The following is a 57,671-nucleotide window of genomic DNA, read 5'->3' on the forward strand; positions in this document are numbered from 1 at the left end:
AGGATTGAATCTTTTCAGAGGTTTGGGTTTTCTCTCAATAACGGAGGGACAGAGGTGGTTAGCTGAACGTTGGGAAAAACTGATAGTTTTATCGACGTAAGAAGCAGAAAAATTAGCTAAATTAACAGGATGTACTCTCAGGGAATTTCACGAGAGATAGGCTTTTAGTGGCTTGATAAAAAGCTTTATCCATCTATTCATAATAAATATTGGCAGGGTATTAAAGATTAATTATTGTGACTAACTCTTTTGATTAGAGAAAGATAAACTTGAGAATTTTGAGTTAAATTTATTGACTCAAAATCAGCTGTACTTAATTTAAATGAAACAGCCCTAGGGAAGACAGGGAGAGGTGCGATCGAGTTTTGCCTGATATAAAAAACGACGAATTCGGGGAACTCCGGCAATGGTTTCGTCTGGGACTATGTTACTAAAACCACTCTGATTTTTTGGCAGTTCCGGGGGTGGGGGAAATCCGTCCGGTTGCGGGTAATTATTAAACTTACAAATCGAGATAAAATTAGGAGTATTTTGTAATTGTTTGGCTAGGGGTGGATAATCTTGACTGGCAGCGATGGGACGGAGGATATCTAAGGCGATAATTTGCGGTTCGTAGGGCAGTAATTTATTTAAAAGCTGCGATAATGCTTCTCCTGCGAGGGAACGTTTTCGATCGCTTCCGGGTATTGTTGGTCTTTTCATACCCATGCGATCTTGATAGGCCCAATCTTGGCGATCAATGGTAATAATTAATAATCTTTCATCGGGTTTATCTTTGGGTTTTAGTTGCATCAGGCGATCATAAATATTTAATTCTAAGGGTTCTAAAATTCCTGTTTCTCTTATTGCCAAGACTGTCATCGTTACGGCTAAACCTAAACCGAAAGTTAGAGCAAATCGTCGCCAATTTTGTTGTTTTTGAGGGGAGTTACTGAAACTATGCCAAGTGGGGGGTTCTTCGGTGGGATTGGGGCAAACTACGGGCAGCCAACTGGCACAGGGATAGTCTTTTTCCCAATCATCGTGGAGATTTTTTTGGGCTTCATGTACGGCACTATAGAGAGATTTATTATTGGTAAAAGCGGTTAAAAAGTATTGCAGAAATTTGGGAGAAACAGGATCGGGTAATTTCTCGCGCATAAAGATTAGATGGGGTAATGCCATCCCTTTTTCCCGTGATAGTTGTTGTGCTAAACCGATACCATCACAGGAGTTAAATATCGCTAACTTTAACCCGTTTTTAGTGGCTTCTCCCAGGGAAAAGCTAAAATCAGCTATCTTTAATTTATGAGTTTCTGTTAGTTGAATTTCGCAATCTTGACCATTTTCTGTACTGGCACTATGACCGCTAAAAAAGAGGATATTCCAAGTTTCTTGACGCAATAACTGATTTAATTTTTGCGGGTGGGGGGCTTTTTCCCAGATAATTTCGGCTCCTGCTTTTCCCGCAATATCGTCTAAAGTTTTGCGATCTTCTTCGAGAAATTTTAAGTCGGTGGCATAGCCTAAAATGGCTAAAATCCGAATTTTTTCATGATTTTTTAATTGTCTGGCTAAGGTATCGTATTCTGAGACAATAATGGCTATATCTGCGCCAGTATTTTGGAGAATTTCCCATTTTTCCCAGGGGAATCTTTGCAGCCAAATATTATCGGTTTGTACCCAGATACGAAAGTTATTGCCAGAGCGCAGAATTGCGGTTTTGATCGGTTCAAATTCTGGGCTATTATTCAACCATTTGTTTAAGTTATCCTCAAATAATTTGGCTTTTTCTTGGCAGTTTTTAAAAACTAAACTCTGCTGAGAACTATTGGTAATTTGTTGGGGATTGCTATCTTTTAAGACTTTAAAAAATCCCTCTAATTCACTATAGTGACGTTGCCATTGACGGTAAAAAGTTAATAACTCTAAATTAGCTGGTAGCCTTGCTTTGATCACAGTTTGGGGACGAGAATTAAGATCGGGACGAATTTCTAATTTTACTTTAAATCCCCGATCGAATGTGCCATCTAGTTCGAGAGTTAAGAGTTTAATCATTAAGTTTTTCCTCGCTTATACTTGTAAATATTCGGTTACTCTTGCCGATTCTAAGGCCACTTCAATGAAGAATTTATCCCCCAATTCAGCATCAAATCGATAACGAATAAATTCATCGTTATCTGTGGCAATTACTTCTCGAAAAACCTGACCAGTTTCGGTGAGAATAGTTAATTTTAAATGGGTGGGTAAAGTGCTTGTTTCTCCGGTGGGGTAAACAGTCGCTTGCAGGCTAAATACTTCTTCAGTTTTAGCGATAGTAATCATCAAAGCGAGGGGATTTCCCAGTAATTCTACTCCTAAATCTTTGATGCGTTTAATTTCTGTATTTTTGAAAGCTGGAACCAGTGACAGTGAGCTAAAATTGAGGATACTTTGCCAATCAATGGGGAAATTATCAGTAAACCAATTGGTTAACTTGACGGGGGATTTTTGCCGACGGGTAATTAAAATTTTTCTCCAGTTACTATTGACGATTACTGCTGCCCATTCCTGAAAAGTAACGGCTTTTCTGGGAAAGATTAACTGAGGATTAGCTAAGATGTCTAGTAAGGTTGTCAATCTATCTAAAGATAGTTTTTCTTCCATCTTTTCCCGTTCAATCTTAACTGGTTGCCATTGACACTCTTCCCATAAATCCAAAGAATATGATCCTGATTGCAGTTGATTTCTCGGTAGAGAGTAGTTAAGATTGCGCTTAATATATTGTCCTTTTTCTTTAATATCTTTATGGGTAGTAGAACCCCAAATTCTCAGATAACTTTCGGCAGTGTTTACCTGTACCGCTAGATAATAATCACCAATTAATTGAGGAATATCTACCCATTCTTGAGGAATTTCGATCGCTTCTAGATCCAGAGTTTCGCTGGCAATAACTATTACTGACTTTTCGCCTAATTTAACGGTAAAACCATTAACTCCTAGTTGCCAGAAATCCTCTTGATTTTCTACTAAGCTAACCCCAGGCATCCCTGACTGTAGATAGTTAAAAATAACTTGTTGACAGAGATAATTAATATAAAATCTCTGACGAATACTGGCATCAGTAAAACTGGCACTTTTTGCCCAACTTATCTCTTGAATATCTGCGGGTATTTCTAGCCAAATGCTATCAGGAGTTAGTTCTAACCAATCATTAACCATAATTAATCCTCCTGAGTTGTTGCGCTGGTTTGATAGTAGTATGTTAGCCATGGTTCTATTGCCTTACTAATAACTTCTCTATCGTGGGACTGGAAAGGAATATGCAGGTTTTCGCTGGCCCAGGGTAAAAACTTTTTAGCGAGGTGACGATAAACTTTATCCAGTTCCCTAGAAACCTGATATTGTTTGATAACCACCGTGGTGATTTCTGTAATCTTAGCGGCAATTGCCACTTGTCCCAACCCTGAACCATAAGTCATCTCTAGAATTAACTGAATTTGCGGATGCAGTTTTGCCTGTTGCGGCTGCTGACAAATCTGTGAAATTTCTGCGCGTAACCAAGCTAGAATTTTTTGGTGATTTTGTTGCGACTCGCGAAAATTTTCCGCCGCTTCTAATTGCTGCCAAGGGGTATCATGGTCAGTATCTTCGATCATTTCCTCCCTCGTGCTACTTTCCTCACCCCCTAAAGGTTGCTGTAGAGAAATTGTTTTTCCTTGGGGAAATAAATAATCAAAAATAGCTTGTCCCGCATCCTTTAACCATCGGGTAATTGTCGCAGAATTGATTTTGATGGTAGAGTGGCTATCCGAGTTATAAGCAGCGGCGATTTTTTGCCAGATTTCTGGACTAGGTTCCTGAATTTTACCATCGGTTTTTATTTTTGCCTGGGCATAAATTTCTTTATAGTAATCCCAAGCTAAAAGGTAATTTTCGAGAGTTTCCCCCACTAATCCCCTCGTCTGGAGAGCTTGGCTGAGACGCGCTCAGGTAGAATTAAGTAGTAGGCTCCAAGTATTATGGCCGAATGCTTGACTAATCTGACGGATGCGATCGATTAAGCGATATTTAATCCTCTGAGTGGCAAAATTATCGAAGCGAGTAGAGAATAAAGGCTTAAAGTCAGCTAAGATAGCCTCAAAACCAAGAATTCCTTCGTTAAAGTAGTCTTCGATCTGATAATCTAGTTTAGCTTGATATTTTTGATAGATTTCGGCAGCAGCCCAGTAGCAAGGTTCCTGTAAATAAGCGTATAAATGCCCACGGAAAAGATGATTTTGGGAACCGGGATTCTGATACTGTTGCTGAAAGAATAGGGCCCAATACTCCTCTGAATCGACATTAGGATCGATTGGGCCATAGCTTTCCATGTTACGACGCAAACGCCGATCGCAATTCCATTCTGTCCTATTTTGCTGCAAAACTAAAAAGCAACAAAACTTCTCCAGCAAAGTCTCTCGTTTTTTCATCTAGCTAGTCCCCGTGGAGGTCAACTAAACTCTCTATCGTTCCACTTGCAGCTTTTATGCAGTATTTTGGCATTTTGTTACAAATTGATCATACTCGGTCGAGGAGAGTCACAGTAAATGGCTTTTTTACCCACTGCCAACCCCCAACAGCTAACCCCCAGGGAGGACTACGAGGGGCATCTTTTAAAAAAAACCTGTCCACTGTTCCTGAGAAACGTTAACATAAGTTAACAACCCCTTAACAACCGATAAGATCATCCTCAATTTATCAGGAGTTCGACAGCGTGAACAAAAACGGTAATAACAAAAAATGGCGCAATGCGGGACTATATGCCCTATTGTTAATCGTAGTCCTTGCCTTGGCCTCAGCTTTCTTTGATCGCCAGCCAGCAGTGCAACAAACTTGGAAGTATAGTGAATTTTTACAGGAAGTACGGGAAGGTAAAGTAGAAACCGTGCGCTTAAGTGCCGACCGGCAACGAGCGATCGTACCCACCCAAGATGGAGCAAATGTATTAGTTAACCTGCCCAACGATCCGCAATTAATCAACATCTTGGCAGAAAATAACGTTGATATTTCCGTACTGCCCCAAAGAGAAGAAGGAGTATGGGTAAGAGCCTTCAGTAGCCTCTTTTTCCCGATTTTACTTCTTGTTGGTCTATTTTTCTTGCTCCGTCGCGCCCAAAGTGGTCCCGGTTCCCAAGCGATGAACTTCGGCAAATCGAAAGCAAGGGTACAGATGGAACCCCAAACCCAGGTTACTTTCGGTGATGTGGCCGGGATTGAAGGGGCAAAATTAGAATTAAACGAAGTGGTGGACTTCCTGAAAAATGCCGATCGCTTCACGGCAATTGGGGCAAAAATCCCCAAAGGAGTCCTTTTAGTCGGTCCTCCGGGGACTGGTAAAACCCTACTCGCTCGCGCAGTAGCTGGAGAAGCAGGAGTCCCGTTTTTTAGCATTTCCGGTTCGGAATTCGTGGAAATGTTCGTCGGGGTGGGTGCGTCTCGCGTCCGCGACCTATTTGAACAAGCGAAAGCGAATGCACCTTGTATCGTCTTTATCGATGAGATTGATGCTGTCGGTCGTCAACGGGGTGCCGGTTTAGGGGGTGGTAACGATGAACGGGAACAAACCCTCAACCAATTATTAACGGAAATGGACGGTTTTGAAGGTAATACAGGTATTATCATTATCGCCGCCACTAACCGTCCTGATGTGCTGGATGCCGCTTTATTACGTCCGGGTCGTTTCGATCGCCAAGTGGTGGTGGATCGTCCCGATTACGCTGGCCGTAAGGAAATCCTTAATGTCCACTCCAGAGGCAAAACTTTGGCCCAAGACGTGGATCTCGATAAAATCGCCCGTCGTACCCCCGGTTTTACCGGTGCGGATCTGGCTAATTTGCTCAACGAAGCCGCAATTTTAGCGGCACGTCGCAATTTAACCGAGATTTCCATGGATGAGATCAACGATGCGATTGATCGTGTCTTGGCCGGCCCTGAGAAGAAAAATCGCGTCATGAGCGAAAAACGCAAAACTTTAGTTGCTTACCATGAAGCTGGTCACGCTTTGGTGGGTGCTTTAATGCCGGATTATGATCCTGTCCAGAAAATTAGTATTATTCCTCGCGGTCGCGCTGGGGGTTTAACTTGGTTCACTCCCAGCGAGGATCGCATGGAATCCGGGTTATATTCTCGCGCTTATCTGCAAAATCAGATGGCTGTAGCTTTGGGGGGTCGTTTAGCTGAAGAAATTATCTTCGGTGAGGAGGAAGTGACTACGGGTGCTTCTAATGACCTGCAACAGGTGGCACGAGTAGCGCGGCAAATGGTAACTCGTTTCGGAATGAGCGATCGCCTCGGACCGGTGGCTTTAGGTCGTCAAAATGGTAATGTTTTCCTAGGTCGTGATATCGCTTCCGATCGAGATTTCTCCGATGAAACTGCGGCAGCTATTGACGAGGAGGTGCGTAACCTAGTAGAACAGGCCTATCGTCGCGCTAAAGAGGTTTTAGTCAATAACCGCGCCATCTTGGATCAGTTAGCGCAAATGTTAGTGGAAAAAGAAACCGTGGACGCGGAGGAGTTACAAAATATCCTCGCTCATAACGAGGTGAAAATGGCGGCTTTAGCTTAAGTTTTGTAACATTTTCTTGACAAACAGCATCCTGATGGGTGCTGTTTTTTTGTTAAATGAAAATTAATGACAAACTTAATTTCTTGCTGATCAGCTGTTAATCAGCTTAACAGGCGTTGCTGATTTGAGATATGATACTAAATCCGTTGAGTATAGGCTACATATCAGGAAAGGCAAAAGGCAAGAGGCAAAAGGGGGGATAAATAATCAGTTTTTAATAACCAGATTTAGTATGAATCTTCTCTTATGGGATTTTTAAAACCTAGACCCAAACTAACTTTTGGACACGATGCACAGTTGGCATTCATACCTTGATTCAGTAACGCCTTCTCAGTTATCAGTTATCAGTTATCAGTTATCAGCGATCAGTCAACAGCCCTAAATAAAACTGGCATTAACCTGATAGGAGATCAAATCTCCCTCGACAAAGAAGCTGAGGCCGTAGCGACCCGGTGTTAAATTCAAGGATAATCGATAGCTGTACTGAACCGAACCGACGACGGTGGCGACACCCTTACTATCGAATCGCACTAACTCGGTGATCACGTTGGGGTCGGTGGCGAGTTCCAAACGAAGGTTACGCGAAGTCCTGAATCTTAGTCTGTCCACACTATCCCAAACGCCGCAGCGATTAGTTTCCCCTAAATGACCGTCAACCTCGAAGCTTTTACCGGTTCTCGCGGTTCCCAGATCGATCGCTCCGCCCCATTCCCGACTCAGATCGCGTCTGGCATAAATCTCGCCGTCCATTCCAGTAATGATGTCTCTGTTCATAATTTACCTCTGGGAATTTTTCTATCTCTACAGATCAAAAACTACCGATTCCGTTTTCGCCATTCCCAGGGTGACATCGGGTTTCCCTCGCAAATTCCCTTGCGGTTCGATCGAGCTTCGGTAAAAGCCCTTTCGATTTCATTCCAGCTTGGACAGTTGCCCTTGAATCGATCGTAAGCCCAAACCATACCATCTTTTACCTGCTGCAGTTGAACTAGCTGACCGTTGGCGTACACCTCGGCCACGGTGCGCCCAAATCGATCTGTATCGATAGCATTGATAGTGACTTGGTTATTTGCCCGGTTAAGAAGCGATCGCAAGTGATCACGACTGGCGATGCCGTTTTCCTGTTTGATTTCTGGGGCATCAACACAAGCGAATCTGATTCTCTGCTCTTTTCCGTCACAATCGACCCTAATCGTGTCGCCGTCGTGTACCGAACCCCTGACCACCGTGCAAGTGCGGGTATTGGCTAAGGTTGAGGAGGGAAGGTTCTGACAGAACACCAATAGTAAGGCGATCGCTAAAAGGAAAAGGCGCTTCATGGTTTTTGGGTGCGTGACGGTGGCAAGGAAAACCAAATCGTCGGGATTGGTAATCGCCGTCTATTTTACGGTGGTGAGGATGTCAACGGCAAAATTTCCGTAAAGAGGTTGATTCCCATTGATTAATATGTCAGGTTCCCTGCCGTAAAGAATCCATAGATACTTGAGGCAATGATGATTACAGAATTAAATATCCGGTTAGAAGCCACCGAAAAAACAACGGAAGAGATAAGGCTACGGAAGGAAGCTATCGACTGGCAATCGGCCGAGTTTAACCAGTGGATGACCAGAATCAAAACAAGGCTAAATGCGATCGCTGGTAAGATCGAAAAATAGCGAAGATTTAAAAGGGAATCCAATCAACTCGGTCAATCCATTCTTCTGCTTCGGATGCTTCCTAAATCAGATATAATTCTTCTGCCCAGATTTCTAAATTAGCACTGGGACGCAACCATAGTAAACCCCAAATATGTCCCCCCTTATCCCAATGGTTTTTCAGGTGTCCGGGCATACTGCGACGATTATTGGTAACTAACAACCGTTGAAATGACGCAACATAATCTAGGATTTCTGGGTCTAAAGTTCCCAGTGGTGGTGCATCGGGTTCACCTACTCGCAAAATATCGAGATTAGGATTCAATCGCAACAGAGATATTTTGAGGTCTGGGGATAAGTTTTCATCTAACAAAAACCGGATTCTCAGAAGAGTTAAAATAGTCTATAGTTACTTGCGCCATAAAAGCCCTTTTCTTAAAACCTGTCAGCTTTTTTGCCGCATCTTTCAAGCTTGATTTGATTTTTTCAGTCAGTTCAGTTACCATAGTTGAGAGTGGGAGTAACAAGTTGCTTCTCTAGTCTAGATGGTAATTCATTAATACGCAAGTCCCTTACTTGTTCGTAAGTCATCTTTCAATCTTAACTCTTGGACTATTTTATCCTATTTTGTCTAGACTTATGCAAGAGATCTAATCTTTAGGTTCTATCCCCAAGGCCCTTAACTGTTCCGCTAGGCGATCGGCTCGTTGTCGTTCCTGTTCGGCTCGTTGTCGTTCCTGTTGAGTGGATTCCTGGGAAGTTAACAACAAGTTACCTTCCCCATCCCACCAGCGAAGCCAGGGAAAGAACTGATTTTGGTATTCCCCTTGCCAAATTCCTAACTCTACCTTTAAAGGAGTAATGGGATAATGACCGCGCTGATTAGGAGTCATTTTTTGGTAACGACCATTAACTAACTGGTACATCTCGATCTGAGCCTTGTTAACTTCATAAATCCCATAAAAAGGAATTTGAATCGCTCGCTCATAGATCCAAAATTTACCCTTAACAGGCGTTTTATCCCGTTCTTCTTCACCATTACCAGAGACAAATTCTAAGGCAATAACCGGTTCAATGGTTTCTTTCCACATCACAAAGGAACGGCGAACTTGACCATCAATCGTTGTGGGGACATGGGGAACATAAAACCAATCGGGAGCAACAGCACCTTTTTCTAGGGATTCTGGATACTCTGGCAATCGCCAATAAATCCCACAATCTCGACCCAGACAGTAATTACCGTCAGGATGTAATTGTTCTAAAAGGGGTGTAATAGTATGCGTTAAAAGGTCTGCTTGGGGAGGCTCTTGATAGTTTTTCACAAAACTTCCATCTTTATCGGGGAGTTGGGTGTGGTCGGGTAAAGGGGAAGCGCAATACGCTGTGGTCGAAGGTTCCTGAATTGTGGTTGAGGGTTGTACAGTTTGGGTCATTGAACTCATCTTTAATTCCCCTATTTTTGTTATCTAGCTTTTATTCTATAACTGTTCTTCAAAACCTGCAAAAACTATGCCTGATCTCAATGCTATCCTCGGAATGACCGCTCTTCGCTCCCAGACAAAAGGCGATCCACTCATCAAAATCGCTGTTCTTGATGGACTAATTGATTTAGATATCGTCTGTTTCCAATCAGCAAATATTACCCGCCTTGATACCTATTAGTCGGAATAATTTACCATCGATCCGCAACACTTACAAGCCTTTTTAGATGTAGAAAAAAGTGGCAAAAGTGAGGAAGAAAAAGAGCATCTGTTCAAAGAAGAAATCCCCGAGGAAAACATCATCGCAAGTTTGCATTTGCGCTTCCATGCTAACCATATTATCAGCACCATTTGTGGACAGGCAGATTCACCGCTCCCCGCTCCCCGCTCCTTTATACCTTCTCAACGGAATTTAGTATAACCACTGAGGCCAGGGTTAGCTGTCGATCAAATTCAATTATAATTAACTTCTTATTCAAAATTTTAGTTAATTATGCGTTACAAACTTTTAGGTAATAGTGGTCTGCGAGTTTCCGAACTATGTCTAGGGACGATGACATTCGGGGAAGATTGGGGTTGGGGAGCGGATAAAGAGGAAAGTCGGGCGGTTTTTCAGGCTTTTGCGGAAGCGGGCGGCAATTTTCTCGATACTGCTAATATCTACACTAACGGAACCAGTGAAACATTAGTGGGGGAATTTGTCAAGGGCGATCGAGAAAAATGGGTAATCGCCACGAAATATTCTCTCAACACCCGTCCCGGGGATGTCAATGCCTGCGGAAATCATCGAAAAAACCTCTTTCAGGCGGTAGAAGCTAGTTTAAAGCGTTTAGGTACTAATTATATCGATTTACTCTGGCTTCATATTTGGGACTCTCTCACTCCTATGGAGGAAGTGATGCGTGCTTTCGATGATTTGGTCAGGATGGGAAAAGTGCTTTATATCGGCATTTCTGACAGTCCTGCTTGGATTGTCTCCCAAGCAAACACCCTGGCCACCCTACGGGGATGGACACCCTTTATCGGACTACAAATAGAATATTCTCTCAAGGAACGCACCCCCGAACGGGAATTATTGCCTATGGCCAAAGCATTAAACATCGGTGTGACAGCTTGGAGTCCCCTGGGAGGAGGAGTTTTAACGGGAAAATATAATCAACCCAACCCCGTCGATGGTCGTTTAAGCATGACCGACCAACCTTTTCAAATTCTCGATCGCGATCTGAAAATTGCCGAGACCGTCCTAGAGATTGCCAGAGAAATCGGGAAATCACCGGCACAAGTGGCGTTAAATTGGCTCAGAAATCGCCCTAACCCTATAATTCCTATCATTGGCGCTCGAAGATTGTCCCAATTGCAGGATAATCTCGCCTGTGTGGATTTTAACCTGACTGGGGAACAGCTGCAACGACTTGATAATATCAGTGCCATTTCCCTCGGGTTTCCCCAGGAACTTTTAGCCAGTCAATTTGTTCGCGATATCCTATTAGGAGGAGTAGCGGCACAATTGGACCGATGATGGAAGTCTTTGTTTATGGAACCCTGAAACCTAAAGAGAGTAACTATTCTGCCTACTGTGCAGGAAAAGTGATCAACTCTAAAACCGCCTACACAAGGGGGCATTTATACCATCTTACCGCCCTCGGTTATCCCGGACTGACCGAGGGGGATGGCTGGGTGAAGGGAATTTTATTGACTTTTAACGCAGATTATGATATAGGGCTTTTGGATAGTTTGGAAGATTATCAACCCGGCAGAGCTGCAGAAGAAAACGAGTATCAGCGTCGCAGAATCCCTATTTATAATCTAGAGCGAGAATTAATCTGCGAAGCCTGGGGATATGTGATGACACCAGCAAAAATAGCTATCTATGGCGGTATTTGGCTTCCTTCCGGTTGGTGGACCAGTAGCGATCGAGAATAGGGATGAGGGGGCCGATTCTGTTAAGATATACAAATTAAAAGCTTAATCGTGAAAAAATTATGTATCTACTCCTAGAAGTGGCCAGTGGCAAATTCCCCGTTTATTTCGTGGCAGTTTATGTGGTCGGTTTTCTGGCTGCTGTCACCATCGGTTCGATCGCTTGGTATAATTCTAAACGTCCTGTTGGTTGGGAAGATGCCCAAAGACCGGATATTATCCCCGAAGTGAAGACAGATATAGATTCTGATTCTCGATCCTAGAAAAAGGCAGTTATCAGTTATCAGCTTCTCAAGGCAAGAGGCAAGGGGCAAAACACAGAATCTGGCAATTCTCCTACCTAAAAAGAAGGTTAGAAACTAAGCACATCAAAGCTTTTAGCTTAACAAATTAGGTTTTAGATTCAGACCTTGTTATCAGATGTGGGTTTTCAGTTCACTGATTACTGATTACTATTTACTGACAGAACTACCCATTCCCTTCCATCTTCCCTATTCTCCATTTTGCTATGAAACTAACAGCGATGTCCTTTAATATTCGCTACGATAAACCCGATCCTGATGAGCGTAATTGGCGAGTAAGAAGGGAAGCAGTAGCGGCTTTAATTGCTCACTATTCTCCCGATATAATTGGTACTCAGGAAGCTCGCGCTAATCAACTATTGGATCTACACCGTTTATTGCCAAAATACCAAAGTTTAGGTAGTGATCGCAGAGGGACAGGATTAGATGAACATTGTGCGATTTTGTATCAACCAAGTCGGTTAAAATGTTTAGAAATTTACGAATTTTGGCTATCAGAAACTCCCGATATTGTTGGCAGTATTACCGAAGCTTGGGGTAATCCTTATCCCCGCATGGTAACGGGGGCTAAATTTGGCACTCTTGAGGGGCAAACTTTGCAGTTTTATAACACCCATCTCGATTACTATAGCGACAAAGCTAAGGACTTAGGTGCTAAGTGCATACAGGAGCGTTTTTGTCAACTAGATTTAACAAAAGATTACCTGTTTTTAACGGGGGATTTTAATGTTAATTCTCAGCAATTACCCCGTCAGATTTTAACTCAACCTCTCCAGTCAGAAATTAAATTAAAGGACGCTTTAGCCGATTTGGAATTAGCGGAACAAATGAGCTTTAATAATTACACCGATACCCCTTATTTAGCCATCGATACCATTTATTATGATAACCGTTTGCAGTTAGATTGGGCAAAAGTCGATCCTTCCCGTTGGTTGAATCTTATTCCCTCCGATCATTATCCTGTAATTGCTGCTTTTACCTTGCCCTAAAAATAGATTATTTTTGTATTTAGCAAATATATAGAGGGTGAAAGCTTCAGCAGACTTTAGTAATTCAATGGTTAAATTTTTTCGGTGTTTTCAACAGGAAAAGACTCAAGAAGTGCTATTTTCGTGGCTATTATCGAGGCAATTCTGTTTATTTTCCTCCGGGGATTAGTTACCAATCATCTGTTTATTTGATTAATTCCACCCCATCTTTGCCGTCAATCTCCTGTAGATAAACTCTGACCTGTTCCTCGGCTGCGGTGGGGAGTTTTTTGCCAGTAAAATCCGGGTGAATTGGTAATTCCCGATGACCACGATCAACGAGGACTAATAAGCGGATTTTTTGCGGTCTGCCATACTCAATAATAGCATTAAAAGCGGAGCGGATTGTGCGACCTTTGTAGATAACATCATCAACTAAAATCACGGTTTTTCCCGTGACATCTAGGGGCATTTTGGTTTTAGCCGGAGTGCGGGTTTTAATGCGATCAAGATCGTCGCGATAGAAGGTAATATCGATCGCTCCCACGGGAACTTTTACCCCTTCTAAGCTCTCAATTTGACTAGCAATTAAATTAGCTAAAGGCACTCCTCGCGTGTAGATACCGATCAAAATCAAATTATTCAAATCGCCACTTTTTTCGATAACTTCGGAAGCTAAACGGGTAATGGTGCGACGAATTTCGTCAGCCGAGAGAATTTCAATTAACTGTGGGGTCATAATTTTCTAAGAAAAGGGGGGATAGGGGATAGGGAAATTTTTACAGCAATGGTCTTTTTTTACTTTTTCCTTTTTTCTTTTAAAACCATCTCTATCATTAAAGAATATAATTATTTTCACTTACCTATTTTAACTCGATCGCTCATGAGTGATGAATTATTGCAAAAATCTGCCCTAGAATTAGCCCAACTGATTCGCACTAAACAAATCTCCCCCCTAGAATTAACCCATTTATACCTCGACAGAATTGAGAAATTTGACTGTCAAATCGGTAGTTTTGTCCATGTCGCCGGGGAAAGCGCCCTAGCAACCGCCAGCATCCAAACGGAACAATTAAGTCAAATCGCCGCTACTGCCGAATTACCGCCTTTTTTTGGAGTTCCCACCGCCATTAAAGACTTAAATGCCGTCGCTGGAATGCCGGTTAGTTACGGAGTCGCCGCTTTACAGGGAAATATTGCCCAATACGACGAAGGAATCGTCACCAGAATGAAAATGGCTGGTTTTATCCTTCTGGGCAAAACTGCCACTTCCCAGTTAGGGTCCTTTCCCTACACCGAAAATCCGGGTTTTTTGCCGACTCGTAACCCCTTCAACTGCGATTATACCGCAGGAGGTTCCAGTGGTGGCGCGGCGGCGGCGGTAGCGGCGGGTTTCTGCCCGATTGCCCAGGGTTCCGATGGTGGCGGTTCCATTCGTACTCCGGCGGGTTGTTGCGGTTTGGTGGGGATAAAACCCAGTCGCGGGCGCGTTTCCTATGCCCCGGTGGGGGAATTTCAAAGCGGTATCGCCACTAACGGCACTCTTTCTAAGACGGTGGCAGATGGGGCGGCGCTGCTTACCGTGATTTCGGGCTATACGACGGGCGATCCCTACTGGCTACCCGATCCGCCCTTTTCTTTCCTAGAAGCCACTCAAAGAGGCGTAAAACCCCTTAGAATCGCTTTTGCTACTTCCATATCCCCCTTCGGCGAGGCGGCTTCCGTTTATAAAAATGCTGTCCTCGAGACGGCTAAAATTTTAGAGGGTATGGGGCATCATTTAACCGAGTATTCTCCCGATTTACAGGCGTTAATCGCTCCTTTTCGGCGTATTTGGCAAGCGGGGACGGCGGCGACGGGAATTCCCAAGGAGTTACTAAGTCCCCTTAACCAATGGTTATTAGACAATTCTGGCAGCGCGGGGGAATACCTGCAAGCGGTGCGGCAGATGCACGTTATTTCGCGGCAAATTGTGGCGATGTTTGATAATTTTGATGTCTTACTTTTGCCCATTTTCCTACATCAACCCCCCGGAATTGGTGAGTGGGAAAATTTACCACCGGAAGCAGCGGTTGATAAGATGATTCGTTGGATTGCCCCTTCCCCGATTGCTAATGCGAGTGGTTTGCCCGCGATTGCTTTACCCACAGGAGTGGATAGTCAGGGTTTACCCGTGGGAATTCAGTTAGTGGGTAAACCTGCTGATGAAATCACTTTGTTAGGTTTATCGGCACAATTAGAGGCAGCTAATCCTTTCGGTTTGATGGCTAATTTTAACTAGCAAGACTTTCGGTAAATTGGGGAATGGAAGCGATAAGTTTACGCGTGTAATCGCTTTGGGGAGAGTTGATAATTTCGTTAGCTGTACCCATTTCCTCAATTTTACCTTTATTCATCACCATAATGCGATCGCTCATAAATCTGACGACACTTAAATCGTGGGAAATAAAGATATAAGTGAGATTAAATTCCTGCTGTAATTCTTTGAGTAAATTTAAGACTTCCGCTTGTACGGAAACATCTAAAGCAGAGACAGATTCATCACAGATAATAAACTGAGGATTTAAGGCTAAAGCGCGGGCAATACACACCCTTTGTCGTTGTCCTCCCGATAATTGATGGGGATAGCGATCAAACCAATTAGGATCAAGTTTAACTCGTTCTAATAAATATTCTACTCGTTGCCGTTGCTTTTGGGAATTGCCGCCAGTATGATGAATAACCATCGGTTCTAAAATTGCTTTACCGATGGATAAACGGGGATTCAGGGAGTTGTAGGGATTCTGAAAAACTATCTGTAATTCCCGTCGCAGTAGTCTTAATTTTGGATCGCTGGGGTTTAACTTAGCGAGATTTTCTCCTCGGAAATAAATATTTCCGGAAGTAGCAGGAATTAAGCGCAGAATTGTCCTTGCTAAGGTAGATTTTCCGCAGCCCGACTCACCGACTAAACCGAGGGTTTCTCCCTGTTTAACGGCAAAACTGACCTGATCTACGGCATTAAAAAAGGTCTTTACTTGCCCGAAAACTCCCTTAACTGGAAATCTAACCGATAAATTTTCTACTGATAAAATATTCTCGTGATGTTGTAAACCTTCAATTCTGCTTTCTTCCTCCTGGAGAGTAATAAATTTAACTGCTGGTGGAGTAATTTCCTGTAAGTCAATAATCTTACCTTGAGAGTCTTTTTCCACTTGTAAAAAATCGCTGACAGTGGGCAATTTTTCGGGACGAGAGTTTAAGCGAGGACGACAGGCAAGTAAACCTTTTGTGTAGGGATGTTGGGGATAATTTAATACTTCTTCTTTTGTTCCCTGTTCGACAATTTCTCCTTGATACATCACGACAATTTGATCGGCAATTTCGTTAATAACTCCTAAATCGTGGGAGATAAAAACCATTGACATTTCTCGATCGCTTTTACACAAATCGCGTAATAATCTTAATATTTCTGCTTGGACAGTCACATCTAAAGCGGTGGTTGGTTCGTCAGCAATTAATAGAGTAGGATTACAAGAAATCGCCATGGCAATCATTACCCTTTGTAATTGTCCCCCCGATAATTCGTGAGGATAACGCTTGAGAATTGCCTCTTTTTGTTCCTGAATATAAGTTCTAATTTTTTCTCTGACATGACCCTTATTTTCTAAGGGAAAAGTTTCTATATATTTCTCCTCTAACTGTTCATCACTGGGTAATAAGCGCACTTCTTGCAGTAGAGAGATTGCTTGATTTTTTGCCTGTTCGGGGGTGACTTTTTGATGCAGTAAAATTGCTTCGGTGAGTTGAAACTCGATGTTATAGACTGGATTAAGAGAACTCATTGGTTCTTGGAAAATCATTGCCATTTCTCCCCCGCGATAATAACGAAATTCTTCCGGGGGAATAGATAATAAATCTACTACTTGCATTGACTGACCTTTTGCTGGACGAAAGCAAATTTCTCCCCGGGTAATTTTTCCCGGAGAGGGAACCAATCCCATGAGTGCGAGGGAGGTGACAGATTTTCCTGAACCCGACTCCCCCACACAACCGAGAACTTGACCTTTCTGCAAGCTAAAACTAATGTTATTAACGGCGACTGTTGTTCTTTTCTGATTGGAAAATTCAACGGTGAGATGGTGAACGTCGAGAATTTTGTTATCCATAGGTCTTTAAACAGAAAAACAGATTCGATTTACTTATAAATATAGCTTTTTCTGTTCCCAGTAGCTGGGTGCAATTAATTGGTAGATAGCTGGGGGAATCTCCCTTGCAAGGGAGAATTTTGCCAGCATTAGTGAATATTTTCGTCTCTCAGCGATCGCCATTTACCGGAGACTGGTGACTTTTTTAAAGAAAAAATTTTCTTTTCTGTCTCCCCTTTGGGATTACACTGGTAATTGAGAATAATTAGCATTTATTTTTAGCGATCGCAAGTCTTAGACAGTTTCAAAACCGTTGACTGAGGCTGACAGTAGTGCAGTTCTCACCCTTTGGCTACTTCAGTAAACTCGATGAGCTATTAAGGAATTATTATCACTCTTGAATGAAAGACCTTCATTACCTTACCTTTGGAGATAAGAAAAGCATGGACGATAAAATTAGACCTAATGCCCCAGAAAAACCAGAAAAATCGCCAAATAAAGCCCAATTTTTCCGTTGGGGTGGTACAGAGGCAGCCTCAGAACGTACTAACCCTATGGGTACTGATCTAACAGTCACCTATTCCCTCGCACAAGTGGAAATGGGAAAAACCGTCTGGTTAGTGGGATTTCAGGGGACAGGAGGGATCAATCGACTCCTAGGTATGGGATTAAACCCCGGCATTCAATTACAGGTAATTAGCTCCCAACCGAGGGGATCAGTTTTAATTGGCATTCAAGACAATCGTATCGGTATCGGGGCAGAAATGGCCGAAAAAATCCTCGTTAGTGACATTCAACCGAAAAAACTGGAACCCAAAAAAGACCTACCTGAAGTAAGAACATTTCTGCGGGAGATACCCATAGGAAAAGCGGGTAAAGTTGTCGGTTATGACCGAGCATTGCGCGGATACAAAGGAAAATTGTTATCAATGGGATTAACTCCGGGGACAGAGTTTACCGTTATTCGCGTCGCACCTTTGGGGGATCCCGTCGAGATTCGAGTGCGGGGATTTCATCTCAGTCTGCGTAAACAGGAGGCAGACACTTTAATCGTCGAAGAAATAGACCCAGAAAGCAAAATTTAATCATCTAAGCCTATTCGTCACTCAATATCCTAAATTATGGTCAAACCCATTATCGCCTTAATCGGCAATCCTAACTGTGGCAAAACTACCCTTTTTAATGCTCTCACAGGATCCAATCAACGGACCGGCAACTGGCCGGGAGTAACAGTCGATCGCAAAGAGGGAAGATTTCAAGTTAACGGGGAAGATATCACCCTTGTGGATTTACCCGGAGTCTATTCCCTCGATGTGGAAGAAGGGGAGACAGGAATGGATGAATTAGTCGCTAGGGACTATCTACTGTCAGGAGAAGCGGATTTAGTGATTAATATCGTCGATGCTGCCAATTTAGAGCGTAATCTCTACCTGACTACCCAAATCATGGAGATGCGTTTACCGATGTTGATTGCCCTGAATATGATGGATGTGGCCAAAACTAGGGGTATTGTGGTTAATCCGCAACTCTTAAGCGTTCGCATGGATGCAATTGTCGTCCCGATTAGTGCGGTTAAAGGGGAGGGAATCGGAGAATTAAAGCAAAAAATTGGGGAATTAGTCAGTAATATTAGCCATACTGCCGCTTATGTCGCTTATCCTGCGGTAATTGAGGAAGCTCTTAACGAGATTGTTGCCTACATTAACGACCATAGCAGTAAAAGGATCGTTGAGCCAAGATGGACCGCTTTAAATCTACTGCAATACGAGGATCGCATCGTCCCAGAATTGCGCTCCCAGGAACTATTAAGCATTATCGTCAAGCATAGACGACAAATACACCAAGTTTTAGGGGAAGACCTTGATATTTTAATTGCTGATACTCGTTATGGCTTTATTCAACAAGTTACCCAGGGAGCCACTCAACGGACTGGACAGATAAATGATACCATGTCCGATCGCCTTGATCGGATTGTTCTCGATCGCTGGTTAGGAATTCCGATATTTTTGGGCGTAATGTACCTAATGTTCTTGTTTACCATCAATGTTAGTGCTGCCTTTATCGATTTCTTCGATTTAACTGCCCAGACTATCTTTGTCGATGGTTTTGCCCAAGTTTTACAAACAATCCATACCCCGGGTTGGCTAATTGCTCTGCTCGCTGATGGAGCGGGGGGAGGTGTGCAAACCGTCGCCACTTTTATCCCCGTAATTGGCTTTATGTTCCTCTTTTTGTCAATTTTAGAGGATTCCGGCTATATGGCCCGGGCAGCCTTCGTCATGGACCGATTGATGCGTTTGGTGGGATTGCCGGGTAAATCCTTTGTTCCCATGCTAGTGGGATTTGGTTGCACTGTGCCAGCAATTATGGCCACCAGGACCCTAGAAAATTCTCGCGATCGTTTAATGACGATTATGATGAACCCTTTTATGTCCTGTGGGGCCAGATTACCTGTTTATGCCCTATTTGCGGCGGCTTTTTTCCCCGTAGGTGGTCAAAATATCGTTTTTGGTCTTTATATCTTAGGAATTCTCGCCGCTATTTTGACGGGATTGGTGATGAAAAAAACCCTACTCAAGGGAGAAGTCAGTCACTTTATTATGGAATTGCCTCCCTATCATCTACCGCGTCTGAAAGGGGTTTTAATTCGCACTTGGGAACGTCTGCAAGCGTTTTTATGGAAAGCTGGACGAGTTATCGTTTTAATGGTGATGATTTTGGGACTACTCAACTCCCTTAGTTTTGATGGTTCTTTTGGTAATCAAGACAGCGAGCGATCGGTTTTAAGTGCTACCAGTAAAGCTGTAACTCCTATTTTCTCACCCATGGGACTAGAACCGGAAAATTGGCCGGCAACAGTGGGAATTTTTACGGGAGTTTTTGCCAAAGAAGCAATGGTAGGGACATTAAACTCGATTTACAGCCAACTAGCAGGGGAAGATCACCCTAATAAGGGGGCAGCGGTGGCAAAATTCGACTTTTGGGGGCAAATTCAGGAAGCTATCGCCACTATTCCCGCCAATTTAGCGGAATTACCCAATCAATTACTTGATCCCTTGGGTTTAAATATTGGTGATTTGCAAGATCAAAAAACGGCTGCCGAGAAGCAAGAAGTAGATTTAGGAATCTTTGGGGCAATGGTGAAAAGATTTGATGGTCAAGCGGGTGCTTTTGCCTATCTATTGTTTGTTCTGCTCTATTTTCCCTGTGTTTCGGCCACATCGGCAGTATATCGCGAAACTAATGCCGGTTGGACTGCTTTTATTGCCCTCTGGACCACAGGAATGGCCTATATTGTTGCCACTTCCTTCTATCAAATCGCCACTTTTTCTCGACATCCGGGATTCTCCCTCTTTTGGATAGTCTTGATGGGTTTAACCGTAGTCGGGGTTTTATTCACCTTAAAAAATCTCCGTCCCCGAAAAATCAACCGTCCGGCAATTTAAAAGTAGGGTGGGTTAGGCGACAAAAAGCTAGGCAACTAACAAATTATTTAGATTCGCCGTAACCCACCGCAATCAAGCAACTTTTCTCGATTTTTTTCGCTTATAAACCATGATTTTAATCGATATACAGGCTTATCTTGCCAAAAATCAGAAAGCATCTCTGGCTGACTTATCCACACACTTTCGGATGTCAGCGGATGCCTTAAGTCCCATGCTCGATCGCTTGCTAAAAAAAGGGCGAATTCGTCTGATTTCCCTAGAAAAATGCGGAGGATGCAGCCGTTGTTCCCCAGAATCTATGGCTTTTTACGAATGGATTGAAGGCAATTCCACAGGGACAAACAGATAAAAGTTCACCACTACAGAAGTGATCTCACCATTAAGATAACTGCTGTATTACCAGTCGCTTTCAACTGGGATAGTTAATTTCTGGCGAGGAACCAAAGTCACTCAACCGCAGAACCTCAAGGTTGTATAATCTTTAAGAGTTATTAAGCTTTGTATCAGTTTGCCCAGCAGCATTTAATGAATATACTTTTGCTGACATCATCTTTAGGTTTACTCCTAGCGATCGCTATCGTCGTCTATTTTGTTTCCTCTCGCAAGTACCAATCGTCGGACTCGGTGGCCAATTCCTACGACCAATGGACCCAGGACGGGATTTTAGAATATTATTGGGGCGAACACATCCATTTAGGTCACTACGGTTCCCCACCAGAAAAAAAAGACTTTCTACAGGCAAAAGCTGACTTTGTGGCGGAAATGGTCTCTTGGGGAGGTTTGGATAAACTACCCACTGGTGCAACTCTCCTCGATGTCGGTTGTGGTATTGGTGGGAGCAGTCGCATTCTGGCCCGCGACTACGGATTTGCCGTTACCGGTGTCACCATTAGTCCCAAACAAGTGGCACGGGCCAAAGAACTAACACCCCCAGATGTAAATGCTCGCTTTTTGGTCGATGATGCCATGGCCCTTTCTTTTCCCGACGAGAGTTTTGATGTGGTCTGGTCAATTGAAGCCGGTCCCCATATGCCGGACAAAGCCGTTTTTGCTCAGGAATTACTGCGAGTTCTCAAACCAGGGGGAGTCCTAGTGGTAGCGGACTGGAATCAGCGAGATGACCGTCAAAAACCGCTCAATTTCTGGGAAAGTCCTGTAATGCGCCAACTTTTGGATCAGTGGTCTCACCCCGCTTTTGCCAGTATCGAAGGTTTTGCCGAACAGTTAGCGGCCACGGGATTGGTGGATGGGGAAGTGGTGACTGCTGACTGGACAAAAGCCACTCTACCCTCTTGGATTGATACCATTTGGCAGGGGGTGATTCGTCCCCAAGGTTGGTGGCAATTTGGTCTAACTGGGTTGCTTAAATCCGTCCGAGAAGTGCCGACAATTCTGCTGATGCGTTTGGCCTTTGGTACGGGTTTATGTCGTTTTGGGATGTTCCGCGCTGTTCGCGCTCAATCCCATCTGCAAGCAAGTCAGCAAGAGTCTCTTACCTCAGTTATCTAGCTGGTTATAATTAAATTGAAGATAAATCCCCCCTTGATCCCCCTTGATAAGGGGGGTGTCTGATAATTTTTAACACCTACCTACTTAAATTAATCTTTAATATTTAATTAATCTCTGAAAGATTAATAAGGTACGGTTCTAAACTCCACGCAATTATTACTGGGATTATAGAGAGTGTAAACTGCTTTATTTAATTCTTTACCAACGCTACCAACCCCAATTAAACGCTTATCTTGAATCGTCAAAGTTTGGCTTGGTTGCCGTTTATCTAAAGTAGTAACAGTGCTGGTTAAATTAGCGGACTGTAAAGAATAATCAAAAACTTTTCCCGCACGACCACAAAATAGATTATTAACTCCCACCCGTTGCAGTCGATCTAAAATTTGCCATGGGGGAGTATCGGGGGTTAATTCTTCACTAACACTGACACTACTGCCATGAATTAATAAACAATCCAACTCGACAAAACCAAAATCGAGATTTCGTAACCATTGCACCGTTTCTAAAGAAACTGCATCCCAGAGTTGTTTAGTGCTATCAATTCCATGTTTATGGATTAATTCCGTCGGTTCTCCTGTGGCTCCTAAACTGTGTAAAATTAAACATTGTTCTTCCCACCATCCCCGACAAACCTGCGGATATAAGTTATTTTTAGTGGGATAACGTATTTGTTCTACTAGCATTTCACTATCGGGATTAACACCGATAAAATCTCCTAAAATATATAAATTTTCTACAGTAACTGACCGTTGCTGAATATCTTCCAAGACCGCTTGATAGGCTGGTAAATTGCCTTGAATACCGCTTAAAATCGCCCACATAATTTCTTGATTTATCACAAATTAACGTTCGCAAACATGAGTCGGATCATCGGCTTTTTCCGCATATTCTAGACCCTTAGCCAATCGCCAAGCGAAAATAGGAGGTAAACCCGATGCTAAAATAGCCTGACAGGTTTCCTGATAGTTATAGGCCACTTCTCGCAGTTGTACCGCTGCCGTTTCTCGATCGTAAATCACATAGGTGGCATTTGGACGACCGTGACGCGGTTCTCCCACCGATCCCACGTTGATGATACGTTTAACCGGTGTGGTAAATTGCCGCGACTGTTCCCCATCGGGTTGATACACTTTTATTTGCAAGCTTCCCGCGTCGAGAGTGCGAATATAGGGGATGTGGGTATGTCCACAGAATAAAACCTCTGTATCTACCGATAAAACCCGTTCTAAAGCCGTAAAAGCGTCCATTTCGGCTAAAAGATACTCATGGTTACTTTGGGGACTACCATGGACAAAACAGAGGTGATCTAGCTTAAAAATTTCGGGCAGTTTTGACAAATAATTACGGTTTTCTGGGGTGATTATTTGATTTGTCCACTCATGAGCTAATCTACCGCGTTTTTCTGCTAAAAGCGACGGATAACTGCATTCACAGGCATTTAATCCCTCAACGATATCCTCATCCCAACACCCTTGTACCGTGGTAATCCCCAGTTGACGGATTTTTTCCACCACTTGGTTAGGATGGGGTCCATACCCAACCAAATCCCCTAAACAGTAGATTTCTTGACAACCCTGTTGGTCTAAATCTTGCAAAACAGCATTAAAAGCGGGCATATTGCCATGAATACAGGATAAAACGGCTATTTTCATCAGATTAACTCCATTTCTGGCTCTAAAGATTCTTGAAATTGTTGTTGATAATAAAAAAGTGCCTCATCGGACAGACAACAATCACTCAGGGTATCGGCAATTGTCGGTTTATCGAGATTGCGACCGACGATTTCAATCCCACTAAAGCGATTCGGTCTCCCATCGAGATTTAAGGGGAAATTTAAGCTTTGAAAGTCTTTTTCTGGCCATTCATCCATAAATTCCCCATAAATACACTGACCATCAATGATATCGAAGATACTTTTAACCCGCAGCACTTCCCCATAGGCCCCTTGGGTTAATTCTGTCCAAAAGGTGGTTAAACTGGAAAAATCGAGGATTTCTCCCGTTAAAACGGCTCTATAAATCTGTATTTCCCGTTTTTTTAACCATTGATCACCTTTTATGGTTGTTTTGACGGGACTGATGACTATTTCATCGACGGGAACCTGTCCTTCGGGGATTTCTTCGTCTGGAGACGTAATCGCTACCCGATGACAATTGAGGGGTTTTAGAAAGCTTTCGAGGGATTGCGTGTCTAAATGCCACGGCACTTCCATATAGACCGTGTTTTCGACGGATAAACTGCTCAAAAGGTCTTCTTCTTCCCTAGAAACACAGGACAACTGGGGAAAGTCACTCTGTAAAGTGAGATGATCAATGGGAAAAGTTTCCGTCTGGGGACTAAAATATAGACTTGGCTGCTTGCTTTGGGCGATTTGTTGGCGAATCCAATGGGTTTTTCCCGCAGCTATACCCCCCGTCACCACGATAATCATTTTGCTCCTTCTTTATTGTGGTAATGATAATCATTCTAGCATAAGTCAGATTGGGGCAAGTAATCTTCCTTAAACCAATCCTCTAGACTTAGTAAGGTTATTTTGGGAAAAATTGGCGGTTTCTTGGGATATTAATCATGGTTATGGCTCTTTTCTCTAGGATACCATTGGCTTTGTCCATCGGGTAAATCAACTAAGATAATTCCCCTCGTTTTTAATTGTTCCCTTAATCGATCGCCGCTTCCGTAAAGTGCAAGGGTTTGCGATAATGAACTTAGAGAACAAAGAGATGTAAAACCATGGGATCGAGGGTTCGTTAAATTTTAAAGTTTTTATCCATAAATTATTCATAAGTAGCTGGTTATAATTAAATTAAAAATGGATTTTAGGTTCGATCCCCCCTGCCCCCCTTGATAAGGGGGGTGCCGATCCCCCCTGCCCCCCTTGATAAGGGGGGTGCCGATCCCCCCTGCCCCCCTTGATAAGGGGGGTGCCGATAGGCGGGGGGATCCCCCCTTTAATCCCCCCTTAATAAGGGGGGTGTCTGAAAACTTTTAACACCTACCTACTTAGTTTGTGCTTTTTAATTTTTTGAGAACTAGCCAAGCATTCGTTTAGTTGTGTCAAGATTTCCTCTTTATTTAAATTTCTGCCGATAAAAACTAACTGATTCTGAGGAGATGTATCCCATTCTACCGCTTGCAGATCGTAACGAAGACCGCTCAATTGAAAAATATGTTTTAAATCGCTTTGTTGAAACCAGAGAATACCTTTAGCTCGAAAAACATTTACTGGAATTTTTTCCGTGAGAAAAGGTTCAAATTTATCTAGATTAAATGGTTTATCGCTAACAAAGGAGACAAAATTAAAGTCTTCAGGAGATTGATTATCAATGGAGATTGGGCGATTTTTTTGAAAGTCTCTCAACTGGACTTTATACAATTCTTCTTTAGTTAAACCTAGATCTAACAATAAACCCAAAGGAACCTGACCATAACTACTTTTTAGGAGTCTTATACCCTCTTTTTCTCGACGAATAAACTTTTCTAAATCATCTAATTTCTTGGGACTGACTCGATCTATTTTATTGAGAATTACCACGTCACCATAACGAATTTGACTAAGGGCAATATTACTATCAAAATGATCGGCAGTAAAGGTTTCAGAATCCACGAGGGTAATAATAGAATCTAAGCGAGTCAGATATTTTAATTCCGTGGCCAGGAAAGTGAGGATAATTGGCAAAGGATCGGCTAATCCTGTGGTTTCAATGATTAGATAGTCCACGGGTATTTCTTTTTCTAAGACCTGATAGACTGTCTCAATTAAACTATCATTAATCGTACAACAAATACAGCCATTACTCAATTCTACCATATCTTCATCGATGGAAACAAGCAATTGAGAATCAATATTAATATCCCCAAACTCATTGACTAATACGGCAACTTTTAACCCTTCTTTATTGTCAAGAATATGATTTAGTAAGGTAGTTTTTCCACTCCCTAAAAAACCAGTAATGATCGTCACAGGCATTCCCGATTTAGGCAAGCAAGGGAGGGAATCGGAGAGAGGAATTATCAAAGAACTCACGGCAGCTAACCCACTTTTAAGTTAATTAATTGGCAGAAAATAGGCTTTTCTCAACCCTGTTAAATTCGCCTGGAAGGGATCGATATCCACTATTGCCGGTTTATACAAAAGCTTCAGAGATTAGTTTTAGATAGGATCGCCGTTTGCATTTTTTCTAATAAATCTGCCAGCGTCATCGAACCTAAATCACCCCCTTGTCGAGTGCGAACACTTAGAGTTTTACTGCTAACTTCTCGTTTTCCAATCACAGCTAAGACAGGGATTTTTTCTAGTTCTCCTGTACGAATTTGTTTACCTAAACGCTCACCACTTTTATCGATTTCCACTCGATAACCAGCTTGTTTTAACTGCACTGCTACCTCTAAAGCATAATGCTGCTGTTCATCACTAACGGGTAATAAACGGACTTGAATAGGTGCTAACCAGAGAGGAAAATCTCCCGCATAATTCTCGATTAAAATACCAAAAAATCTTTCCAAAGAGCCAAAAATAGCTCGATGAATCATAATCGGTCTTTCGCGACTACCATCCCTAGCGACATATTGCATATCAAAGCGTTCTGGCAAGTTAAAATCGACCTGAATCGTGGAACATTGCCACATTCTACCGATCGCATCTTGAATTTTTATATCAATTTTCGGACCATAAAAAGCCCCACCTCCCTGATCCTCAATATAATCCCACTTTTTAGCATTTAATGCCTCAATTAAAGCTGCAGTTGCCAATTCCCAAACACTATCGCTACCCACGGATTTACTGGGACGAGTCGATAAATTTACCTGATAATTAGTAAAGCCAAAATCGGAGAGAATTTTCTCGGTTAAATTTAAAACTCCTAGAATCTCTGCGGCAATTTGTTCGGGCAAACAAAAAATATGAGCATCATCTTGGGTAAAACCTCGCACCCGCATTAATCCGTGTAAAACCCCCGATCGCTCGTAACGATAAACTGTGCCTAATTCTGCCCATCTGAGGGGAAATTCTCGATAGGAATGCAGGTCATTTTGATAGGTTAAAACATGAAAAGGACAATTCATCGGCTTTATTTGATAGCTTTGCTGTTCTAACTCGATCGCCTCAAACATATTGTCGCGATAAAAGTCCCAATGTCCGGAAGTTTTCCACAGATCTAAATTAGCTAGATGGGGAGTATAAAGAAATTGATAACCCGCTTCTAAATGAGCTTGGCGCCAATAATCTTCGATTAAATAACGCATTGTTGCACCCCGGGGATGCCAAAAAACTAAACCGCCACCGGCATCTTCTTGGATGCTAAATAATTTTAATTGTTGTCCCAATTTGCGATGATCTCGTCGCTGCGCTTCTTCTTTTTGTTGGAGATAATTTTGTAATTCTGCGGGGGTTTGCCAAGCTGTGCCGTAAATTCGCTGTAATTGCGGCTGTTTTTCATCTCCTTGCCAATAAGCACCCGCTACACTTTCCAAGACGAAAGCATCTGGGTTAATTTCCCCCGTCGAGTTGAGATGGGGTCCCGCACACAGATCCCACCAAAATTCTTCCGGGGGAGAAACAGCGCCATCAATTAACGAGGGTTCTCGATCGCTCCGTCCTGCGTCCGGACTACCGATAAAATAACGGGTAATGGTTTCATCTGGGGGAATTCTCTCTAAAATTAACTTTTTGTAGGGTTGATTAAGGCGCTCGATTTCTGCGGCAATTTCGCTTCTTTCCAGCACTTCTCGGATAATTGGCAGGTTTTTCCCGATAATTCGCCCCATTTCTGCCGCTATTTTCTCCAAATCTTCGGGGGTAAAGGGTGTTGGGCGATCGAAATCGTAGTAGAATCCCGTTTCTGTCCAGGGACCAATAGCGACTTTGGTTTCAGGAAAGATAGTTTGTACGGCCATCGCTAAGACGTGGGCGCAAGTATGGCGTATTTTTACGATTTTTTGCGAATCTTCTTCGATAACGGGGCTTTCTGCTAGGGGATACTCAATCTGATTGACCATTGCCAGTTAAAGTGATAATGATTATCATTATAGCAAAGGAGGGCTGATGTCTGAGAGAAAAATGCGCTCAAATCCTCTAGCGGCAAGCTCAACGCTGATAGCTTACCGCTCAAACTGGAAGTCTCCCTACTTTAAAAAGCAGGTATTACCGATGATATTCTCAACTTAACAGCCAGAATCCAGGTTATGATGACGAGAAAAGAAACTGAGAAAACAGGTTTCTTCAAGAAACCCATTTTCTGATTTTCCTGAATTTCTCGCTCAAAATCCCGACAATCGAGCGCCTCTTCCGAAAAAGCGCGCATTGGATGCACCGCACATTTCAAGCGATAATCTCCGGTACAAAAAACACAGCGACTACAGGGAATTCGATGCAGCTTTTGCAACTGCCGGCGCCCTTGGGCAACAGCAAGAAAAAGAGCAGTAAAAAAGAACAGCAGCGTTATCCAGATTGCGATCGGACAAAAGAGCGGTATTAGCCTTAACATAAATCTCGATTTTTGTCAATTAAGGAATAATTACAGTTTGCTCAGAAAGAAATTCCTGTGGAACTAGAGATCGCCAGAAACTAAAAATCTCTTGACTGACGCTGTAGGGGTGGGAATAGTGGAAAAAATAACGCCCTTTGTGACAACTCCAAATGCGATCGCCTGACTTTAACCAGGGTTGCCATCCCTGCAATAAATGCCGATCGATAATCGTATCGATATCTCCCCCACAGACTAACAGGGGTACGGGAACTGTCCCTGGGGCGAAATGGGCATTCTGATAGAGATTATGGGGAGAAAGGGACAATAATAAATCCTGTTCCAAGAGATAGCGATATTCTTGGGTTAAAGCGCAGGATTGATGACCAAAAAGATTCTGAACCGATTGATTTAGCAGAGTTTGACGAGAACAAGGCAGTAATTTTGATAGCACATAATAATGAGCTTGCCAATCGATCGCCGGATAGACTCCCACAGAGAGCAAAGTTAAGGATTTCACCCTTTCTGGATAACGACGCGCATACAGTAATCCTACTAATCCCCCCGTGCCGTGGCCGACTAAATGCAGCGGTCGATCGCATTGTTTCAGGTAATCTTGTAGTAAGACCAAGGCGATATCAAGGGAAGCTGGCTCATCAACAGATTGACAGTATTGCCACTCAGCGATCGCAACTTCCCTGGCTAAACAATCCAACACCGGGCGATCAAAACGGCGAAAACTGGGGTTAACATTAATCCAAACTGCATCAGGTAATCGAGACATAATAATCAAGGATATAGGGGATTTTTCAGTGATCAGTAAACAGTAATCAGTAATTGGTGAAAAGAAAGCTGCGAACTAGCCACTTAATACTATTCACTGATAACTGATAACTGATAACTGGTAACTGATAACTGATAACTGATAACTGATTGATAGCTAACTAAACGCCAAATTCGCCCTTAAGTCCCGCGACCCAAGTTTTGATCCGTTGTTCAGTTAAATCGGATTGGTTGTCTTCATCGAGGGCTAAACCGACAAATTTGCCATTTTTTAGGGCTTTCGACTCGTTAAAATCGTAACCTTCTGTCGGCCAGTAACCGACAGTTTTACCCCCCAGGGAGGCGATTTTTTCTTCCAGTATCCCCAGAGCATCTTGAAAGTTATCCGCATAACCGATTTGATCCCCCATCCCGAAATAAGCGACCTTTTTGGAGACGAAATCAATGTCATCCAATTCATCGTAAAAACCCGCCCAATCGCTTTGTAATTCGCCGATATTCCAGGTGGGACAACCGATAATCAGGGCATCGTAGGGGGCAAAATCCTCGGTAGAAGCGGAGGAGATATCGTGTAATTCTACAATTGCCTCACCTCCAAATTCTTTCTGAATCATTTCCGCTACCGTTTCGGTTTTGCCGGTTTGCGTGCCAAAAAATAAGCCAATTTTTGCCATAAAATTTGTCCTTGTTGCGAAATAAGTGAGTTTAACTCTTAATTCTCCTTGATAGGGAATAAAGCCCCTGATTACAGTTTTCTCTCTCTGAAACTGGCATTTCCTGCCGGCAAGAACTACAGTACCAATAAGAGCGAGAGCGTCCAATGTGATGCAGCAATTTGGTGTTACAACAGGTACAGTAAGGCATAAGGGACAGTTAGAAAGATTGATCAGCGGGGAAAATTAGGAAAATCGATAATTTATCCTAATCTTCCTTGAAAAAACTAGGCTTCTATCGCATTTAAGGCTTTTTCTACTCGTTTAAAGTCAAAACCCATCGCGCGTAAAGCGTGCCAGAGATGACCTTGTAAAAAGAAGAAAGCGAGGAAAAAGTGGGCATTAGCTAACCAACAGCGCGCCGTATGTACTCCAAAGGGCAATTTCACCGTGTCGGCAAAGTAGGGAGCAATTCCTAACTTCACTTCTAAAATTGGCCCGTAAAATTCGACTGGATAAGCGAGGGTATTTACCCCACAGAAATAGGCGGCCACGAAACCAGCTAGGGCAATTCCGCCCAAAGAATAGGATAAAATGGCTTCTCCAGAGAAAATCAGCACATTTCTCGCCCATTTGAGCGGGGGAACGATAATATGCCAGATACCGCCCCCAATTAACATTAAACCGACGTAGATATGACCACCGACTAAATCTTCGAGATTGTCCACAGTAGCGAAGTGGGTTTGATAGCCATAGATAACCCAAGGATCGAGGGTTGGTTCACTAACGACTCGGACAGCGCCGATAGTTGCGTCGTATAATCCCCCCCAGTACATAGCTTTGGCCGCTAATAATAATGCAGCTATACCTAAAAAGAGCAGGTGATGACCGAGAATAACTCCTAATTGTCGGGGTTCACTCCAATCGAAATGGAATTTTTTCCCCGGACCAGAGGAATCTTTCAGGGTTTCTGGGACTCTTAACAGGTGAAATAAGGCTCCTGCTCCCAAAACTGCCGAAGAAATCAGATGAATTGAGCCAATCACGAAAAAGGGATAGATATCGATGATTTGCCCCTTTTCTCCGACTCCAAAGCCTAAAGTGGCCAGGTGCGGCAGTAAAATTAAGCCCTGTTCTGCCATGGCTATATCGGGGCGATACTGGGAAATTTCAAATAAGGTGAAGGCTCCTGCCCAAAAAGCGATTAAAGCAGCTTGGGCAACGTGGGCAACGATAAATAAGCCTGATTTATCGGCAAAACGGGCATTTCCTGCCCACCAGTCGTACTTGATCTGAGGATTGTCGTAGGTCTGCATGGCATCTTTTAACGAAAATAGAACCAAGCTTATTGATAATAATATGCAATAAGCTTTAAGTCTTAGTCTAGAATAATTCTCAATAAAGTCAAGTTAAGAATTGTTACAGTTGCTCGGTATACTTTAATACATTAGTATTTTTAGCCGGTTTAGCCTTTGAAAATCAAGGCTTTTCAGCATGAATCTTGGATCGCAGCTAGAGTAATCTTCTCAAATAATTGAGAATAATTATTAATTAATTTTTTCTAAAAAAGGCCTAGAATAGGGTCAGGCAGAATGATCCGAGGCTGTGAGGCAGGAGTTTCAGGCTTTGTTGCCCCCTTTTCTTGTACCAGTTTATGTACTGCAAGAAGGATAATGCAAGGTTTTTGAAGGTTCCAATCCTATTTTCGCAGCATGAACATCGGATTTTAACAGGTCAAAAGCCTTATCTAAAAAGGGTTTTACCATTATTCAGCAAACCCTAATTACTTCCTCAGCAGTTCTTCGGCATTTTGCAGGATTTCGAGGACTTGTTCGGCACTAATCAAGCGTTTTAGCACCACTTGCCCGATAGTGGAGACAGCATCGGCAATTTCTGCACTCTTGGGGGCAACTTCCACCATAATCACAGCTTCTTCCACCTTATAAAGCCATAAAACCTGTTCTCCCTCTAAAATACCGATATTTAATCGCTCTGTCTGTGGTGGTCGTCGCCAACTACTCGCATTGTCCCACAAACCACCAAATTCCCACACCCGTCCTATTGTCCAACCTGCCGTTAAGAAAAAATATTTCACTTTGTTACTCAATCTAGAATCAATCTCTAGCTTTCTGGCTTAATTGGTTTTCAGCCGTCAAATTTTATCAAAAAACTGCTAACGTCCCGTTAATTTCACCACCCCAATGCCCCCAAAGTATAGACCCAAGACCGCCCCTGCTAACAGGGATTGGGTGAGAGGATCTGTGGAAGGGGTTAAAATCGCGCCTAAAATCACCGCCCCCAAAACCACGAAACGCCACCCCGATAACATCGTTTGTGAGGAAATAATGCCTAAAAAGCTCAAAATCAATTGAATAACGGGAATTTGAAAGGCGATGCCGGTACTAAACAGTAAAAGTAAGACAAATTCAAAATAGCGCTCGATCGACCAAGCTTGTTCGACCACTTCCGCCCCATAACTGACAAAAAAGTTTAAAGCGGCGGGAATCAGGGCAATATAGGCAAAAAATAAACCAGCAAAAAATAAAACACTCGATCCTAACACTACCGGGACAATTAAACGCCGTTCGCGACGGGTTAACCCCGGCAGCACAAAGAGGATAATTTGTAAGAGAATGACCGGACTAGCCACCAGTATGCCGCTATATCCAGCTACTTTTAGGGAGACGAAAAAAAATTCTCCCGGGGCCAACTGCAAAAATTTTACCCCTTGGGCGGGGACTTCCAGCACTTGTACTAGGGGTTTAACGAAGATAAAACATCCCACCGCACCCACAGCCACGGCAATTAAACTATAAAAAATCCGGCGCCGCAACTCCTCCAAGTGGTCAAATAAGGACATTTCCACTTCTCCTGGCAATTCGTCGAGAAATTCGGTACTGTCTGGGGGCGGGGTTTTTACTTCTGTCGATGACATGGCTTTCGCTTGATCGTTCTCTACTCAAGCCTTTATCCTAGCATTGTTGACCCTTAGCCTTGAATCAGTTATCAGAATTCAGGAGTCGGGAGATTATTTTTAGGACTTATACCAAATTTCTAAATCCATGACAGACATCCACGCTCGAATGCTTGCCAAGCTTGCATTCGTTGTGACGCAAATAAAGAAAAATGGTATTAGAGGAGAGCATCTCACCTTTGTAACCCATATTCCGTACTGGTTAAGAGGAGGTAAAAAATAAACTCAGAAATAGCGACGGAATAGCTACAATCAAATCAACCAGTCACTCACCTGACAATGACTCAACTAACCGTTAAAAATCTCGACCATTTAGGCATCATCGCCGCTATCATTGATGAGCTAGGTATTGTGGACTATATGAATCAACAACTTGGAGAAAAAGACACCACCCACTCACTTAGGAAATCACCATGGAACTTTATCAACGAATAGCCGATTTTTATGACTCCTCTAGTGGACTATGGGAAAGGATTTGGGGCGAACATATGCACCATGGTTACTACGGTCGCGGCGGCAAGATTAAACTCGATCGCCGTCAGGCACAAATTGATTTAATAGAAGAATTATTAACTTGGGGTGGTGTCACCGGCGCTAATCAGATTCTCGATGTCGGTTGTGGTATTGGTGGCAGTAGTCTTTATCTGGCCGAAAAATTTCACAGCCAAGGAGTGGGGATTACCTTATCCCCGGTACAAGCCGCTAGAGCCAGCCAAAGAGCGCAAGAGTTCAATTTAGAAGAACAAGTGAGTTTTTGCGTGGCTGATGCCCTAAAAACCCCCTTTCCTGAGAATAATTTTGATCTGGTCTGGTCTTTGGAAAGTGGCGAACATATGCCCGATAAAAGGCAATTTCTGCGGGAATGTTATCGGGTTTTGCAGCCCGGGGGGACTTTTTTGATGGCTACTTGGTGTCATCGTCCCACCACTTCCCTGGCCGGTAATTTAACGGAAGGAGAGATTAAACTATTAAACGAGATTTATCAGGTTTATTGTCTGCCCTATGTGATTTCTTTGCCAGAATACGCCGATATTGCCGGTGACATTGGCTTTCAAGACCTAAAAACCGATGATTGGTCCCTATCGGTGGCGGCCTTTTGGGATGTGGTGATTGACTCGGCCCTAACCCCAGATGCGATCGCAGGTTTGTTAGCCAGCGGTTACACTACTATCCAAGGGGCTTTATCTTTAGGGTTAATGCGGCGCGGTTACGAGTCGGGTTTAATTCGTTTTGGCTTACTGCAAGGGAAAAAATAAAGGCTGATCTCTCCATTTCTTTTTAACAAAACTTAACAATTATTGGCAAAATTTTGCTTGCTTTTCTGGGGAGATTTTGAGATAATATTTCTAAAAGATTTTATTCATAATGGAAACATTGACAATTATCTAAATTGGCACAGATTCCCATTATAAAAAAAGCATAACGCAAACCGCCGCCTAAGTCAAGCCCTTTCCCATACTTATGGGTGCGAATTTCCATAAATCAAAAAAAAGGCTTTGGTGGGGGGCAGTGATCAGGTAGAACTGGGGAACGAGATAATCTTCAAGCAAGATTCTGTATTTCTAAAATTCTACACTTAGGTTTTCCTAAAATGGCTCAGGGCAGATTTGAACTGCCGACCTTGGGCTTATGAGTCCCCTGCTCTGACCAACTGAGCTACTAAGCCGTTGTTTACACAGTTACCAATCATAACACATAATCACCCAATTGCACAAGAGCAAAAAAGGGAAGATTTTTTCTTCCCTTTGGGGGCATCTTTAACGTCTGCCTGGCAGGAAAGCCATGGGATTAACTGCTCCCCGGCCGGAGGGGTGAACCTCGAAATGTAGGTGGGGGCCGGTGCTAAAGCCACTGCTGCCCATCTGGGCGATCGGTTCGCCTTGCTGAACAGTTTGGCCGCGACGCACCAGCAGACGGCTGTTATGGGCATAGAGAGTGGTGCTACCATCGGGGTGACGAAGTTTCACCAGATTGCCATAGCCGCCCGAATTCCAACCGGAGGCGATTACTTCACCGGCTGCCGCCGCCACAATCGGGGTCCCCACTGGACCGGCGATATCGATGCCGCGATGAGGTCTGCCCCAGCGCCAACCGAAACCGGAGGTTAATACACCTCTAGTGGGCCAAATAAAGCCGGTAAAAATCGGGGCGGGGTTAGGTAAATGCTCATCGGGATTAGTGAGGGGAGGAAGGGAAGGTTCTACGGTTTCGCCGACGGGAATTCGGAGGCGGTCATTATATTCTTCCACATTGGTAGGAGCCGAACCGATAATCTGGGGGGGGGTGCTTTGGTTAGAACGAGAACGAAGGGCTGTCCATTGGGGATTAGGGGTTATTTGCCGATCATCGGGGGTTTCTGCGGGATTATCGACGGGAATAGCGATACTTTTCTGGGTTTCCGAAAGGTTAGTTTCCCGCAGATTAGCCACCTCTTGGCGCAATCTTTCCCGATAGCTGCCGGTGATATTTTCGGGAAATTCTTCCGTCCCCGTGGTGGCGGTGGCGGCTGGCAAATTTTGCCGATTGCTGGGGTTAAAAGACAACCTAGTGCGATCGCCGTCCAAAGGGGTAAGATTTTGATTAACTCTAGCGTTGGCAGAGCGATCAGGAACCACTAGGGTTTGATTAACTTTAATCCGGTTGGGGTTGTCAATGCCGTTTTCCCTAGCTAATTCGGCGGGGGTGATGCCGAGAGCGCGAGCGATCGTGTTTAAGGTATCCCCTGGCCGAACCCGATAAACTTGGTTTTCTGGGGGAACTATGACCCGAGGATTGGGAATGGCAGGAATTTCAGTCACAGGAGCCGGATTTCGTAGGGCAACGCTAGGAATTTCCGGTCTGCTGGTTAAGGGAGGATTCAGGGGAATTGTGGCTATCGGGCGATCGCTTTCAGGGGTGGGAACGGGAATCGGGATCACCTGACTGGTTGGTCGGGGGAATTCTTCGGGAGCAATAACGGGAATCTCGACGCTAGTTGGCGAATTATCGGGAACGAGAGCGGTAGTTTCGGTGACGATTACCGTTTCCCCGGAATTGGACTGATGGGGGTTTTCCTCGGTTCGCAGGGCGGCCAAACTTTCTTGGAGACGTTGACGGGTTTGACGGAGACTAGCAGAGGAACTATCCAACTGCTCAGGAGTTGCTGCCGGGGCTGCCGGGGGCAACTGCTCAGGAGTGGGAATTTTTAAGGTTTGTCCGATAATCAAATCGGATTGGGGGGAGAGATTATTGCGGGCAGCGATCGCTGTGGGGGTGGTTTGATAGCTGTCGGCTAAACTCCACAGGGATTCTCCCGGTTTCACCTGATGCTCAACCACTGATGTGGCGATGAATTTGACGGTGGCGAGTGCTTGGGATTGGATTATTTGCGGTTCTTTTAGTTCTTTACCCGCAGCTTTGGCTTTTTGGGCCAGGTCAATCACTTCCCATTCTAAGGGTACAGAATTGGCGGCCTGGGCTGATTCTGAGGTGGAGTTGAGAATGCTAGGTACTCCCAGAGAGAGTGCTAATCCCAGTAGAGCAACTGAGTAACGGACTCGGTTAGACTCAGCGGTGCAATTCTGTTCTGGGGTAGCAGATGTCATGGGGTTGTGGATAAAAGTCTCTTTCAAACAGACCTCCTGTGGTGTAAAGAGTTAGCTAGAGCCAGTGGATTAAGCCGATGGGTCTAGCTTTCAGCATTAGCCTTGAGGCTAGAGTAGAAGTTAAGCAACTTTACTTTTTAGTCAAAATACCTAAAGGTGACTTTTAGGTGAGATTAACTTAGATTTTGAAATTATGCAAGTCTATCTCTGACCATTAGCACCGGGATCACGGCAAGTTGGTGACATTTTGAATGTCCAGATTGACGATGCTCTATCTCAGATGTTCCAAGCTGATCAGCATTTTTCGTCCTGCCAATTTTTGCCAGTTTTTTGATAGAAAATTTTTATCGGTTTTGCCGTTTACTAAAGAAATTATTAATGATTCGCCGCTCGCAAGGAGCAATGATGGCTATTGGGGGGGCAATAATTAGGGTTTGCCCAAAAAGTTTTTCGTGGGGTGTGGGGTGTGGGGTGTGGGGTGTGGGGTTTTACCGAGAAAAATACGGGGCGTTGATGTCAAAACAAATACAGCCTAACGCCTACCGGCTCTTCATAGAAATTCCCCAAGCTAGAGAAAATTATTGGGATGAGCCTCAAAGATATTATTGATGCGTTACCTGCGGGTTTTTGCACCCGACAAGAGCGGTGATCGTACTATCCTTATAGTTGGTATCCTAATGTTATCAACACAACATCTTCTAGTTGAGCTATTGTTTCAGTCCTAAGTAGTCCTAACCGCTGAATTAAACGGGTCTTATCTAACACTCTAATTTGAAAACAAAGTGCGACTGAATCCTGCGATAACCCGCCATCTCCCTGTCTAATCAACATACAGATTGGTAATGAAGCACGGCGTTGGTTTGTCGTTAGGGGAATAGCAATGGTTGTTGTGAAAAATTGAGAAACAATATCATTTTGAAAAATAATGATAGGACGAATACCTGCCTGCTCAAAACCTTGAGCAGGATTGAGGTTTGCTAACCAAACTTCCCCACGTTTAAGCTGTTCAGTCATTGATGATCTTCCTGAGCAAGCATCACTGCATAATCATCCATTCCAGCTTCGGCAAAGATACGGTCTTCCTCGGCGAAATCAGTCGCAAGGGAAACAAGTTGACTAGGATCGAGAATGATCCGGCGGCGTTTATCTTGGAACTTGAGAAAGGCAATGAAGTCAGCAACTTGCTGAAGTTGATCATTAGTTAGTTGGTCAAGGTCTTGCTTAAGAGCTTGGCGAGTGACTGGCATAGCAGCGAGTTAGAAGATTGTAAGCTTTTAATCTATTTTACCTTTTTCGTCCCTGAAACTGAACCTCTCTATTTTAACTTAAGCGATCGCATTTTCAGAAATTCATAGTTCTAGAGTAGCCCAAGTCAAAAAAGCCAAACATCTTCAACTTTTGATAACTGCTCTGAGTCCAGTTCACCTAATACCAATCGATTTTAGTTTTGATCCCCCCTGCCCCCCTTGATAAGGGGGGTTTGATCCCCCCTGCCCCCCTTGATAAGGGGGGTTTGATCCCCCCTTACTCCCCCCTTAATAAGGGGGGTTTGATCCCCCCTTACTCCCCCCTTAATAAGGGGGGTTTGATCCCCCCTGCTCCCCTTGATAAGGGGGGTTTGATCCCCCCTTACTCCCCCCTTAATAAGGGGGGTTTGATCCCCCCTGCCCCCCTTGATAAGGGGGGAATCTGATAATTTTTAACGACTACCTACTTAACTCTAGGAAATGACAGGTTTCAATCATTTAATTAAAAAGAATACACGGCTGTTTTGATATTTTGGTAGTTATCATCTAGATCTGATTCTAGGAGAATAATCGCAGTAATTCTTCTCGTCATCTCGCTGACTTCCTGCACTTCTGCGATAGTTAATCCCCGTCCTAATAATTTTTCCTCGCGATAACTTAGCCATTTTTTAATGACTTGATAACCCCCGATAGTATATTCCCAAACCCGGGCCGGTATATTTTGCCAATAGGCTCGATCATTGAGATAAATATCATAGGTGGTCGTTCCTAATAATTTTCGCATTTCTGGGCTAATTACGCTCATTTCTGCGGTTGTATATTGTCTGGCGATCGCTTTTCCTTTACCCGGCATTGTCACACCATTTTTACCCCCATGTCCCCAACCGACGTTAATAATTAAATCCCCCTTATCCGGGTTTAAATTTCCCCCATCAGTGCAGGAAATCAAGGCGATTTTTTGCAGTGCAGGGGTCGGTTTTTTGGTGACTCCTATAACGGGGTTTTCTGTGTCTAAAAGAGATGCGATCGCTTGTCCTAGTTGGGCAGATTTAATTAATAATTCTTGGCTATTGGGAAGGGGAATTCTTGGGAAGTCTTGACGAATACCGTCGGCATTTTCCCGAAGATACAAGGGAGAGTACCCAATCGCTAATGCGTGCAGCCAAATTAAGGAAGCATTCTCGATATTTTCATCGAGATTATTAATACCCAGTTCATTTAAGTATTGACGAGATTTTTCCGAGAGATTGGCTTTTATTGAGAGACTATTAAAGTTACTGGAATCGAATAATTTTCCTTGAGTATTATCTTCTGTATTCACCTTCTCTGAATTTTGACGTAATCGTATAGGAAAGTGATAAGCATGACCTCTAATAAAGTCAAAGTCTCCTAAACAGTTAGTAAAATAAAATGGTATTCCTTCGGGAGAGGCAACACCAGCAGGACGACTGACTAAAAAGGAATTACCTTGAAATTGATGAATAAATAGCGAAGGTCTAGACTCATTCCAAAGCGGTCTAATTTGAGTATAATAACACCACTTAACCTCATAGGGTCTGAGCAGATAAGGTAACAGCATTTGAGTATTAAATTTTTTGCGTAACTTTAAGACTTTATCTCTGGCTTTTTTGGCATCAAATCGAGCTGCATCTTTAGTTAAACCTGTATTAAGTGATGCTAATTCTTCCCATGAAACATTTTGATCAAAGTATTTACTTATCCTTTCCGAAAGAATAGTTTTATCACTATCAATAAAACTATAGCCTCGATTCTCTTTATAACCTGTAATTGGAGCTTCATCAGATAAATCTGTTAACTTTGGCCATGCTAAATAGTGAGAAGAAACATCGGAGGGACGGAAAGAATAACGATTAGATTGTTCTGGGTTAGAGACTTGATACAAAGAATCAAAATCTTGATTATTTAAACTATCTAATAACTGTTCTCGTTTAGCAACTCCCCAGAAATGGCGAAAATAGACATCAACATTTTTATTCCTTACTTCCTTTCTTACCATTAGTCCGATAGTTGTCCCGACTCGAATCCCTTCCTTATTGTATTGAGTAGAAAAAACACTAGGATCTGGATTACCTTCAGGGGTTAACTTTCCCGTTTCGCGACTATCCCCATTGAGACAATCAAACCAAAGACGATCAAATTCTTGTAAAAATCTTTGTCGCATCACCACAAAAGAAGGATCACCGAGATAGGAAAAATTAGAAATATAACAAACAACCCCTTTACCGGTATTTTCTGAAATACATCTTTCTGCTAAACGAAAAAAGCGCACATATAACTCATCCAAATTAAACTTTTTAATCCCCCAATCGGAGATTAAACCCTGTTTATACACTTCCACTAAACCTGCTTCTTCCGCGGGACTGGTTCCAGCAAAAGCATTGTAGGGAGGATTACCGAGAATAACTAAAATCGGTTTACCGCGCTTAACTTCATCGGCTGCCTCTCGTTCCTTATTTAACTCCGGAAAACTCAATTGTAGCTGTTGAATTTTCTGTTTACTTTCCTCATCGGGGGGTTGCCAACCGGTTAAAGCATTAGTCAGATAAATCCCGACTCGTTCACTATCTTCTATTAAAGGTACACCCAAACTTTGCAGGAATAAACCTAATTGTAGATGAGCGACGACAAAAGGAGCGGTTAAAATCTCGAAACCGAAAATTCTTTCTATGGCTGCTTTTTTCACCAAAGCTATGGCTAAAGCACCCGCCCCATTTTCCTGTAAAGTATCGGTAATATAGCGCAAAACCTCGACTAAATAAGCACCAGTTCCACAGCAAGGATCGAGAACATAAACATCGGGATTAGCTAAACCGTCCTCGATATTTAATTCTTCTCGTAAAACTCGATCGACTCGCGCTACCATATAGCGAACAATTTCCGGAGGAGTGTACCAAACTCCCAATTCTTTGCGTAAATCAGGATCAAAAGCTTGCAAAAATGGTTCATAGAAATACTGTACCGCTTGTCCCTCATCGAATTGACGAAAAAATTCCTCTCGTCGCACTCGATTTAAAGCTGCACCGGTCCAGTTCAAAACTTCTACTAATCCCAAAGATTTTAACTTACTCGGTGCGGCGATCTGCTCAAATAGGATCGCTAACATGGGAACATGGAGATGGTGGGCTGCGGATTTCCAATCGAACTTATCCTCTTTATCCTCGCGATTGAGGTTTTGCTTGTGCCATAATACCCAAGCGGAAAATAAACCATAAAAGAGGGTTTGCACGAGGGTAGAACGGAAAAATTTATTCCCCTGTTCCCGTTCAAATTTGATACCTAGGGCATTTTCTAAAGCTTGACGAATATTGGCCAGAGCGGGAAGATCGGAATGATGTTCTAAGCGTGCTTTTGCGTCCCGCGCATAGGAAGCAAGAAACCAAGCAACATCGGCCGGTGAGGTGATAGGAGCCGCCTGTAAAAGCACTCTCTTTAGGTATTCTAAGAGGCTATCACCATGTTCGGCGGCAAATTTGGATGGATTTGAGGTTTTTAGCCAAAACTCGGCTTCTGACGGGGCTAAACTATAGGCTTCTAATTCTACCGGTTGACCTTGGCTATTGCGACCGATGAGCAGAAAATCGCGATAATTGCTGACTAATACTTGACCGTATTTTTGCCAGTATTTTTGTACTTGCTCGCTGGCGGCGATTTTTTTGATATCTTCTTTGGTTCCCTTAATCTCGATCGCGCCTCTTTCGGGAAAAATCGCCGTAAAAGGTTCTAATTCTTGATTTTTGGGGAATTGATCGACATTAAAAAGTCCCCCGTCCGGCAATCCCGCACCCTGATTTCTGAGGTTGATAATGCAGCGCACTCGCGGTTTTAGGGTTTTACCGATTTCGTTGAGGAGAGTTTCGAGAGTGCCGTAGTAGGAGGTTTCTTTTACCGCTGCTTGGGAGGAGTGGATTTCGTGCAGGTTGCGAAAATAATTGACGAGGGGATTCATTAGGAGTCTTGTAAAAATCAAAAATTGTTGTTAGGGTTAGGAGTCAGGAGTCGGTCGTCAGGAGTCAGGAGAATTAAGAATGAATAATAATTAACTAAATAGTCTATTTACATATTTTATGCCATTTAATCCTTATTTTTGCCATTTTTGAACCCTCAAAAATTAATTATCGGTCGCAACTAGCTTCTGAAGCCTAATCCTGGTCAGGCGTTTGCTTACAGGCCCTCTCTACTCGCACTTAGAAATTAATTGAATGGAAAGAGCTTCTACAGTACAGTGAAAGTTAACGTTACTGTTGGAAAAAACCTAATCCCATGAATCGTCGTGAATTTGTTGCCCTCGTTGGTGTTGGCGGAGCCATGGCCTGCGCCCCAGAAATCCTAGGGACGACTACCGACCAAGAGATGACCCCGGCCCAAGCGGCGGATGGCTTTGTGAAAGTGACGGGCATTACCCTCAAAGAATTGGAAGCCAAAGGCAGTTTTCTGGATAAAAAATCCCCGGTCGGCTCCTTGCTCTTGATCTGGGAGAAAAAGACGAAAAAGATCAGTGCAGTAAACCCGACTTGTACCCATGAAGGCTGTACGGTGAAATGGAATACTGGCGCACAGATTTTAGCTTGTCCCTGCCATCCGGGGAAATTTACCGCCACTGGAGTCGTCACGAATAAACCCCCAAAAGGCAATCTAACCACCTATCAAGTCAAGGTCGAAAAAGACGTTATTTTCGTGAAAAAAGCTTAACGGGGTTGAGGGAATACCATGCCTTTGGTGACACGGGTAGAATTAGTGACTCTCTACTCGCACTTAGAAATTAATTAAATGGAAAGCCTCCATAAGGGAGAGGGACAAGTAATTTAGCTTCACTCTCGCCTCTAAGAAGAAATTAAGCCGGGGATTTAGTCAATTTGGTCAAGAATAATCAGTTAGAGATGAGAAATCAGACCCCGAATTTCTTCCCTGCCTGAAATTTCTCAATTTCTCAGACTAAATTTGAGTACCAAAATCAGGGTAAATAGCCCAAATATCAACTTAATAAAGTTTTAATAGACATTTAAGCCCTAATAGATTAATCTTGGTTTTTTTTAAGCCGATATGCTGCCTCCCTAATCCTTTTCAGACTTGAAAACTGGCTATTCTGTTAGGGGTTGGCCGTCAGAGAGGTCAATTTTCAAGGATAATTTGTAACAGAGTGTTGAAAATTCCTTTAATCTTAGTCATGAGCGATCGCCCACCAGAACTAACCCTAGCCGACCAGGCCCCTGCCAACCACGAATGTCGCTCCTGCGGCTACGTTTACGACCCCAGCAAGGGAGATAGTAAAACCAACACTCCCGCTGGAACCCCCTTCGAGGAATTGCCAGAAACGTGGCGCTGTCCCGTGTGTGGTGTGCGTCGTTCCCAATTTATCAACATCGGAGCTAAAGATGCTCCTTCGGGATTCCAAGAAAATCTTAGCTATGGTTTTGGAGTCAACCGTCTGACTCCCGCACAAAAAAATATTTTGATTTTCGGGGCTTTAGCGCTAGGATTTGTTTTCTTTATTAGTTTATATGGTTTAAACTAACTCAAGCACTCATTATCTTTAAATCTAACGGCTCTTATGAGCCTGTAACTCATCGGGTACAAACCTTAATCCGTCCCGATTCCTTGACCAATACCTCTGAACCATTGATGAGAAAACTGAAACAATTTGTAATAGTTCTAGCTGTAGCCTTTTTCTGCTTTAGCTGTAGTAGTGTGCCATCCCTGAGCAATAGTCCTTGGCAAATCCTCACCCTCGACACTGACTCCACTTTTGCCGATATCGCCTTTACCGACGACCTGCAGCACGGTTGGTTAGTGGGAACCAAATCTACCCTCTTTGAAACCAGCGATGGGGGGAACAGTTGGCAGCAAAAAGTCCTCAACCTTGGCGACGAAAAAGTTAGCTTTAGCGCCGTCAGTTTCCACGACCAAGAGGGTTGGATTGTCGGTAAACCCTCAATTCTTCTCCATAGCGAAGACGGGGGCAGCAGCTGGTCCCGTATCTCCTTAAGTGAAAAATTACCCGGTTCTCCCTACGGAATTATCGCTCTGAACGACAAAACCGCCGAAATGGTCACGGATTTAGGCGCTATCTACCGCACCAAAGACGGAGGCAAAACTTGGCAAGCTTTAGTGGAAGGTGCTGTGGGTGTGGCCCGGACAATTGTTCGTTCCCATGATGGTAAATATGTGGCCGTTTCCGCACGCGGGAACTTTTATTCCACTTGGGAACCGGGGTCAACAGAATGGCAACCCCACAATCGTCTTTCTTCCCGCCGTTTACAAAAAGTCGGTTATGGTGAAAAAGGGGAATTGTGGGCCCTGGCCCGGGGTGGTCAACTACAATTTACTAGCCCCAATGATCTCGATACATGGGAAGATAAGGTATTCCCCGAGTTTTCCACCAGTTGGGGACTTTTGGACCTCAACTACCGCACCCCCGAAGAAATTTGGGTCGCTGGTGGTAGCGGCAATCTCTTGGTCAGTCATGACAACGGCCAATCTTGGCAAAAAGATCGCGCGGTGGAAAGTGTCCCCTCCAATCTCTATCGAATTGTTTTTATCAATTCCGACAAGGGTTTTGTCTTGGGACAAAATGGGGTTTTACTGAAATATAATCCCCCCAGCGAGCCGGCCTAAAACTTGTCTCAGGGTCAACAAAGTCTCTATTATAGAGATTGAATTTTTCAAGTCCTATCATTCCGAGGAGAACCATCCATGTCAGGTAGTACCGGCGAACGTCCTTTTGGCGATATCGTTACCAGTATTCGTTACTGGATTATCCATAGCATCACCATCCCCATGCTCTTTGTCGCAGGTTGGTTATTCGTGAGTACCGGTTTAGCTTACGATGTTTTTGGCACTCCCCGTCCCGATGAGTATTACACTCAAGAGCGTCAAGAATTACCGATCATTAATGATCGCTTTGAGGCCAAAAATCAAATCGAGCAGTTTAATCAGTAGTTTACTTTAATTAAGGATAAAAACAATGGCTAGTGGTAATCCCAATCAACCCATTTCTTACCCCATTTTCACCGTTCGCTGGTTGGCAGTTCATACCTTAGCAGTCCCCACTGTCTTCTTTATCGGTGCAATTGCGGCAATGCAGTTTATTCAACGCTAGGAGAACAATTATGGAAAGAACACCTAATCCGAATCGGCAAGCCGTCGAGTTAAATCGTACTTCTCTTTATCTAGGTTTACTCCTAGTTGCTGTCTTGGGAATTTTATTTTCCAGCTATTTCTTTAACTAATTAGTCCCGATTTATTGTCATCGCAATTAGGAGGTGTTATTCATGTTCGCAGAAGGTCGTATTCCTTTGTGGTTAGTCGCCACCATCGCCGGTCTAGGCGTTATCGCTGTGCTTGGTCTTTTCTTCTACGGAGCTTACGCCGGTTTAGGTTCCTCTATGTAATTCCATTACGGGTAATTTCCCCCAGCAAAAAGCCGTTAGTTATAGAAATAACTAGCGGTTTTTTCAGTATTCGGTGAAAAGTAAAGCTCGATCGAACTTTAATACCAAATCCGTTTTTAATAGTGTGATTAACTCTCAAGTTATCAATTGTTTCTCCCTGCTCCCCACTCCCTGCTCCCTTCTCCCCACACCCCACACCCTGCCCCCACGAAAAACTTTTTCAGCATACCCTAATTAAAAAAAGGAGTCAAAGACTTGACTCCTTTAGTTATATGGATGATTTAGCTAAAACTAAACTTCTTGTTTACGAGTGCTAAGATCACCCAATTTTTGGAATAAACCGAATTCCACTTGTTCTTCCAGATCTGGATCGACCCCGGCGAATACGTCGCGGTAGATGGTACGAGAACCGTGCCAGATGTGACCGAAGAAGAATAGTAAAGCAAAGACAGCATGACCGAAAGTAAACCAACCTCTTGGAGAAGTGCGGAATACCCCGTCAGACTTGAGGGTTTCGGTGTCAAACTCGAAAGCTTCACCGAGTTGCGCTCTACGCGCAAATTTCTTCACATCAGCAGGATCGCTGAACACCTGACCATCGAGAGCGCCACCGTAGAAGGAAACGGTAACACCACTTTGTTCGATACTCAGTTTCGATTCCGCACGACGGAAGGGAATATCAGCGCGAACGATACCTTCCGAGTCAGTCAGGACAACGGGGAAGGTTTCAAAGAAATTAGGCATCCGACGCACGCTGAGGACGCGACCTTCGCCATCTTTGAACACGGGGTGTCCTAACCAAGATTTAGCGATACCGTCACCGCTATCCATGGCACCAGTACGGAATAAACCACCTTTAGCGGGGCTATTACCGACATAATCATAGAAAGCCAGTTTTTCGGGGATTGCTTGGTAAGCTTCGGCGATGGTGGCTCCATTGGCGATGCTGGCCTCCACACGACGCTCAATTTCTTCTTGGAAATAGCCCTTATCCCATTGGTAACGGGTCGGGCCAAAGAGTTCGATCGGCGTGGTAGCATTACCGTACCACATGGTTCCAGCCACGACGAAAGCGGCAAAGAAAACGGCGGCGATACTGCTAGAAAGCACCGTTTCGATATTACCCATTCTCAGGGCTTTATAGAGTCTTTCGGGGGGACGAACGGTTAAATGGAATAAACCGGCGATAATCCCGACGATACCCGCAGCAATGTGGTGAGCTACCACACCCCCGGGGTTAAAGGGGTTAAAACCAGCAGGTCCCCATTCCGGAGCTACGGGCTGCACATGACCGGTTAAACCGTAGGCATCGGAAACCCACATCCCGGGACCCCAAAGGCCTGTTTGATGGAAAGCACCGAAACCAAAGCAAAGTAAACCAGATAAGAACAGGTGAATACCGAACATTTTCGGCAAATCGAGGGCAGATTCGCCCGTGCGGGGATCGACGAATAATTCTAAATCCCAGAAAACCCAGTGCCAAACCGCTGCTAGGAATAGCAGACCGGATAAGACGATATGAGCGGCGGCAACGCCTTCAAAAGACCAGAAACCGGGGTCAACACCAGTTTCGCCGGTGACGCTCCAGCCACCCCAAGAACCGGTGACACCTAAACGGGCCATGAAGGGCAGCACGAACATTCCTTGCCGCCACATCGGGTTTAATACGGGGTCGCTGGGGTCGAAAATAGCAAGCTCATAGAGGGCCATGGAGCCAGCCCAACCCGCTACCAGTGCGGTGTGCATCAGGTGAACGGAAATTAAACGGCCCGGGTCGTTGAGAACGACTGTGTGTACTCGATACCAAGGTAGTCCCATTGACTACGCTCCTCCTATTGACAATTTAGTGTCCACTTAGACGCTTTTTATATTCAGGGTCAAAATATAAGCCCAACAATCTCGACTGTTAAGTGCAAGAGTTAGCCAACCTACATTATCCCTTGAAAAGTGTATCTATTCTAAAGAAGTGTAACTATTGTTAGAAGATATTTCAAGTGTTGGCGATCGGTCTTCCGCCAGAATATTCCAGATCAGGGTGTAGGGTGTGGGGTGTGGGGTGTGGGGTGTAGGGTGTGGGGTGTAGGGTGTAGGGTGTTGGGTGTGGGGAGATGGGGAATTATGACTGATAACTGATAACTGATAACTGATAACTGATTACTTCCTCAGTAGTTCTTCGGCATTTTGCAGGATTTCGAGGACTTGTTCGGCACTAATCAAGCGTTTTAGCACCACTTGCCCGATGGTGGGGACAGTATCAGCAATTTCGGCACTCTTGGGGGCAACTTCCACCATAATCACGGCTTCTTCCACCTTATAAAGCCATAAAACCTGTTCTCCTTCCAAAATACCGATATTTAATCGCTCTATCTGCGGTGGTCGTCGCCAACTACTCGCATGGTCCCACAAACCGCCAAATTCCCACACCCGTCCTATTGTCCAACCTGCCGTTAAGAAAAAATATTTCACTTTGTTACTCAATCTAGAATCAATCTCTAGCTTTCTGGCTTAATTAGTTTTCAGCCGTCAAATTTTATCAGCTTTTTAGCCCCCAGCCATCAGTCAGAAAAGGCAATAGGCAATAGGCAATAGGCAATAGGCAATAGGCAATGGGCAGCTTTGTTCTCCCTGGGTGCATCCCACATTTGCAGAAATACCGACAATCAGTAATTATCAGTTGGATGAAACGGACTATCTGCTTTCCACAGAAGCTAACCGTCAACATCTCCAAGAGGCAATAGAATCTCTTAAAAATCCTGATAGTTATATTTATGTAGATGCTGCTAACTTATGAGGAAAGTCGCCTTTCTAACCCGAAGTTTTGATGAGTTTAACCAATAGGCGATCGCAGACAAGAAAGTTTACGCTAAAATTGTCAGCCTTATTAAAGATGTTCAAAGAGAGCCTTTTTCTGGACTAGGAAAATCAGAAGCATTAAAACATGAACTATCAGGATTATGGTCACGACGCATTACAAAAGAACATCGCCTAGTTTATAGCGTGTCTGATTATGACACAAAAGCTAGAACCTCTGGAAATGCGTTGCAAGGGAGTTCCTTGCAACGAGATAGAAATGAGAAGAACCCTTTACTGATTAATTTTTCACAAAAGTAAATTTACCATTTTTACCATCGGCATCCATTTTAATTTGTGCCACGGAGAATTTATCCTGAATGATTTCCCCTTCGGGAGTAAAAGCAATATCTCCCAGGACAGTCACATACTTACCCGCTAAAATTTCCTGATTTAATTGTTGGCGAATTTGTTCGAGGGAAAGTGTACTGAGTTTATTTTTATCATCTACCCGTTTTAGGGCCTCGACAAAAACTTGAATTCCCGTAAAAGCTTGAGCGGTAAATTGGGGCGGTGCTTTTTTATTTTCTGCTGTATAAGCGGCGACAAAATCCCGATTAATAGGATGATCTAATTCTGGGTTATAAGCTTGAGCGATGAGAATACCATCACATTGAGCTTGACAAACCGGGAAAATATTAGAAGTATTTAAACCATTGCCACCAATAATTAACCCCTGATAGCCTAATTGTCGCAACTGTTTGACCAAATTGCCCCCGTCAGCAACCAAACCAGAAATAATCACTAAATCCGGTTTAATATTAATAGCGGCGGTGGCTTGGTTTTGAAAATCTGTATCGGTGGTTTGGAATTTCTGCACGGTGACAATATCAAGATTTAAACTTTTTAGAGTTTCTTGAAAAGTTTCCGTTTCCGATTTACTAAAAGCATCATTTTGGGCAAAAAAGACAGCCACTTTTTTAATCTTGGGATCGATTTTTAAAGCGGTTTTAACTGCATTGGGAGCGACCACAGCCACAGGAGCGGACACCCTACCCACATATTCACCGATCTGGGGGATACCTTTAGCCGTGTTAGACGGGCCGAGAATGGGAACTTTAGCTCGATCGGCGATCGGACTAGCGGCAAAAGCTTGCTGAGACAAGGACGGACCAAGAATACCCACCACCTTATCTTGAGTGATTAGGGTATTAATGGCGTTGATTGCGCCCTGTTCATCCCCGGCCACATCCTGGATAATAACTTTAATCGGTGTTCCATTAACTCCGCCCTTTTTATTAAAATATGTTTCAGCCATCTTGACACCGATCACCTGTTCCTGTCCCAATAGGGCGAGATTGCTGGTTTGAGCTAAAGCTGCACCGATGGGAATAGCAGCAGTGGCGGCGTTTTCTGCGGGACTGGGGTTAGTTTGACTGGTGGGAGTGCCGGAATTGCAGGCCACCACTAGACCGAAAGTGACTAGGGATAGTATTAAGGGGATTAATAAACGTTTTCTGAGCATCTTAACTCTCCGGGGACTGATATTGTTGATGACACTATTATTTCGCTAATCGGGTTGATTTCAGCGATAATTCTCGACGCGATCGAAGCAGATTTTGCTCCCTTAGCGCCTTTTGTTTCCCCTAATTTTGTCGATTAACCTCCCCGTCTCACCTCCCTTTTCAGAAAAACGATTTGCCTTTTCTGGTTCTGTCGCCTAACCTAGTAGTTAGGGAATTTATTATCGCCTTTCCCGTTCACAAACCCCAGCAAGCGAAAACATCCATTTAAGATTATGACTAACCCCGTTATTCACGCCTTTTTCCTCGGACGAGCGATCGCTGAAGTGGTCAGTGAACAGCTAGAAGATGCGTTTACCAACGCTTTAAGCGAATTAGGCAAATTTGATGCCGAACAACGGGAAAACCTGCGGCAATTCGTCGAAGAAGTGCAAATGAGAGCCGAGCGAGCCATGGAAAAGGGAGTATATACTGGTACAGACTCCAGTAGTTCCTCCAGTGCCGATGTGCAGGAAAACATCGACGAAATGCGGGCTGAAATCGCCCAATTGCGCTCGGAACTAAAAAACTACCGAAATTAACCAAAAACCCTCTTTTAGTCGCTTTAAAGCCCCAAAAATTGCGTGTCAGCCCTTCTACCCGTCCCCGTTACCCTAGAGTTAAACCCAGCAATGCCGGCCCTTCAAGTCGCCAAAAATAGCTATCGTTGGAATCAAGAAAACTATTCCATCAATCGTCGTCGTCTAGATATTTGGCGATTCGTTCTGACTGTACTTTATCAATTCTGGCTCAACGGTAAAAAATGGAGCTATAACGGCAGCTATAGCGAGGAAAAACTCGCCAGCAGACGCAGAAAACAAGCCGCTTGGATTCGGGAAACCATGCTAGAATTGGGACCGACTTTTATTAAAGTCGGTCAACTGTTCTCCACCCGGGCCGATCTTTTTCCCCTCGAATATGTGGAAGAACTCTCGAAACTACAGGATCAGGTTCCCGCATTTACCTACGAACAGGCCAGCAAAATTATCGAGGTATCCCTCGGTAAACCCCTCAATCAACTCTTTAAAAGCTTTGATCCTATTCCCCTGGCAGCCGCTAGTTTAGGGCAAGTTCACCGGGCCCAACTGAAGAGCGGGGAAGATGTGGTGGTCAAAGTCCAACGGCCCGGATTAAAAAAATTATTTAGTATCGATCTGACCATCCTAAAAAAAATCGCCCAATACTTCCAAAATCATCCCAAATGGGGTAAAGGTCGCGATTGGACGGGTATTTATGAAGAATGCTGTAAAATCCTCTGGGAAGAAACCGATTATCTCAATGAAGGTCGTAACGCTGACACTTTTCGCCGTAATTTTCGCGGGGAAGATTGGGTGAAAGTACCGAAAGTCTATTGGCGCTACACCGCTCCCCGGGTTTTAACCCTAGAATACCTCCCCGGCATCAAAATCAGTCATTATGAAGCCCTAGAAGCGGCCGGACTCGATCGCAAATTGTTGGCTAAACTAGGGGCAAAAGCCTATCTAATTCAACTACTCAATAACGGCTTTTTTCACGCAGATCCTCACCCTGGCAATATTGCCGTTGATAGTGATGGCTCCCTAATTTTCTACGATTTCGGCATGATGGGACAAATTAAAACCAACGTGCGCGAAAAATTAATGCAGACTCTCTTGGGAATTGCCCAAAAAGATGCCGATCGCGTGGTCACTTCTCTGGTGGATTTAGGAGCATTAACTGCTAATGGTGATATGGGAGCAGTGCGGCGATCGATCCAGTATATGCTCGATAACTTCATGGATAAACCCTTTGAGGAGCAATCCGTGGCCTCTATCAGCGATGATCTCTATGAAATCGCCTACGATCAGCCTTTTCGCTTTCCCGCTACCTTTACCTTCGTCATGCGAGCATTTTCTACCCTAGAAGGGGTAGGCAAAGGACTCGATCCCGAATTTAACTTTATGGAAGTGGCCCAACCTTTTGCCCTGCAATTAGTAAATGATATGACAGGAAATAATGGCAGTAATATCCTCGATGAGTTAGGACGACAAGCAGCCCAAGTGAGCAGCACCGCCCTGAGTTTACCCCGACGCATCGATGATACGATCGAAAAATTAGAACGGGGTGATATCCGTGTCCGGGTACGTTCCAGCGAATCCGATCGACTTTTGCGGCGATTGGGTATGATTCAAATGGGAACTAACTACACTTTACTGATCAGTGCTTTGCTGATCTCAGCGACGCTTCTATTCGTCAGTGGTTTTGGTTGGTTAACTCTAATACCGATGGCGATTTCCCTGCTGCCGGGGATAGCTCTTGTGAGACTTTGGCGAAAAATTGAACGTCAGGATCGTATGATGTAATTGATTGCGGGATAATAAATATTGTGTTAGCACCAAAAATTTCCATGAACAATCTTTCTTTTGGAGGAATGACTGATCCAGGTGTAGTGCGATCGGTTAATCAGGATAGTTATTATATTGACCCCGAGCAGCGCTTTTTTATCGTTGCTGATGGTATGGGAGGTCATGCGGGGGGCCAGGAAGCTAGTCAAATCGCCACTGAAACTATCCAAGTTCATCTAGAAGAACACTGGAATTCGCCCCTGACTGCTGGAGAATTGCTACAGGAGGCAATTACCGTCGCTAACGAGAAGATTATTGAAGATCAACTGAAAAATCCCGAAAGACAGGACATGGGGACAACTCTAGTCATGGCTATCGTCCGAGATGATGGCTCTTGGTACACCCATATTGGTGATTCCCGTCTCTATCGCTTTCGTGAGCAAAAATTAGAACAGGTGACGGAGGATCATACTTGGATAGCTAGGGCGATCAAAATGGGTGATCTGTCCAAAGAAGAGGCGAAAAACCACCCTTGGCGACATATTTTATTTCAATGTCTTGGTCGTCGCGATTTGCCCCCAGTGACGGTATCTCCCCTCGATCTGCAATCCGGTGATAGTTTAATTCTCTGTAGTGATGGTTTGACGGAAGAACTGTCCGACCAGGAAATTAGCGATTATTTGCAAACTGGTGCTGATTGTCAGGAAATTGTCAAGAATTTAGTGGCAGCGGCCAAAGAAGCCGGCGGTTCTGATAATATCACCGTGGTCATGGTCAGCTGTTGACTATCTAGGGTTTACTGAAAAAGTTTCCCGTGGGGGCAGGGTGTGGGGTGTAGGGTGTGGGGTGTTGGGAAGAATAAATAAAAATAATCTCCTGCCGAGAAAACGGGTTTCTCGGAGAAACCCGCTTTCTGTGCGTTACTCAACGGATTTAGTATTACTCGATCGCTCCTGCTTGTTGTAATAAAGAAACGATCGCCTGATGGTGATTAAATTTAGCTAACATTAAAGCGGTCATTCCCCCTTGATTTTTCTGATTTAAGTTCACCTTTCCCCCGTCTAACAAAACTTTAACCGTGTCGAGACAACCGTGATAACTGGCCCACATTAACGGGGAAGCGCCGCTAAAATCGAGTTTATTGACATCAGCGCCGATATCGATTAACCAGCGCACCAATTGACTATTATTGCCCTCACAAGCTTTCATGAGGACGGTTTTGCCATCGGGATAAACGGCGTTGGCATTGGCCCCGTAGTCGAGGAGATAACGGCAGATTTCCGTAAATTGGCGCTGTAGAGCCAAAGTTAATGGTGTTTCTCCCTGCTGAGTTAGGTTAGGCTCCGCTCCCTGTTTTAACAATTCTAAAACGATCGCTTCGTATCCCTGCACCGTGGCAATGAGCAAGGGTGTATCACCAAAATGGTTGCGGTGATTGACAAAAGCGCCAGCTTGTAGTAAGGCCTGAACGATCTCTAAATGTCCTTCGATCGTGGCTAAATGCAGGGCCGTTTCTCCGGCCTGATTTTGATTGTCAACACTGGCCCCCTGAGCGAGTAAAAGTCGGACAATATCGAAATATCCCTCAGCAGCGGCGAGCATCAGGGCAGTTTCTCCCTCCTCCGTGCTGATATTCGGATTTGCTCCCGCTTGCAGTAAAGTTTGCACGCTGCCGAGATTTCCCCTCTCTACAGCCAAAATGAGGGGAGTTTCCCCGGATAAAGTGGGAGCATCGAGGGGCATACCACGGTTAATAAACAATTGGAGGATTTCTGGACGATTAGCGTTGAGAGCCTCTAACCAAGCTTCTTGACGGATTTCTTCATCTACACCACTATCGAGCAGTAAACCGACAATTGCATCGTAATTTTGGCTAATTGCTACAGATAAAGCCGTATCTCCATCCCGATCGCGCATATTGACCCGAGCGCCGGCGGTTAATAACTGTTCTGCGATCGCTGTATAACCCTTATAAGTGGCGATCATTAGTGCTGGTGTACCATCTTGATTAACCTGATTGACATTAGCACCGGCGGCGATTAATTGAGCGAGGATTTCACTGTGATTGAGGGCAGCCGCTAACATGAGAGGGCTTAAACCTTGAGGTTGTTTACTTTTGTTGATATCTGCCCCAAATTCTCGCAAAATTGCCACAATTTCCCGATGACCCCCCTGCACGGCATAGATTAAAGCCGTCGTATTTTGGCCATCGGTGGCGTTGACATTTGCCCCCTGACTCAGTAAAGCTTGAACCCGCGCCAGATTGCCCTGACGTGCCGCTTGTATTAACAAGATATCCCAATTAGAAGCCATTAACAGTGACCGATCGGCAGAAAGTATTTTTTCTATTATCGATCGTTATAGGCGGGTAAACGGACAGAAAAGCTACTACCCCGTTCTAATTCTGAGGTAAGGTAATTCTACTAGCTGTGGTACTTAGGGTTTGCTGAAAAAGTTTTTCCTGGGGGTAGGAGTCAGGAGTCAGGAGTCAGTAGCCGGTCGTTTCAGGCTTTGTTGCCCTTGTTTTTTGTACCAATTGATGTACTACAAGAAGGATAATGCAAGGTTTTTGAAAGTCCCAATCCTATTTTCGCAGCATGAACATCGGATTTTAACAGGTCAAAAGCCTTATTTTAAAAGGGTTTTACCATTATTCAGTAAGCCCTACTTAAGTGTTCTGATAATTAGAATAGCGATCGTAATATATTCGATATGCTATAATCTTGAGCAGTTTCGTTAGGAGTTAAATCCATGCTAGTTTTAGCCGGTGATATTGGTGGCACTAACACCAGGTTGTGTTTGGTAGAAACGGACGGAAAAAATGAATCAACCCTCCGGGAAGAAATTTATCCGAGCGGCAATGAGGGTTTAGTTCCTTTAGTGCGACAATTCCTGGGTGATGAGTCTAATGTTTATAAGGCTTGTTTTGCCTTGGCTGGCCCTGTTCTGAACAACAAATGTAAAATCACTAATTTACCTTGGCCAGAATTAGATGCGGCCCGGTTACAAGAAGAATTGAACATTGCTAAAGTGAGTCTTATTAATGATTTTGTAGCAATTGGCTACAATATTGTCTTAGAAAAAAATAAATCTTTAGTTACTTTACAGGAAGGTGAATTTTTGCCTGATGCGCCGATCGCTATTATTGGGGCGGGTACGGGTCTGGGAAAGGCGTTTGCAGTTCCTGAAGGTGATAGCTATCGAGTGTTTCCAACGGAAGGAGGCCACGAAAGTTTTGCTCCTGATAATTTGTTAGCTCAGGAGTTATTAGCATATCTTCGGGCCGACGGCAAGGTTGATGTGGAACGGGTGGTTTCTGGCCCAGGAATTGTTGATATTTTTCGTTTTTTGCAGGATCGCAAGTTTGCTTCTGAAGATGCGGGTGATTTTTTAAGTCAACCTGATCCTGGGGCGGCGATCGCTAAAGGAGCAGCAGCAGGTCATTTTCTTTGTCAGCAAACAATGGCAATTTTTGTGGAAGCTTTTGGGGCCGCCGCAGGGGATATGGCGGTGAGTTTTTTACCGTTTGGCGGTTTATATATTGCGGGGGGAATTGCAGCCCAAAATATTGAATTGATGCAAAATGGCAGTTTTATTAAGGCATTTACAGATAAGGCACGGGTTAATCCTGTTTTGCTAGAAAAAGTTCCTGTCCATATTGTCTTAAATACCCTAGAGGGATTAAGAGGTGCAGTAAAATACGCTGCTACAAAAATGTAGAAGCATAGGATAGACAATTCTAGAAGTTGTCTTGATTGTGAGGGTATTCAATGCCCTTTTTGTTGATTTGCCCTCATAATTGCAAATCTACCATTAGTTACAAAACCCGCCTCAATAGCGTGTCGAGCTGCCCCCCACATGACAATGCTGTGATCTTGAAAAACTTTAACGGAAATGCCTTCGTTATAAGCTTTGAAATTTCCCTCTTTATCAATAAAGGCATTGATAAATTTGCCTTCTTTCAAGATTTCAATGGGAATATCAATACCGCCAATATAAACTCCGCCACTGGCTTTATAGGTAAGAGCCAAATTCCCTGCTTGCGCTCCCCAAATAGAGATAAAAAAATCCAAAACTTCTTTACATAATGGATTCCCTTCCTGGGCAGCTTGAATGATAGCATCAGCATCATTGATATTTGGCTGATTTTCCCATTCAGAAAGACTTTGAAAAAAATGATAAATTCTGGTTAAACCAGGAGCAGAAAGAACATACTCATAACTAACGGGACTATTATCCCCCTGCTCTTGTTTCAGTTCTTTCAGAAATTGTAAAAGTTCCCAATCTTTATCTATTCTAGCACCGAAGTCCGCATGACCACCTTCCGAGGAGATTGGTTTTAACCCTTTTTTTTCATCATGGCTATACCATAATGCTTGACCTAAACCTCCACTCACTAGCATTAATACTCGGCGATCTTCAGGATTTGGGTGAGATTTACCAGGATAAAGTTCTTTTAGCTGCTCTTCTCCATTTCCCAAAAAAATACCATAGCCAATTGCTTCCATATCATTGATAAAAGAGACAGGAACATTGTTATAGGGAAGTTTTTGTCTGAAGTCATGCTCTGTAAAAGTTGCTTTAAATTCCTTGCGATCAACTCTAGCCTCGCCATGATCAACAGGTCCTGCTATACCAAAACAAGCACCATAAATATCTTCATTATCACTATATTGCCCATAATAATATTGCTCTAAAAATGTCTCTATCATGTTTTCCAAGCCTTGAGCATAATCCTTAGTTGTATAAGTTTCATGGGCAATTAAGGCATCCAGCATCACTTTTTTTTGAGAGTCATCTTTTTTGTGAGTAAAAAGACCGAATTCGCTTTTATCACCTGCAATTTTGCCAGCGAGAATGACCATAAAATTGACTCCTTTATAGTAAATATATCTAAATGAAAACAGCAACCAAAAAAAGACTAAAAACCTAATTCTTCTAGCTCATTTTTAATCTCCTTAATTTTTGCTTGTGAGCGTGTTACAACCAGTCCTAAATTAATTCCATCAGGAGCGATAAAGCAAATAGCAAAAGGTGTTGTTAGTTCGACAAAATAAACCATCATCGTTCCCCCCGCCAATTTAAAAATTGAGTATGTGAGATTGCCAAAGGCAGTTACCTTGCCAAAATTATCTAAAGCTTCTTGAATCTTGCTGAGGGATTCAAATCCTTCAATTGCTTCTCCTACTGCATCACCACCGTCTGCAAAAAGAGCACGATAAAGCTCTGGATCATCAGATTTGAGTCGTTTATTGTGATACAGTGGTAGTCCATTCTCTAGATTAAAAATAAGGATTGATTTTAGGTGTCCTTTTGAGGTGGTAACAGTCTCGTCCAGAAGAACATCAAGTTTTTCTTGTTCGGGTCGTTGTTGTGTCATAAGAGAGATTCTCGCAATTTTAGTCTTGAGGAAGTTAAATACTAATTCCTGAAAATCATTTTCGTTTAAATTTTGATATTTGTCAAGTATTTTTCCGCATTCTTTTAGGGGTTCTTGGATTTGAGATTGGTCTATTTCCCCAAGACAGTATTGGTCGAAGGTAATAAAAATTCTTTGTTCTCTCTCAGGGTAAGAGCTATGGGGAGCAAGAGCAAAGTCAAATAGTTCTTGATAACTCCAGTTTTTGATCTGCGATCTAACAAGAAATTCTAGGTATTTACGGATATTTTCGACAGGAATATCAGACTCATTTACCCATTCTAAAAGCTTTTTTAAGGCAGCAGTTTGAGAGGTTGTCCATTGTAAAATCTCTCGGAGTAGAAAGTCAGAGTAGTTATTTTTCCCTTGTAATGATGGTCGAGAAGTTTTGATCAATAAAACAGCTTCAGATTGAACAGAAGGTGAAGCTGTTGTCCAGACTTCCGCCACTAAACTGGTCATTACAAATTCAATCTCTCCTTCCTCTAATTTAGGTGTGGGCTTTTTTCCTAGCCATTCTAGGGCCAGTTT

Annotated in this window: 56 protein-coding genes, 1 tRNA gene and 2 pseudogenes (1 of these 59 running past the window's edge); 27 read left to right on the top strand and 32 right to left on the bottom strand. The window is 43.6% G+C overall.

The genetic code is table 11. From position 1 onward, the window contains the following. Window positions 1–336: 336 nt before the first annotated feature. The 3 genes and pseudogenes from IM507_RS04210 to IM507_RS04220 form a co-directional block, all read right to left on the bottom strand. Window positions 337–2,037, bottom strand: a pseudogene (locus IM507_RS04210) (CHASE2 domain-containing protein); the annotation flags it as partial. Between the two features lie 15 nt (window positions 2,038–2,052). Next, window positions 2,053–3,180 (bottom strand): DUF1822 family protein, encoded by a 1,128-nt coding sequence (locus IM507_RS04215; protein WP_287636670.1) that lies wholly within the window; start codon window positions 3,178–3,180, stop codon window positions 2,053–2,055. 2 nt (window positions 3,181–3,182) lie between these two features. After that, window positions 3,183–4,430, bottom strand: a pseudogene (locus tag IM507_RS04220) (sigma-70 family RNA polymerase sigma factor). Between the two features lie 284 nt (window positions 4,431–4,714). Here IM507_RS04220 and ftsH3 point away from each other — a divergent pair. Beyond that, on the top strand, window positions 4,715–6,568 hold the full coding sequence (gene ftsH3 / locus IM507_RS04225) for an ATP-dependent zinc metalloprotease FtsH3 (protein WP_002737367.1): 1,854 nt from the start codon (window positions 4,715–4,717) through the stop codon (window positions 6,566–6,568). 378 nt (window positions 6,569–6,946) lie between these two features. Here ftsH3 and IM507_RS04230 read toward each other — a convergent pair whose 3' ends face one another. Both IM507_RS04230 and IM507_RS04235 read right to left on the bottom strand, forming a co-directional pair. After that, on the bottom strand, window positions 6,947–7,342 hold the full coding sequence (locus IM507_RS04230) for a hypothetical protein (RefSeq protein ID WP_002738236.1): 396 nt from the start codon (window positions 7,340–7,342) through the stop codon (window positions 6,947–6,949). A 41-nt stretch (window positions 7,343–7,383) separates the two neighbouring features. Next, window positions 7,384–7,887, bottom strand: a complete 504-nt coding sequence (locus tag IM507_RS04235) for a thermonuclease family protein (protein WP_069475351.1) — start codon at window positions 7,885–7,887, stop codon at window positions 7,384–7,386. 174 nt (window positions 7,888–8,061) lie between these two features. On the opposite strand from IM507_RS04235, the gene IM507_RS04240 reads away from it, so the two are divergent. Next, entirely contained in the window at window positions 8,062–8,223 is a 162-nt protein-coding gene (locus IM507_RS04240; RefSeq protein ID WP_184891215.1) for a hypothetical protein, read from the top strand. Between the two features lie 61 nt (window positions 8,224–8,284). On the opposite strand, the gene IM507_RS04245 is transcribed toward IM507_RS04240, so the two are convergent. From IM507_RS04245 to IM507_RS04255, 3 genes are all read right to left on the bottom strand, one after another. Next, window positions 8,285–8,575 carry a DUF5615 family PIN-like protein gene (locus IM507_RS04245; protein ID WP_123230783.1) on the bottom strand — a complete coding sequence of 97 codons (291 nt, stop codon included), beginning with the start codon at window positions 8,573–8,575 and terminating at the stop codon, window positions 8,285–8,287. Continuing rightward, window positions 8,565–8,708: a hypothetical protein gene (locus tag IM507_RS04250; protein ID WP_002736704.1), complete on the bottom strand. Its 144-nt coding sequence runs from the start codon at window positions 8,706–8,708 to the stop codon at window positions 8,565–8,567. The genes IM507_RS04245 and IM507_RS04250 overlap by 11 nt, the downstream gene beginning before the upstream one ends. 144 nt (window positions 8,709–8,852) lie before the next feature. Beyond that, window positions 8,853–9,644, bottom strand: coding sequence for a Uma2 family endonuclease (locus IM507_RS04255; RefSeq protein WP_002735258.1), 792 nt, complete (start codon window positions 9,642–9,644; stop codon window positions 8,853–8,855). Between the two features lie 67 nt (window positions 9,645–9,711). Here IM507_RS04255 and IM507_RS04260 point away from each other — a divergent pair, with 67 nt between their 5' ends. From IM507_RS04260 to IM507_RS04280, 5 genes are all read left to right on the top strand, one after another. Beyond that, the gene (locus IM507_RS04260) at window positions 9,712–9,864 is read left to right on the top strand and encodes an anacyclamide synthesis AcyG domain protein (protein ID WP_069475352.1); all 153 of its coding nucleotides are present in this window, start codon (window positions 9,712–9,714) and stop codon (window positions 9,862–9,864) included. Between the two features lie 312 nt (window positions 9,865–10,176). After that, window positions 10,177–11,202, top strand: coding sequence for an aldo/keto reductase (locus tag IM507_RS04265; protein ID WP_123230784.1), 1,026 nt, complete (start codon window positions 10,177–10,179; stop codon window positions 11,200–11,202). Further along, complete coding sequence (locus tag IM507_RS04270) at window positions 11,199–11,606, top strand: gamma-glutamylcyclotransferase family protein (RefSeq protein WP_123230785.1); 408 nt, start codon at window positions 11,199–11,201, stop codon at window positions 11,604–11,606. Before IM507_RS04265 ends, IM507_RS04270 begins: the two co-directional genes overlap by 4 nt. Window positions 11,607–11,665: 59 nt before the next feature. Beyond that, the gene (psb35, locus tag IM507_RS04275) at window positions 11,666–11,866 is read left to right on the top strand and encodes a photosystem II assembly protein Psb35 (RefSeq protein WP_002737145.1); all 201 of its coding nucleotides are present in this window, start codon (window positions 11,666–11,668) and stop codon (window positions 11,864–11,866) included. Between the two features lie 245 nt (window positions 11,867–12,111). Then, window positions 12,112–12,894 carry an endonuclease/exonuclease/phosphatase family protein gene (locus IM507_RS04280; RefSeq protein WP_069475354.1) on the top strand — a complete coding sequence of 261 codons (783 nt, stop codon included), beginning with the start codon at window positions 12,112–12,114 and terminating at the stop codon, window positions 12,892–12,894. A gap of 184 nt (window positions 12,895–13,078) precedes the next feature. On the opposite strand, the gene pyrR is transcribed toward IM507_RS04280, so the two are convergent. Further along, window positions 13,079–13,612, bottom strand: coding sequence for a bifunctional pyr operon transcriptional regulator/uracil phosphoribosyltransferase PyrR (pyrR, locus tag IM507_RS04285; RefSeq protein WP_002736112.1), 534 nt, complete (start codon window positions 13,610–13,612; stop codon window positions 13,079–13,081). Window positions 13,613–13,756: 144 nt separating this feature from the next. On the opposite strand from pyrR, the gene IM507_RS04290 reads away from it, so the two are divergent. Then, window positions 13,757–15,154: an amidase gene (locus IM507_RS04290; RefSeq protein WP_287636676.1), complete on the top strand. Its 1,398-nt coding sequence runs from the start codon at window positions 13,757–13,759 to the stop codon at window positions 15,152–15,154. Here IM507_RS04290 and IM507_RS04295 read toward each other — a convergent pair. Then, complete coding sequence (locus IM507_RS04295) at window positions 15,147–17,021, bottom strand: ABC transporter ATP-binding protein (RefSeq protein WP_069475355.1); 1,875 nt, start codon at window positions 17,019–17,021, stop codon at window positions 15,147–15,149. The two genes, IM507_RS04290 and IM507_RS04295, sit on opposite strands and share 8 nt — an antisense overlap. A gap of 422 nt (window positions 17,022–17,443) precedes the next feature. On the opposite strand from IM507_RS04295, the gene IM507_RS04300 reads away from it, so the two are divergent. From IM507_RS04300 to IM507_RS04315, 4 genes are all read left to right on the top strand, one after another. After that, entirely contained in the window at window positions 17,444–18,085 is a 642-nt protein-coding gene (locus IM507_RS04300) for a FeoA family protein (RefSeq protein ID WP_123230787.1), read from the top strand. Between the two features lie 36 nt (window positions 18,086–18,121). After that, window positions 18,122–20,446: a Fe(2+) transporter permease subunit FeoB gene (feoB, locus tag IM507_RS04305; protein ID WP_287636678.1), complete on the top strand. Its 2,325-nt coding sequence runs from the start codon at window positions 18,122–18,124 to the stop codon at window positions 20,444–20,446. A gap of 109 nt (window positions 20,447–20,555) precedes the next feature. Next, the gene (locus tag IM507_RS04310) at window positions 20,556–20,795 is read left to right on the top strand and encodes a FeoC-like transcriptional regulator (protein ID WP_123230789.1); all 240 of its coding nucleotides are present in this window, start codon (window positions 20,556–20,558) and stop codon (window positions 20,793–20,795) included. A gap of 176 nt (window positions 20,796–20,971) precedes the next feature. Further along, window positions 20,972–21,955: a methyltransferase domain-containing protein gene (locus tag IM507_RS04315; RefSeq protein ID WP_287636697.1), complete on the top strand. Its 984-nt coding sequence runs from the start codon at window positions 20,972–20,974 to the stop codon at window positions 21,953–21,955. A gap of 122 nt (window positions 21,956–22,077) precedes the next feature. On the opposite strand, the gene IM507_RS04320 is transcribed toward IM507_RS04315, so the two are convergent. The 11 genes from IM507_RS04320 to tatC all read right to left on the bottom strand — a co-directional run bounded on the left by IM507_RS04320 (window position 22,078) and on the right by tatC (window position 32,787). Next, window positions 22,078–22,776: a metallophosphoesterase family protein gene (locus tag IM507_RS04320; RefSeq protein ID WP_002787216.1), complete on the bottom strand. Its 699-nt coding sequence runs from the start codon at window positions 22,774–22,776 to the stop codon at window positions 22,078–22,080. A 21-nt stretch (window positions 22,777–22,797) separates the two neighbouring features. Next, on the bottom strand, window positions 22,798–23,607 hold the full coding sequence (locus IM507_RS04325; RefSeq protein ID WP_002742233.1) for a metallophosphoesterase family protein: 810 nt from the start codon (window positions 23,605–23,607) through the stop codon (window positions 22,798–22,800). After that, a complete protein-coding gene (locus IM507_RS04330) occupies window positions 23,607–24,386 on the bottom strand; it encodes a hypothetical protein (RefSeq protein ID WP_123230791.1) in 780 nt (259 codons plus the stop codon). The genes IM507_RS04325 and IM507_RS04330 overlap by 1 nt, the downstream gene beginning before the upstream one ends. Before the next feature lie 561 nt (window positions 24,387–24,947). Then, window positions 24,948–25,979 carry a CobW family GTP-binding protein gene (locus tag IM507_RS04335; protein ID WP_069474446.1) on the bottom strand — a complete coding sequence of 344 codons (1,032 nt, stop codon included), beginning with the start codon at window positions 25,977–25,979 and terminating at the stop codon, window positions 24,948–24,950. Window positions 25,980–26,092: 113 nt separating this feature from the next. Beyond that, window positions 26,093–27,949, bottom strand: a complete 1,857-nt coding sequence (thrS, locus tag IM507_RS04340; protein WP_287636680.1) for a threonine--tRNA ligase — start codon at window positions 27,947–27,949, stop codon at window positions 26,093–26,095. 131 nt (window positions 27,950–28,080) lie between these two features. Beyond that, the gene (locus IM507_RS04345) at window positions 28,081–28,437 is read right to left on the bottom strand and encodes a hypothetical protein (RefSeq protein WP_287636682.1); all 357 of its coding nucleotides are present in this window, start codon (window positions 28,435–28,437) and stop codon (window positions 28,081–28,083) included. Between the two features lie 19 nt (window positions 28,438–28,456). Continuing rightward, entirely contained in the window at window positions 28,457–29,200 is a 744-nt protein-coding gene (locus IM507_RS04350) for an alpha/beta hydrolase (RefSeq protein ID WP_287636684.1), read from the bottom strand. A gap of 160 nt (window positions 29,201–29,360) precedes the next feature. Then, window positions 29,361–29,873, bottom strand: coding sequence for a flavodoxin FldA (gene fldA / locus IM507_RS04355; protein WP_002735314.1), 513 nt, complete (start codon window positions 29,871–29,873; stop codon window positions 29,361–29,363). Window positions 29,874–30,139: 266 nt separating this feature from the next. Beyond that, entirely contained in the window at window positions 30,140–31,168 is a 1,029-nt protein-coding gene (locus IM507_RS04360) for a chlorophyll a/b binding light-harvesting protein (RefSeq protein ID WP_002738253.1), read from the bottom strand. 467 nt (window positions 31,169–31,635) lie between these two features. Next, window positions 31,636–31,947, bottom strand: a complete 312-nt coding sequence (locus IM507_RS04365) for a hypothetical protein (RefSeq protein WP_042790841.1) — start codon at window positions 31,945–31,947, stop codon at window positions 31,636–31,638. Between the two features lie 78 nt (window positions 31,948–32,025). Beyond that, a complete protein-coding gene (gene tatC, locus IM507_RS04370; protein ID WP_002737652.1) occupies window positions 32,026–32,787 on the bottom strand; it encodes a twin-arginine translocase subunit TatC in 762 nt (253 codons plus the stop codon). Between the two features lie 318 nt (window positions 32,788–33,105). Between tatC and IM507_RS04375 the strand changes: the two genes are divergently transcribed. Then, window positions 33,106–33,261: a DUF4277 domain-containing protein gene (locus tag IM507_RS04375; RefSeq protein WP_002735546.1), complete on the top strand. Its 156-nt coding sequence runs from the start codon at window positions 33,106–33,108 to the stop codon at window positions 33,259–33,261. Then, the gene (locus IM507_RS04380; RefSeq protein ID WP_002737795.1) at window positions 33,240–34,082 is read left to right on the top strand and encodes a methyltransferase domain-containing protein; all 843 of its coding nucleotides are present in this window, start codon (window positions 33,240–33,242) and stop codon (window positions 34,080–34,082) included. The genes IM507_RS04375 and IM507_RS04380 overlap by 22 nt, the downstream gene beginning before the upstream one ends. A 336-nt stretch (window positions 34,083–34,418) precedes the next feature. On the opposite strand, the gene IM507_RS04385 is transcribed toward IM507_RS04380, so the two are convergent. From IM507_RS04385 to IM507_RS04405, 5 genes are all read right to left on the bottom strand, one after another. After that, a tRNA-Met gene (locus IM507_RS04385) sits at window positions 34,419–34,492 on the bottom strand. Between the two features lie 91 nt (window positions 34,493–34,583). Beyond that, window positions 34,584–36,410 (bottom strand): peptidoglycan DD-metalloendopeptidase family protein, encoded by a 1,827-nt coding sequence (locus IM507_RS04390; RefSeq protein ID WP_287636688.1) that lies wholly within the window; start codon window positions 36,408–36,410, stop codon window positions 34,584–34,586. A gap of 660 nt (window positions 36,411–37,070) precedes the next feature. Further along, window positions 37,071–37,424: a type II toxin-antitoxin system PemK/MazF family toxin gene (locus tag IM507_RS04395; protein WP_069474453.1), complete on the bottom strand. Its 354-nt coding sequence runs from the start codon at window positions 37,422–37,424 to the stop codon at window positions 37,071–37,073. Beyond that, window positions 37,421–37,657 (bottom strand): hypothetical protein, encoded by a 237-nt coding sequence (locus tag IM507_RS04400; RefSeq protein ID WP_002737182.1) that lies wholly within the window; start codon window positions 37,655–37,657, stop codon window positions 37,421–37,423. The genes IM507_RS04395 and IM507_RS04400 overlap by 4 nt, the downstream gene beginning before the upstream one ends. Before the next feature lie 502 nt (window positions 37,658–38,159). Next, a complete protein-coding gene (locus IM507_RS04405) occupies window positions 38,160–41,624 on the bottom strand; it encodes a type ISP restriction/modification enzyme (protein ID WP_287636691.1) in 3,465 nt (1,154 codons plus the stop codon). A 314-nt stretch (window positions 41,625–41,938) separates the two neighbouring features. On the opposite strand from IM507_RS04405, the gene IM507_RS04410 reads away from it, so the two are divergent. The 7 genes from IM507_RS04410 (at window position 41,939) to IM507_RS04440 (ending at window position 45,066) form a co-directional block, all read left to right on the top strand. Next, the gene (locus tag IM507_RS04410; RefSeq protein WP_287636692.1) at window positions 41,939–42,367 is read left to right on the top strand and encodes a QcrA and Rieske domain-containing protein; all 429 of its coding nucleotides are present in this window, start codon (window positions 41,939–41,941) and stop codon (window positions 42,365–42,367) included. A 475-nt stretch (window positions 42,368–42,842) separates the two neighbouring features. Next, the gene (locus IM507_RS04415) at window positions 42,843–43,190 is read left to right on the top strand and encodes a rubredoxin (RefSeq protein ID WP_002736293.1); all 348 of its coding nucleotides are present in this window, start codon (window positions 42,843–42,845) and stop codon (window positions 43,188–43,190) included. A 107-nt stretch (window positions 43,191–43,297) separates the two neighbouring features. Then, a complete protein-coding gene (locus IM507_RS04420; RefSeq protein WP_002736815.1) occupies window positions 43,298–44,290 on the top strand; it encodes a photosynthesis system II assembly factor Ycf48 in 993 nt (330 codons plus the stop codon). Window positions 44,291–44,368: 78 nt separating this feature from the next. Then, window positions 44,369–44,614: a cytochrome b559 subunit alpha gene (gene psbE / locus IM507_RS04425; RefSeq protein ID WP_002737435.1), complete on the top strand. Its 246-nt coding sequence runs from the start codon at window positions 44,369–44,371 to the stop codon at window positions 44,612–44,614. 25 nt (window positions 44,615–44,639) lie between these two features. Next, complete coding sequence (gene psbF, locus IM507_RS04430; RefSeq protein ID WP_002736175.1) at window positions 44,640–44,774, top strand: cytochrome b559 subunit beta; 135 nt, start codon at window positions 44,640–44,642, stop codon at window positions 44,772–44,774. 10 nt (window positions 44,775–44,784) lie between these two features. Then, on the top strand, window positions 44,785–44,904 hold the full coding sequence (locus IM507_RS04435) for a photosystem II reaction center protein L (RefSeq protein ID WP_002735805.1): 120 nt from the start codon (window positions 44,785–44,787) through the stop codon (window positions 44,902–44,904). A gap of 42 nt (window positions 44,905–44,946) precedes the next feature. Beyond that, on the top strand, window positions 44,947–45,066 hold the full coding sequence (locus tag IM507_RS04440) for a photosystem II reaction center protein J (protein ID WP_002736108.1): 120 nt from the start codon (window positions 44,947–44,949) through the stop codon (window positions 45,064–45,066). Window positions 45,067–45,357: 291 nt separating this feature from the next. On the opposite strand, the gene psbB is transcribed toward IM507_RS04440, so the two are convergent. Continuing rightward, window positions 45,358–46,884, bottom strand: a complete 1,527-nt coding sequence (psbB, locus tag IM507_RS04445) for a photosystem II chlorophyll-binding protein CP47 (RefSeq protein ID WP_002749271.1) — start codon at window positions 46,882–46,884, stop codon at window positions 45,358–45,360. Window positions 46,885–47,220: 336 nt separating this feature from the next. Further along, on the bottom strand, window positions 47,221–47,532 hold the full coding sequence (locus IM507_RS04450) for a hypothetical protein (protein ID WP_002749272.1): 312 nt from the start codon (window positions 47,530–47,532) through the stop codon (window positions 47,221–47,223). 163 nt (window positions 47,533–47,695) lie between these two features. On the opposite strand from IM507_RS04450, the gene IM507_RS04455 reads away from it, so the two are divergent. Further along, window positions 47,696–47,857, top strand: coding sequence for a hypothetical protein (locus IM507_RS04455; protein WP_002774666.1), 162 nt, complete (start codon window positions 47,696–47,698; stop codon window positions 47,855–47,857). A 50-nt stretch (window positions 47,858–47,907) separates the two neighbouring features. Beyond that, window positions 47,908–48,177, top strand: a complete 270-nt coding sequence (locus tag IM507_RS04460; RefSeq protein ID WP_071590317.1) for a Txe/YoeB family addiction module toxin — start codon at window positions 47,908–47,910, stop codon at window positions 48,175–48,177. Here IM507_RS04460 and IM507_RS04465 read toward each other — a convergent pair. Next, entirely contained in the window at window positions 48,158–49,381 is a 1,224-nt protein-coding gene (locus tag IM507_RS04465; RefSeq protein ID WP_002736048.1) for an ABC transporter substrate-binding protein, read from the bottom strand. The genes IM507_RS04460 and IM507_RS04465 overlap by 20 nt on opposite strands. Window positions 49,382–49,654: 273 nt before the next feature. On the opposite strand from IM507_RS04465, the gene IM507_RS04470 reads away from it, so the two are divergent. The 3 genes from IM507_RS04470 to IM507_RS04480 all read left to right on the top strand — a co-directional run bounded on the left by IM507_RS04470 (window position 49,655) and on the right by IM507_RS04480 (window position 52,506). After that, on the top strand, window positions 49,655–49,960 hold the full coding sequence (locus IM507_RS04470; RefSeq protein ID WP_123230795.1) for a DUF6825 family protein: 306 nt from the start codon (window positions 49,655–49,657) through the stop codon (window positions 49,958–49,960). A 90-nt stretch (window positions 49,961–50,050) separates the two neighbouring features. Then, a complete protein-coding gene (locus IM507_RS04475) occupies window positions 50,051–51,739 on the top strand; it encodes an ABC1 kinase family protein (RefSeq protein ID WP_042790838.1) in 1,689 nt (562 codons plus the stop codon). 44 nt (window positions 51,740–51,783) lie between these two features. Continuing rightward, window positions 51,784–52,506 carry a Stp1/IreP family PP2C-type Ser/Thr phosphatase gene (locus IM507_RS04480; protein ID WP_002736536.1) on the top strand — a complete coding sequence of 241 codons (723 nt, stop codon included), beginning with the start codon at window positions 51,784–51,786 and terminating at the stop codon, window positions 52,504–52,506. Window positions 52,507–52,660: 154 nt separating this feature from the next. Here the strand turns inward: IM507_RS04480 and IM507_RS04485 are convergent, their stop codons facing one another. Continuing rightward, window positions 52,661–54,034, bottom strand: coding sequence for an ankyrin repeat domain-containing protein (locus IM507_RS04485; protein WP_123230797.1), 1,374 nt, complete (start codon window positions 54,032–54,034; stop codon window positions 52,661–52,663). Between the two features lie 438 nt (window positions 54,035–54,472). Between IM507_RS04485 and glk the strand changes: the two genes are divergently transcribed. After that, entirely contained in the window at window positions 54,473–55,441 is a 969-nt protein-coding gene (glk, locus tag IM507_RS04490) for a glucokinase (RefSeq protein ID WP_190537687.1), read from the top strand. A gap of 47 nt (window positions 55,442–55,488) precedes the next feature. Here glk and IM507_RS04495 read toward each other — a convergent pair whose 3' ends face one another. Both IM507_RS04495 and IM507_RS04500 read right to left on the bottom strand, forming a co-directional pair. After that, window positions 55,489–56,586, bottom strand: coding sequence for a glucokinase (locus IM507_RS04495; RefSeq protein WP_190537690.1), 1,098 nt, complete (start codon window positions 56,584–56,586; stop codon window positions 55,489–55,491). A 56-nt stretch (window positions 56,587–56,642) separates the two neighbouring features. Beyond that, on the bottom strand, window positions 56,643–57,671 hold the final stretch of the coding sequence (locus IM507_RS04500; RefSeq protein ID WP_190537691.1) for an AAA-like domain-containing protein. It continues 1,842 nt past the right edge of the window; only the last 1,029 of its 2,871 coding nucleotides appear in the window; its start codon lies beyond the right edge, outside the window — the gene reads right to left on this strand; its stop codon occupies window positions 56,643–56,645.

It is taken from the genome of Microcystis sp. M20BS1 (genome assembly GCF_020245305.1).
Taxonomy (GTDB): Bacteria; Cyanobacteriota; Cyanobacteriia; order Cyanobacteriales; family Microcystaceae; genus Microcystis; species Microcystis ichthyoblabe_A.

Bases quoted from the DNA above. Each gene is read 5' to 3' on its own strand.
- IM507_RS04215 (WP_287636670.1), bottom strand. From the start codon at position 3,180: ATGGTTAATGATTGGTTAGAACTAACTCCTGATAGCATTTGGCTAGAA.
- IM507_RS04230 (WP_002738236.1), bottom strand. From the start codon at position 7,342: ATGAACAGAGACATCATTACTGGAATGGACGGCGAGATTTATGCCAGA.
- IM507_RS04235 (WP_069475351.1), bottom strand. From the start codon at position 7,887: ATGAAGCGCCTTTTCCTTTTAGCGATCGCCTTACTATTGGTGTTCTGT.
- IM507_RS04240 (WP_184891215.1), top strand. From the start codon at position 8,062: ATGATTACAGAATTAAATATCCGGTTAGAAGCCACCGAAAAAACAACG.
- IM507_RS04250 (WP_002736704.1), bottom strand. From the start codon at position 8,708: ATGGTAACTGAACTGACTGAAAAAATCAAATCAAGCTTGAAAGATGCG.
- IM507_RS04255 (WP_002735258.1), bottom strand. From the start codon at position 9,644: ATGAGTTCAATGACCCAAACTGTACAACCCTCAACCACAATTCAGGAA.
- IM507_RS04260 (WP_069475352.1), top strand. From the start codon at position 9,712: ATGCCTGATCTCAATGCTATCCTCGGAATGACCGCTCTTCGCTCCCAG.
- IM507_RS04265 (WP_123230784.1), top strand. From the start codon at position 10,177: ATGCGTTACAAACTTTTAGGTAATAGTGGTCTGCGAGTTTCCGAACTA.
- IM507_RS04270 (WP_123230785.1), top strand. From the start codon at position 11,199: ATGATGGAAGTCTTTGTTTATGGAACCCTGAAACCTAAAGAGAGTAAC.
- psb35 (WP_002737145.1), top strand. From the start codon at position 11,666: ATGTATCTACTCCTAGAAGTGGCCAGTGGCAAATTCCCCGTTTATTTC.
- IM507_RS04280 (WP_069475354.1), top strand. From the start codon at position 12,112: ATGAAACTAACAGCGATGTCCTTTAATATTCGCTACGATAAACCCGAT.
- pyrR (WP_002736112.1), bottom strand. From the start codon at position 13,612: ATGACCCCACAGTTAATTGAAATTCTCTCGGCTGACGAAATTCGTCGC.
- IM507_RS04290 (WP_287636676.1), top strand. From the start codon at position 13,757: ATGAGTGATGAATTATTGCAAAAATCTGCCCTAGAATTAGCCCAACTG.
- IM507_RS04295 (WP_069475355.1), bottom strand. From the start codon at position 17,021: ATGGATAACAAAATTCTCGACGTTCACCATCTCACCGTTGAATTTTCC.
- IM507_RS04300 (WP_123230787.1), top strand. From the start codon at position 17,444: ATGGACGATAAAATTAGACCTAATGCCCCAGAAAAACCAGAAAAATCG.
- feoB (WP_287636678.1), top strand. From the start codon at position 18,122: ATGGTCAAACCCATTATCGCCTTAATCGGCAATCCTAACTGTGGCAAA.
- IM507_RS04310 (WP_123230789.1), top strand. From the start codon at position 20,556: ATGATTTTAATCGATATACAGGCTTATCTTGCCAAAAATCAGAAAGCA.
- IM507_RS04315 (WP_287636697.1), top strand. From the start codon at position 20,972: ATGAATATACTTTTGCTGACATCATCTTTAGGTTTACTCCTAGCGATC.
- IM507_RS04320 (WP_002787216.1), bottom strand. From the start codon at position 22,776: ATGTGGGCGATTTTAAGCGGTATTCAAGGCAATTTACCAGCCTATCAA.
- IM507_RS04325 (WP_002742233.1), bottom strand. From the start codon at position 23,607: ATGAAAATAGCCGTTTTATCCTGTATTCATGGCAATATGCCCGCTTTT.
- IM507_RS04330 (WP_123230791.1), bottom strand. From the start codon at position 24,386: ATGATTATCGTGGTGACGGGGGGTATAGCTGCGGGAAAAACCCATTGG.
- thrS (WP_287636680.1), bottom strand. From the start codon at position 27,949: ATGGTCAATCAGATTGAGTATCCCCTAGCAGAAAGCCCCGTTATCGAA.
- IM507_RS04345 (WP_287636682.1), bottom strand. From the start codon at position 28,437: ATGTTAAGGCTAATACCGCTCTTTTGTCCGATCGCAATCTGGATAACG.
- IM507_RS04350 (WP_287636684.1), bottom strand. From the start codon at position 29,200: ATGTCTCGATTACCTGATGCAGTTTGGATTAATGTTAACCCCAGTTTT.
- fldA (WP_002735314.1), bottom strand. From the start codon at position 29,873: ATGGCAAAAATTGGCTTATTTTTTGGCACGCAAACCGGCAAAACCGAA.
- IM507_RS04360 (WP_002738253.1), bottom strand. From the start codon at position 31,168: ATGCAGACCTACGACAATCCTCAGATCAAGTACGACTGGTGGGCAGGA.
- tatC (WP_002737652.1), bottom strand. From the start codon at position 32,787: ATGTCATCGACAGAAGTAAAAACCCCGCCCCCAGACAGTACCGAATTT.
- IM507_RS04375 (WP_002735546.1), top strand. From the start codon at position 33,106: ATGACTCAACTAACCGTTAAAAATCTCGACCATTTAGGCATCATCGCC.
- IM507_RS04380 (WP_002737795.1), top strand. From the start codon at position 33,240: ATGGAACTTTATCAACGAATAGCCGATTTTTATGACTCCTCTAGTGGA.
- IM507_RS04390 (WP_287636688.1), bottom strand. From the start codon at position 36,410: ATGACATCTGCTACCCCAGAACAGAATTGCACCGCTGAGTCTAACCGA.
- IM507_RS04395 (WP_069474453.1), bottom strand. From the start codon at position 37,424: ATGACTGAACAGCTTAAACGTGGGGAAGTTTGGTTAGCAAACCTCAAT.
- IM507_RS04400 (WP_002737182.1), bottom strand. From the start codon at position 37,657: ATGCCAGTCACTCGCCAAGCTCTTAAGCAAGACCTTGACCAACTAACT.
- IM507_RS04405 (WP_287636691.1), bottom strand. From the start codon at position 41,624: ATGAATCCCCTCGTCAATTATTTTCGCAACCTGCACGAAATCCACTCC.
- IM507_RS04410 (WP_287636692.1), top strand. From the start codon at position 41,939: ATGAATCGTCGTGAATTTGTTGCCCTCGTTGGTGTTGGCGGAGCCATG.
- IM507_RS04415 (WP_002736293.1), top strand. From the start codon at position 42,843: ATGAGCGATCGCCCACCAGAACTAACCCTAGCCGACCAGGCCCCTGCC.
- IM507_RS04420 (WP_002736815.1), top strand. From the start codon at position 43,298: ATGAGAAAACTGAAACAATTTGTAATAGTTCTAGCTGTAGCCTTTTTC.
- psbE (WP_002737435.1), top strand. From the start codon at position 44,369: ATGTCAGGTAGTACCGGCGAACGTCCTTTTGGCGATATCGTTACCAGT.
- psbF (WP_002736175.1), top strand. From the start codon at position 44,640: ATGGCTAGTGGTAATCCCAATCAACCCATTTCTTACCCCATTTTCACC.
- IM507_RS04435 (WP_002735805.1), top strand. From the start codon at position 44,785: ATGGAAAGAACACCTAATCCGAATCGGCAAGCCGTCGAGTTAAATCGT.
- IM507_RS04440 (WP_002736108.1), top strand. From the start codon at position 44,947: ATGTTCGCAGAAGGTCGTATTCCTTTGTGGTTAGTCGCCACCATCGCC.
- psbB (WP_002749271.1), bottom strand. From the start codon at position 46,884: ATGGGACTACCTTGGTATCGAGTACACACAGTCGTTCTCAACGACCCG.
- IM507_RS04465 (WP_002736048.1), bottom strand. From the start codon at position 49,381: ATGCTCAGAAAACGTTTATTAATCCCCTTAATACTATCCCTAGTCACT.
- IM507_RS04470 (WP_123230795.1), top strand. From the start codon at position 49,655: ATGACTAACCCCGTTATTCACGCCTTTTTCCTCGGACGAGCGATCGCT.
- IM507_RS04475 (WP_042790838.1), top strand. From the start codon at position 50,051: ATGCCGGCCCTTCAAGTCGCCAAAAATAGCTATCGTTGGAATCAAGAA.
- IM507_RS04480 (WP_002736536.1), top strand. From the start codon at position 51,784: ATGAACAATCTTTCTTTTGGAGGAATGACTGATCCAGGTGTAGTGCGA.
- IM507_RS04485 (WP_123230797.1), bottom strand. From the start codon at position 54,034: ATGGCTTCTAATTGGGATATCTTGTTAATACAAGCGGCACGTCAGGGC.
- glk (WP_190537687.1), top strand. From the start codon at position 54,473: ATGCTAGTTTTAGCCGGTGATATTGGTGGCACTAACACCAGGTTGTGT.
- IM507_RS04495 (WP_190537690.1), bottom strand. From the start codon at position 56,586: ATGGTCATTCTCGCTGGCAAAATTGCAGGTGATAAAAGCGAATTCGGT.